Source organism: Klebsiella sp. GW_Kp181 (genome assembly GCF_040062315.1).
Classification (GTDB): Bacteria; Pseudomonadota; Gammaproteobacteria; order Enterobacterales; family Enterobacteriaceae; genus Klebsiella; species Klebsiella oxytoca.
The window spans coordinates 1-53,847 of the sequence record NZ_JBEAFR010000048.1; the positions used below are offsets into that span (position 1 = coordinate 1).

The window sequence follows — 53,847 nt, forward strand, 5'->3', positions numbered from 1 at the left end:
GGCCATGTTTTTTGCTCCAAAAAAGGCGTTCGCGCAAACGAGGGTTTGAGCGAAAGACCGGAGCTTTTTACAATCAGCTATTTCAAAGGGTTACATCATGCTGATTGGTTACGCCAGGGTGTCAACCGGGGATCAAAACCTCGATTTACAGAAAAATGCGCTGATCCGCGCAGAATGTGAGCTGATTTTCGAAGATACGGCCAGCGGAAAGAATGCCAGACGACCAGGGTTAAAGCGTGCGCTGCGGCGGCTGCGACCGGGTGATGTGCTGGTGGTCTGGAAACTGGATCGGCTGGGGCGAAGCGTGCGTGACCTGATCACTCTGGTATCAGAGCTGCAGGCGCGCGGGGTGAATTTCCGAAGCTTGACTGACAGCATCGATACCAGTACGCCAGCAGGACGTTTTTTCTTCCACGTCATGAGTGCACTGGCGGAAATGGAAAGAGAGCTGATCGTCGAGCGTACCCGCGCCGGTTTAGCAGCGGCAAGGGAGCAGGGGCGCATCGGTGGCCGCCGCCGGATAATGACCACAGAAGTTGTGGATCGTTGCCGACGGATGTTGGAGAAAGGGGCTACTCGGCAGCAGGTCGCGGATGTGATAGGGATCAGTGAGAAGACTGTATATAAATATTTCCCATCAGAAAGTGGCGTACCTGAGAAGTCATGAACGAATCAGCCCAACCCCAGATATCGCTGCTTAACTCTATTGCATGAGATATGGCAGGACCATAGTCCTTATAAATTAATGTTGTGGCTGGAAACCAGCCACTTTTCGTTGATTCAAGAAGCATATAGCCATCTTCTCGAACTTTTATAATAGCGAAGGACCGTAACTCGAAATCAGGCAGTGGTAACTTCCTCTCCTCGGGGAAGTAGATCCTTACCCCTGAAAGTATGGCGCTGTTGCAACTGATCATTCTTTTACCAGCCATAGATCTGCTTCTTCAAACATCTCCTCAAGCATGCGGTTTAGCCGTTCTTTATCATGTTTGCTGGCGTCTGAGTTAAGAGCATTTGCCTGCATAGATTTTACCTTAACTTCTGCATCAGGAAAAATTCTGTGCACCCGCTTTGTTAACTCATTGAGAATGATAGAACGAGCATTAGCCAAACCTTCAACATTGCGCTTGTCATATACGAGTTCAACAAACATTTTTTCGATCCTCTTTACTGTGTTTATATACAGTATATATACTGTGATTATGTACAGTGTCAAGAAAGAGGAGTAAAACCGTGGGCTTTCCATCTCCAGCAGCAGATTATGAAGAAATGCGTATTTCGCTTGACGAAAAATTCATTAAGCATCCAGCTGCAACGTATTTTATGCGGGCGGCAAACACTTGTTATCGTGCGGGTATTTTACAAGGGGCTCTTCTGGTCATTGATGCTTCACTTAAGCCATGTGATGGCACTTTGCTTGTATGTGCAATGGAAGGGGAGTTCAGAGTAAAGCGCTACCGGCTGGTGCCAAAACCTCATCTTGAGGACTTGTCATCTGGGCGAAAGGAAGCGCTTCCGGGGGAAGAGGAGAATTGCCCGCCGGCAGTATTTGGAGTGATCACATACATAATCAATGATGCGCGGTCAGGGGAGTTCGACGACTGCCCTGTTATATAATTTTAAGGCGTTTCAATCCGTAATCACCTTAACACTACCCATTATAAAAACCAGCCATAGGTGGCTGGTTTAGTTGGTTTTTTGGTCGGCAAGTGAGGTTGAGCCTCTTCCCGGAAATCTGAGATAAGTTAGGCCTGTACCAACGCTTCGGATTCTGTGAGTGAGGTCTGATAGCGCTGTACTGTTTCAGCAAAGGCTTGCGCGGCATCTGCATTTGATACCATATATTCCTCAGTTAACCCAGTTTGGGAATGGAAAGTAATATTTCCATAAATGCAAATTGGGATTTGGTAGTTATCTTTAAATCGACGGTCTGGCGATCCATTCTTATTCGTTTTCGCCCAAGTATGGCCATCTATACGTGTATCCTTGGGAACACCGTCTTCCTCTTGAAATCTCCGATGTTCCGCACTGATTTGTAATTCGCGTATATCAATCAGAGCGAATGCCCCATCAACACGTGGTATGACTGCAACTCCAGGATAAAGCAATATATCGTCGCCATTGACATTTTCAAACCGCATCGCACGACCTGTAAATTGAATGAGATCTGTTGAGCTGTAGTCAAAGGTAACAGGATGACGATCCACAGATCGAGTTGCTAACGTTCTTTCGGCAAACTGGTCTGTCGCTTTGTCAGCAGTGATATCCCATTTTTTGTTGCTAGATTTTAACATATCGAATGCACGGACCATTGCTGCATATGCGCGCTGTGAAGTGTCACTGCTCTCGAAGGTAATGGCTATTTTTGTGCTGTCTTCCCATGATAACAGGCGAGATATCTCAGCTTGCGTTACGGGGAGTTCAGTCTCAAGTTCTGCGATGCGACGTTTGTAAAACCAACGAAGTAGACTTGATTTGCGCCGAACCAACTCGTTCTTTTGTTTTGATTCTTCAGCAAGAGCTTCTTGTAGATCTGCTTTTATCTCTGCACTTTGTTCTCGTGCTTTAGCAATCAAATCCCGTAAAGGTAAAAGGGAGGAGCTTGTCAGGACTTCTACCGAAGCGCTGGAAATTTCATTCATGCCAGCCATGGGCATGTATATTTTAGCGTTCGATGGAGTGTTGCTTGGAAATGATTCCGTCGACCCAAAATGAGGTTCTGTCGAGGACGGAATTAATGGATTCGTAACTGAGTGGCAATCATCATAGGGCAGGGTAGGTGTAGTATAAGATAAGCCTGTACCCGGGAGTCCCACAGTCGCCCTGAGTCCTTTTTTCCCAACATTGACAGTCGCACCAGGTACCCCGATGCTTGCGCTTATTCCACGCTTTCCAATGTTGAGCCTCACACCAGGAAATAGAGTAAAGGTTTGTCTGAAACGAAGAGACATAAAGTTATCCCTATGTAGTTTTGTGTACCAAAGTTCGAAATGTTTTTATATGAACATTGAGCTGATACAAAAAACTACCCTTAGCTCATCTTCATACCGCCATGATAAAGCGATTAACTTGCTGGTGGAGTAAAACAATAAAGCCCGCGAAGGCGGGCTTTTTTGTCACTAGGGAGCCGCGGCTCCTTTGCGTATCCTTTTTTGTCCCCTCACCGTCTGGTCGGTGTCCTGCTGAGACTGCTAACTTCCTGTTATTGCTAGTGATGTCCTATCACTGTCCAATCATGATTGGTGGAGCTGGCGGGAGTTGAACCCGCGTCCGAAATTCCTACATCCTCGGTACTACATGCTTAGTCTGTCTTTACATTCGCCTGGCACCTGCGGACGGACACGCCACTACCAGACTAGCCTGATTAGATTTAACGCTTCAACCCCAGGCAGGGCCTCCACGCGATCTCTTTTGGGTTTGACCTCTCTTTGATCCCCGTCTTAAGAGCGGAAGCTAGGGAGAGAGGGCTCAGAGCAGGTTATTAAGCTGCTAAAGCGTAGTTTTCGTCGTTTGCGACTATTTTTTTGCGGCTTTTTACGAGGCCAACCGCCCCTCGGCATGCACCTTGGGTTTCGCAAATCCCGTCGAATCCAGAATCAGCCCCAATGTGTACGTTGAGTATAACAGATTTATGAATGCGCTGACCAGCCCTCGTTTTGAGGATTATGGCGCCAGAGTGGATGAAAAATCAGCATCAACAACAGTATAGCGTGAGGGCCAGCTGGCTGACCCTCAAGAGAAGGGCAATTAACGACCTGCGTGTTTCATAATGCGGGCTTTATCAACTGCCCACTCGCGATCTTTTATATCGGTGCGCTTGTCGTGCTGTTTCTTACCTTTCGCTACGCCGATTTTGACTTTGCACCAGGCATTCTTCCAGTACAGGGAAAGAGCGACCACGGTGTAACCTTCACGGTTGATACGTCCGTATAGGGTATCCAGTTCACGCTGATTGAGCAGAAGCTTACGGGTACGAGTTGGGTCGCATACGTAGTGGGTGGACGCTACCGCCATCGGCGTGAAGTTGGCGCCAAACAGATAGGCTTCGCCATCTTTCAAAATGACATAGCTGTCGCCAATATTGGCTTTACCTGCGCGGAGAGATTTAACTTCCCATCCCTGCAGGGCAAGACCCGCCTCGTATTCATCTTCGATAAAGTATTCATGACGAGCGCGTTTATTCAGCGCAATGGTGGCTGATCCAGGTTTGTGGGCTTTTTTCTTAGTCATAGTATCCTGAAGTCATCGTCTTAAAACAGTCGTACCTCAATCTTCCTGCGAGGCGTAATGGGCTATCTTAGCACGAGTTGCGGTACAGCGTTTTTTTTAGCAGCAGATAAATGATATTATTTGCCCTGTGTTTATATGTGGAACCTGCTATGCCTCAGATTAGCCGTACCGCGCTGGTGCCGTTCAGTGCTGAACAGATGTATCAACTGGTAAATGATGTAAAGTCCTATCCTGATTTTCTGCCGGGCTGTACCGGTAGCCGGGTTCTGGAGCTTGGGCCGACGCAAATGACTGCGGCGGTTGACGTATCCAAAGCGGGTATCAGTAAGACCTTCACAACGCGAAATACGCTCACCAGTAACCAGAGCATCCTGATGAGTCTGGTCGATGGTCCGTTTAAAAAGCTGATTGGCGGCTGGAAATTTATCCCCTTAAGCCCGGAAGCGTGCAAAATTGAGTTTCATCTCGATTTTGAATTCACCAATAAGCTGATTGAAATGGCGTTTGGTCGTATCTTCAAAGAACTGGCCATGAATATGGTTCAGGCATTCACGACGCGCGCTAAAGAGGTCTACAGTGCCGGCTAAAATCGTGGTTGAAGTGGCCTACGCGTTGCCGGAAAAACAGTATCTGCAAAGCGTCAAGCTTGAGGAGGGGGCGACGGTCGAGCAGGCGATTGTTGCCAGCGGTCTTCTGGCGCTACGTGACGATATCGATCTGACGAAAAACAAAGTGGGAATTTATAGCCGCCCGGCTAAGCTTCAGGATCGCGTCCATGATGGCGATCGGGTCGAAATCTATCGTCCGTTGATTGCTGACCCGAAAGAGCTACGTCGTCAGCGGGCGGAGAAAAACGCCGGAAAGTAACCGTTTCGCACCAAAGATGCAGATATAAAAAAAGCGCTCAATGAGCGCTTTTTGTGTATTGATAGCTTTATTACTCCGCCGTCAGGGCAGGTTTGTTATCAATGTTGGTCAGCACACCGCTGCTGTTAAAGGTCAGGGTAAGCGTCTGCTGGGTAACTTTTTCATGCCCAGGCTGCTGACGGAAAACGTAGAACCAGGTATTAGTGCCAAACGGATCCGACATCATCGGCGTACCCAAGGCATAGGCAACCTGTTGTTGCGTCATGCCGACACGAACTTTTGCTACATCGGTTGGTGCCAGATAGTTACCCTGGTTGATGTCAGGACGGTAAACCACTCGTTCCAGAGTGGAACAGCCTGCGGTCAACATAAGAAGAACCGCTGCGGCAGCAGTCAGCGTTTTACAGCGCATAGTGATTTGATTCCTTTTTGGGCCCGAGCAGTACGTGGCTCATCTGTAATATGCCGATGATAATAGACCTTTGCCCGGTTGGGAACCTTCGGCTGCAGGTCTATCGGCAATTTGCTGTTCACTATGACTCTGTGAAAATCAAAAAGTTTACGCCGCGAGCAACTCTTTCGCGTTTGCCAGAGTGTTACGAGTGACTTCACTGCCGCCCAGCAGACGGGCCAGTTCCTGCAAGCGAGCGCGTTTATCCAGAGGGTGCATATGCGTCTCGGTCATTTCACCGTCTGTTTCCTTGCAGACGAAGAAATGATGATGTCCGCAACCGGCCACCTGCGGTAAGTGGGTAACGCACATCACCTGGGTTGACTCACCTAGCTGGCGCAGCAGTTTGCCCACCACCGCTGCCGTAGGGCCACTGATACCGACATCTACTTCATCAAAAATCAATGCCGGAGTTTCCATTTTCCGCGCGGTGATCACCTGAATCGCCAGCGCAATACGCGAGAGTTCGCCTCCGGAAGCAACTTTAGCGATTGGCTGCAGCGGCTGACCCGGGTTGGTGGTTACCCGGAATTCAATATGGTCTGCGCCTTCAGCGGTGAGATGACGCTCATCAAACGCGACATCAATGGAGAATACACCGTGTGGCATTGAAAGTGAGTGCATACTCTCCGTAATTAACTGAGTCAGTTCATCAGCGCTATTCTGACGCAGGGCATGTAGCTGCTTCGCCGTCTCAAGGGCTAACTGATGATGCTCCACGACCATCTGACTGAGGGATTCCAGGGAACCGGCGCTATCATCCAGCAGACGCTGCTCTTCCAGCAGTGACTGGTAAAATTCTGGAAGCTCCTCGGGCGTAATTTGATGCTTGCGCGCCAGGGCAATCTGTCGGGAGATACGTTGTTCCAGTTCGAACAGACGATTCGGATCGAGATCGAGGCGATCGTGATAATGACGCAGCTCGTCCGTGGCTTCGCTAAGCTGAATAGATGCTTCTTCAAGCATATCCAGCACTCCGGAGAGTTTACTGTCCATACCAACCAGCTCGCTCACCAGCTGCTTTGCGGCATAGAGCTGGCTTTGCAGATTGGATTCTTCGCCGTCTGCCATCACCGACAGCGCATGCTGACAGGTCGACAGCAATTGGCCGCTGTTGGCCAGACGTTTGTACTCTTCATCAATTTGCTCGAATTCGCCCGGCTGCGGATTAAACTCGTTGAGCTCTTTTAGTTGATACTGCACCAGATCCGCACGCGCGGCGCGCTCCTGGCTTTGCTGCTGATGCTGCGCCAGATCGCGGCAGCTTTTGTGCCACTGACGATAGCGCTCAGCCATTAGCTGAGTAAGCGCATACTCACCGGTATAGCCATCAAGTAAGGTCTTCTGATGTTCAGGCTTAGTCAACAGTTGGTGCGCATGCTGGCCATGGATCTGGATAAGAAGCTGTCCCAGTTCGCGGAGCTGGGATAAAGGCACCGCCGTACCGTTAATAAAGCCGCGAGAGCGGCCGTCTGCGCTGATAACGCGGCGAAGTAAACACTCACGCCCGCTTTCGAGCTGGTTTTGTTCCAGCCAGCGTTGTGCGGCCGGCGTGTCTTTCAGGGAGAAGCGTGCGCATAAATCAGCCCGGCTGGCGCCTCTGCGCACCATATCGGCTTCCGCCCGACCGCCCAGGCACAGCCCCAGCGCGTCGATAGCGATCGATTTACCGGCGCCGGTCTCGCCGGTAATGGCGGTCATACCGCTGTGAAAATCGATTTCCAGCTCACGAACGATAGCAAAATTACTGATAGTGAGTTGTGCCAACATAGCTGCCTTCCTGTATGAAAAACCATTACTGTGTTTTCGTACAGTATAATCGGGTTTTTTATCCAGTAAAGGGGCTGGCTATAAAATCAGAACAATTTTTTCGACCAGCCAAGCTTAGTGCTTAATGTATTGAAATAGCTGTAATCTTTAGGATGGATGAGATTAAGGTGATAATCACACCGGCGGATCAGCACATCTTCTCCATCCTGAATGGGCAGCGCTATCTGGCTATCGCAGCTAATTTCGAGGTCGCTGCAGCGCTGCGAAAAACGCAGGCGAATAGTACTGTCACCGTTGATCACCAGCGGCCGGGCCGAAAGCGTATGCGGGAACATAGGCACCAGGGTGATAGCATCCAGCGAAGGGGTGAGGATCGGCCCGCCGGCGGAGAGGGAATAGGCCGTGGAGCCGGTAGGCGTGGAGATGATGAGCCCATCTGAGCGCTGAGAGAAAGCAAACACCTCGTCAATATAGACTTCAAACTCAATCATATGCGCTACTTTACCGGGGTGCAGGACGACTTCGTTAATCGCCGTGCTGATACGCTTCTGGCAATCCTGCTGACAGACCTGAGCTTCCAGAAGGAAGCGTTTTTCGGCGATATAGTGGCCTTCGAGCACATCAGCGAGCTGCTGTAGCGCGTTGTCCGGATCGAGGTCGGTCAGAAAGCCGAGATTTCCGCGGTTAATGCCAATAACGTTAATATCGTAGCGCGCCAGCGTCCGCGCCGCGCCGAGCATATTACCATCGCCGCCAACCACGACGGCCAGGTCTGCCTGCTGGCCAATTTCCGCCAGCGTCCCGGTCTTCACATTGCTGAGCTGTAATTCATGAGCGATTTGCTGCTCAACCAGAACTTCATAACCTTTGCTGGACAGCCAGCGCCAGAGCATTTCATGTGTGGTCAGCGCGGTTGGGTGACGAGGGTGTCCCACAATGCCTATACACTTGAAGTGATTCTTCATGATCTGGATGTCCTTGAGTTAAATGAATAGTGACAATCTGGCTGCGTTCCCTTGAAACCCGGAAACTGATCCCCATAATAAGCGAAGTTAGCGAGATGAATGCGAAAAAAAACGCGGAGAAATTCATGAGTAGTAAAGAACAGAAAACGCCTGAGGGGCAAGCCCCGGAAGAAATTATCACGGAGCAGCACGATGACGTTGAGGCGGTAGAGCCTGAGGTTTCGGCTGAGCAGGTGGATCCGCGCGATGAAAAAATTGCGAATCTGGAAGCTCAGCTCGTTGAAGCCCAGAAGCGCGAACGTGAAGTATTGCTGCGTGCGAAAGCCGATGAAGATAACCTGCGCCGTCGTACCGAGCAGGATATCGAAAAAGCGCATAAGTTTGCGCTTGAGAAGTTCGTCAACGAACTGTTGCCGGTCATCGACAGCCTGGACCGCGCCCTGGAAGTGGCTGATAAAGCCAACCCGGATATGGCGCCGATGGTTGAAGGTATCGAACTGACGCTGAAGTCGATGCTGGACGTGGTTCGTAAGTTTGGCGTGGAAGTCATTGGCGATACTAACGTGCCGCTGGATCCGAACGTGCATCAGGCCATTGCGATGGTTGAGTCCGAGGACGTACCGGCAGGTAACGTTCTGGGCATTATGCAAAAGGGCTACACCTTGAATGGCCGTACTATTCGCGCGGCGATGGTAACCGTAGCGAAAGCGAAGTAAATAAGCGAAACGGCTACCATGAGGTAGCCGTTTTTCTATTCAGACCTGCACCGTGCCAGGTATGCTATGACTCCGCCACGCTTTCACGAATGGGTTTTACCGGCATAACCTTCACCTGTTTAATCATATTCTCCTGAACATCAAGAATATCGATATCATACTGTTCAATGCGCACGCGGGTGCCGGGGGCAGGGATCTCTTCGAGAGCTTCCAGAATGATACCGTTAATGGTTCGCGCTTCATCTTCCGGCAGATGCCAGTTAAATGCTTTATTGATTTCACGTACGTTGGCGGTACCGTCGATAATCACTGAACCATCGTTAAGCGGCGTTACCTCTTCAGCAAGCGTAGGCGACATTGAGGTCGTAAAATCGCCGACGATCTCTTCGAGGATATCCTCAACCGTGACCAGGCCCTGAATATCCCCATATTCATCCACCACCAGGCCCACTTTCTTTTTGTTGCGCTGGAATTTTACCAGTTGGGTGCTGAGCGGCGTCCCTTCCGGCACGAAGTAAATTTCGTCGGCGGCGCGCAGCATTACCTCTTTTGTGAACTCTTTTTTCTCCGTCATCAGGCGATAAGCTTCGCGTACCCGCAGCATGCTGATGGCATCGTCAAGGGTGTCGCGGTACAGCACGATGCGGCCGTGGGGAGAGTGGGTCAGCTGGCGGACAATGGACTTCCAGTCGTCGTTAATATTAATACCGACGATATCATTGCGCGGGACCATGATGTCGTCCACGCTAACTTTCTCGAGATCCAGAACCGACAGCAGCATGTCCTGATTGCGGCGGGAGATTTGCGAGCGTGATTCATTAACGATAGTACGCAGTTCATCTTTGCTGAGCGCCCCGCTAATGACGATATCGGTTTTAATGCCCATGATGCGCATCAGAATGCGGGTGATGGTGTTGAGCAACCACACCAGCGGCATCATCAGTATTTGCAGCGGCGCGAGCAGAAGGCTGCTGGGATAGGCGACCTTTTCCGGGTAGAGCGCCGCAATGGTTTTGGGCAGCACTTCCGCAAATACCAGCACTACGAACGTCAGAACCCCGGTGGCAATGGCAACGCCTGCATCGCCGTACAGGCGCATACCCACGATGGTGCCGAGCGCCGAAGCGAGAATATTAACCAGATTATTGCCAATGAGGACCAGGCTAATCAGACGGTCAGGTTTGCGCAGCAGCTTTTCAACGCGTTTTGCCTGACGATTGCCCTGCTTGGCCATATGACGCAGGCGATAGCGATTTAGCGTCATCATGCCGGTTTCAGAACCGGAGAAATAGGCGGAGATAACCACCATGATGATCAGCGTTACGATCAGTGTGGTGGTGGAGATATGTTCCACTAGGGATTCCTTAAAGACTTAGCTCATGAACTGTTGCAATACGCGGCTACCAAAGTAGGCCAGCGTCAGCAGGCCTGCGCCAGTCACGTTAAACCAGACGACCCGGCGTCCGCGCCACCCTTCATGATAGTGGCCCCAAAGCAGGACGATATAAACGAACCACGCCACGATAGAGAGTACGGCTTTATCAATGTTTTCCGCACTAAACAGGTTATGCATGTAAAACAGCCCGGTACACAGCGTCAGGGTTAACAGCACCACGCCTATCTGGGTGATATGAAACATTTTACGTTCGATGCTCATCAGCGGCGGCATTTCGCTACTGAAGGTCAATCGTTTATTCTTCAACTGATAGTCAATCCACGCCAGCTGCAGAGCGTAGAGCGCGGCGATAATCAGCGTAGCATAAGAAAAGAGCGACAGGCCGATGTGGACCAACATCCCCGGCGTGGTTTCCAGATGCGTGATGTACTCGTTCGGCATAAAGGTGGCGAACGCGAGGTTGATCAGGGCGAAGGTGTAGACAATGGGCAGCAGCAGCCAGCCGCGATTGCGCGATGCGACGATGGTCATCACCGTACAGATCATCAGGCTAACCAGCGATCCCACGTTTAATAAGCTGAGGTTTTGCCCGCTTTCGCCGCCGGGAAAAATGCGTGACTCCAGCGCAAAGGCGTGACAAATCAACGCAATAGTTGCGGAAAGAATCGCCATCCGCCGCCAGCTGCTGTTTTTTTGTAACAGACCAGGGACGATCAGCGCGAGGCTGATGGAGTAGGCGACAAGGGCGAGTAGAGCAAAAACAGGCATATGCGCGTCGACTGTTGACTAAATAGTAGAGAGAAGCAGTATAACGTCACGCGAGTCTGGCTCCAACCGTTGCAGCACATTCGCGTTTATGTCGTGTTATACTGCGCCCATTCCGTTTTTGTGTCGCTGCGGCGACCGACCGTTTCCACCTCAGGCGAGAGACAATGTTTGATAATTTAACCGATCGTTTGTCGCGTACGCTGCGCAACATTAGCGGCCGCGGACGCCTTACTGAAGACAATATTAAAGATACCCTGCGCGAAGTGCGCATGGCGCTGCTGGAGGCGGACGTTGCTCTGCCTGTGGTTCGCGACTTCATCAACCGTGTAAAAGAGAGCGCGGTTGGTCATGAAGTTAATAAAAGCCTGACCCCGGGGCAGGAGTTCGTCAAAATCGTGCGCAACGAACTGGTTGCCGCGATGGGCGAAGAGAACCAGGCGCTTGATTTAGCCGCGCAGCCGCCTGCCGTAGTTCTGATGGCCGGTTTGCAGGGGGCGGGTAAAACGACCAGCGTCGCTAAGCTGGGTAAATTCTTGCGTGAAAAGCACAAGAAGAAAGTCCTGGTGGTTTCCGCTGACGTTTATCGTCCCGCGGCGATCAAACAGCTGGAAACGCTGGCAGAGCAGGTTAGCGTCGATTTCTTTCCGTCTGACGTTGGCCAGAAACCGGTTGATATCGTTAATGCCGCGCTGAAAGAAGCGAAGCTCAAATTCTACGACGTGCTGCTGGTGGATACCGCTGGTCGTCTGCACGTTGATGAAGCGATGATGGACGAGATTAAGCAGGTCCATGCAACGCTTAATCCGGTAGAAACCCTGTTCGTTGTCGATGCGATGACCGGCCAGGATGCGGCGAATACCGCGAAAGCGTTTAACGAAGCGCTACCGTTAACCGGTGTTGTATTGACCAAAGTGGACGGCGACGCCCGCGGCGGCGCGGCGCTGTCGATTCGTCATATCACCGGCAAGCCGATTAAATTCCTCGGGGTGGGCGAAAAAACCGAAGCGCTGGAGCCGTTCCATCCGGATCGTATCGCTTCCCGTATTCTCGGCATGGGCGATGTCCTGTCCCTGATCGAAGATATCGAAAGTAAGGTCGACCGCGCGCAGGCTGAAAAGCTGGCCTCTAAGCTGAAAAAAGGCGATGGTTTTGACTTGACCGATTTCCTTGAACAGCTGCGTCAGATGAAAAACATGGGCGGTATGGCCAGCCTGATGGGCAAGCTGCCGGGCATGGGGCAGATACCGGACAACGTTAAATCGCAAATGGACGACAAAGTGCTGGTGCGTATGGAAGCCATCATCAACTCGATGACGCTGAAAGAGCGCGCTAAACCGGAAATTATTAAAGGTTCGCGTAAGCGCCGTATCGCCGCAGGCTGCGGAATGCAGGTGCAGGATGTGAACCGTCTGCTCAAGCAGTTTGACGATATGCAGCGCATGATGAAGAAGATGAAGTCGAAAGGCGGCATGATGAAGATGATGCGTGGAATGAAAGGTATGATGCCGCCAGGTTTCCCCGGAGGCCGATAGTATTGTGGCTATTGCTGCCGGCGCGCCCTTCTTTCCTGTCCCATTGTTGGCGCGCTCTGGCTATGAATTACTCGCAGGTACCCAATTTAGGGTATCTGCGGTGCCCTTCCACAGCAGAGTTTATAACTGCTGATTGCAATTTCCCCAGAAATCAGTAAAATTTTCGGGCTTTTAATATGACACCGGGCTCCGTTCCTCGATGGGGCCCGGTGTTTTATTCACACAAGAGGATGTTATGGTTACTATTCGTTTAGCACGTCACGGCGCGAAAAAGCGTCCGTTCTACCAGGTTGTTGTTACCGACAGCCGTAATGCACGCAACGGTCGCTTCATCGAGCGCGTTGGTTTCTTCAACCCGATCGCTTCTGCGACCGAAGAAGGAACTCGTCTGGATCTGGATCGTATCGCTCACTGGGTTGGCCAGGGCGCGACTGTTTCCGATCGCGTAGCTGCGCTGATCAAAGCCGCTAACAAAGCAGCTTAATCTGTCACGGTGGTCATGATGAGCAAGCAACACACCGCACAAGCACCTGTTGATCCGATTGTATTGGGCAAAATGGGTTCTTCCTACGGTATCCGTGGTTGGCTCAGAGTGTTTTCCTCCACCGAAGACGCCGAAAGCATTTTTGACTATCAGCCCTGGTTTATCCAGAAGGCGGGTCAGTGGCAGGTTGTTGAGCTGGAAAGCTGGCGCCACCACAATCAGGATATCGTCATTAAGCTGAAAGGCATTGACGATCGCGATGCAGCGAATCTATTGACTAATTGCGAAATTGTTGTGGATTCATCGCAGCTGCCTGCGCTTGAAGAGGGTGACTATTACTGGAAAGACCTGATGGGCTGCCAGGTAGTGACCACTGAAGGCTATAGCCTCGGTAAAGTCATCGACATGATGGAAACCGGGTCTAATGACGTTCTCGTCATCAAGGCAAACCTGAAAGATGCATTTGGTATCAAGGAGCGGCTGGTTCCGTTCCTCGATGGGCAGGTTATCAAGAAAGTCGATCTCGCTACTCGTACTATCGAAGTAGATTGGGATCCTGGTTTTTAAATTCTCCGAATAAACGGTAAAAAACGGCACTATGGGGATTGGCTTGTGTTTATAGGTATCGTTAGCCTGTTTCCAGAAATGTTCCGCGCAATTACCGATTACGGGGTAACTGGCCGGGCAGTAAAAAATGGCCTGCTGAGCATCCAGAGCTGGAGTCCTCGAGATTTCGCTCATGACCGGCACCGTACCGTGGACGATCGTCCTTACGGCGGCGGACCGGGGATGCTAATGATGGTGCAACCTTTGCGGGATGCGATTCATGCAGCAAAAGCCGCGGCAGGTGAAGGCGCAAAGGTGATTTATCTTTCACCTCAGGGGCGCAAGCTTGATCAAGCTGGCGTCAGCGAACTGGCAACAAATCAGAAGCTGATTTTGGTGTGCGGTCGCTACGAAGGCGTAGATGAGCGCGTAATTCAGACCGAAATTGATGAAGAATGGTCAATCGGCGATTACGTTCTCAGCGGTGGTGAGCTACCGGCAATGACGCTGATTGATTCCGTTTCCCGGTTTATTCCGGGGGTTCTGGGTCATGAAGCTTCGGCAATCGAAGATTCGTTTGCTGAAGGATTGCTGGATTGCCCGCACTATACGCGCCCTGAAGTGTTAGAAGGTATGGAAGTACCGCCGGTATTGCTGTCGGGAAACCATGCGGAGATACGTCGCTGGCGTCTGAAGCAGTCGCTGGGCCGAACCTGGCTTAGAAGACCTGAACTTTTGGAAAACCTGGCTCTGACTGAAGAGCAAGCAAGGTTGCTGGCGGAGTTCAAAAAGGAACTCGCGCAACAGCAACATAAACATGATGGGATGGCGTAAGCCCCCAATATCAGTTTACCCAGGATAAGAGATTAAATTATGAGCAACATTATTAAGCAACTTGAACAAGAACAGATGAAGCAGGACGTACCTTCCTTCCGTCCGGGTGATACCGTGGAAGTGAAAGTATGGGTTGTTGAAGGTTCCAAAAAACGTCTGCAGGCATTCGAGGGCGTGGTTATCGCTATTCGTAACCGCGGTCTGCACTCTGCATTCACTGTTCGCAAAATTTCCAACGGCGAAGGCGTTGAGCGTGTCTTCCAGACTCACTCTCCGGTAGTTGACAGCATTTCTGTCAAACGTCGTGGTGCTGTACGTAAAGCTAAACTGTACTACCTGCGTGAGCGTACCGGTAAGTCTGCTCGTATCAAAGAGCGTCTTAACTAATAAACGCATCACGCTACATCCAAAGCGTGTTATAAAACAAGGGGTTAGCGTAATGCTAGCCCCTTTTTTATTGATGTTGTCCACGGAGTGTCCACGTAGAATTGCTGAATGCCCACAATGACCACTTTGCACAGATAATAAAAAACCTGCCGGAGCAGGTTAGAGCCATAGTTGATGTTGCTGATATTTTGAGGGGTGGGGCGGAGCTGGGTCTATTTCTCCAGGCTTAACGATAAAGCGAGCTAAAGTTTCATGAGTAACAAATGTGCAACCACAATTTATGTTTTGGCACTGATGATAGCGCTCTTTTGTTTCCGTGCTCAGGTATCGGCTGGACCGAGCGTGTGCGGCATCCTGGCATAGTGGACAATGCATCATGATTTTTAATCCCCCTATCTCGCAGTCATTGAGGTGGATAATAGCCCTGAAACTTACATTTGCAAGTTAATGTTTGCATTTTTATATTTCCTTCGCCTCATACTCTACATCCGACAATCTCACCTCAAGCTCTAGGCTCGTCGTAAAGCCGCCATTGCTCAGAGAGTGCATCACCTTAGTAATTGTCCACGATTGCTCGTCTATGACGCGCTTAAAGCCTGAAACCTGTACTGGTGTCTCCGGGTAGAGGTCTGCTCGCCCCGTCGCCAGCCGGATAGAAAACTCAGCAACACCACGTTGCAGTTTGTCCCATTTGGCCTGTGCGGCTCGCATGGCCTGCGCTTTGGTTGAAAAAATTGTAGTCAGGGCAAACACGTTGTCATCCTCGCCGACCATGTATTCACCCTCCCTGGCTTCCGGCGTCTTCACCGTCTTTTTCTTCGTTACCGGTTTGGCTTTGGGGTGCTGTAGCGCGCGTAAATGCTGCTCTTTGGGTTTGCGTTTTAACGCAACCTTTTGTTTTTGTGGCTTCGGGTCTTTGGTGTGCAACCACTTTGCCGTAACGCCGGTATATGCCCCACGGTCAGCAATGGAAAACTGATGGCGGTCGCCATCGCTGCGGGTGATCGTGACCTGCGGAATGGCTTTTCCGCTGGCTGTAACCCCACGACCGGCTTTGAGGAAAAGTAACTTTCCCGCTTTTACCGAAACCTCACCGCCGTTTCGTTCGGCGAGCCGTGTCAAAAATTTGGCATCCGATTCCTGTGACTGGTCGATATGCGGAATTTTTATTCCGGCCAGCTCCGGTATAACGCTCGACACCAGTTTGTTACGTGTCGCTATCGCTGCCACGATTTCGCCGAGCGTCTTGTCATGCCAGGACTCTTCCCGACGTGAGTTAAGCGTCCCCCGAAAATCGGCGCTACGGGCGCGGATTGTCACCGTATCCGGCGCGCCATGATGTTCAACCTCATCAACGGTAAAACTTCCCTTACCAATCAACGCAAAGCCTTTCCACCCGAGGTAAAGCGTCAGTACGGCACCGCGTAACGGCAGCTCGACCAGCCCGTCAGCATCATCAAGCTCGATGTCGAGCTGGTCGGCTTCGAATCCGCGATTGTCTGTCATGGTCAGGCTCATCAACCGATTACTGATGTTGCCGGTAATATCTTTGCTGTCGAGCATCAGCATAAAATCGGGCGTCAGTACTCCACCCGCATTCAGGTTCAGCATATCGAGCATCAGCTAATCCCCACCATGCCAGCCACTGACGAGGCCATATTTCCCGCCTTGCCAATCAGTGATTTTGCCTGTTCGCCGATATCGCCATACAGCGCCGCAAGGGATTCATCCACGCGGGTGAGGGTCAGCGTAAAATCAATTTTGCGCGGCGTTCCGTCAGCAAAAAACAGGCTTCCTGTCTCGCTGATATTATTGATGACGTACATACCGTAAATCGTGCCGGTGCCATCCAGTAACGGCCAGGCGCGCCCCTCGTCAGCCATTAAACGAATGGCCGTCATCGTCAACTTTCCGCCGGTGAGCTCCGGGTAAAGCACACCGGCTAGGGTAATTTTTTCATCCCCCGGCCCCAGATACTGGAAAGAATCCCGCTTACCAACGCGGGAGTTTGACGGCCACCGATATTCGGCATCGCGTTGCATCGTCTGGTGTGGCAACGTCTGGCGCATAAAAACAAACATACCGAGTGCGAGCATCATTTTTCGTCACCTCCTATCCGTCGTGGTTCATGCTGGCACGCTGGCGGGCGCGTTTTTCACGCTCAAATTTTTCAAGCGCATCCTGTAGCTGGCGATCGAGCTGCGTACCGCTGCCGCCCCCCTGAACGTCGATGTGATATTCGTTTTTACTTTGGTCTATATAAGAACGTCCCGCCGGTGCGGTGACGGGTTGATATGCCTGATAGCCACCGTAAGTGCCGGTTGCCGGAATATAAGAGTTACCCTGCGTGGCTGCGTTCGCTTTTGCGGCAGTCTGGTCAAGCGTGCTGGACTCTTTATTAATAATGCCGAGTTTCTCAAGCACCCAATCAATACCGCTGCGCAGCTTATTAAATGCCGTCAGCGGCAGCGTTAAGGCATCCGCCAGCCGTTGACCGAACAACACACCGGCATCACGAAAACTGTTTAAGGTTTCCTGCGATGACTTGACCGGCGCAATCAGGTTGTTAAACCAGTCCCACGCGGCTTTCAGTTTTCCGCCCAGCCAGTCAAACATCGGTTTAAGCGGCGCAAACAGTTCAGCTACTGGCGCAAATGCGACCCGCATCCCTTCAATCACTCCGCCGAAAAATGCGCTGATGGGCTCCCAATATTTACGGATGAGCAATGCCCCGGCGACAATCGCAGCCACAACAGCGACAACCGGCCAGGAAATCGCACCAATAGCGGTAATGATGCCTCCGGCCACCGTTGTAAATACGGTACCGAGCGCCGTCGCAGCGGCGATGATGGCATTGACTCCCGTTATAACCGGCCAGGCAATCAGCCCAATGGCCCCAATCATACCCACCACGCCAAGCGCCACGGCGGTAATCACCCCCAGCGTCTGCGCGAGCTCTTTATTTCGCTGGATCCACTTATCAAGTTTGAGCACATAGCCGGTCGCAGTCTGCACCAGTGTGCGTAATGAGGATTCCTGCTGGTCAAACAGGTCGGTGCCAACAGCCTCATACGCAGACTGAAACTCTTTGAAGTCGCCGCCGAGGTTATCCTGCATGACTTTAACCAGCTCCTCGGTCTTTCCGTCCGAGGCTTTAAATGCCGCTGTCAGCTTATCGAGTTTCCCGCTGGCCGCAGCGTCTAACAGGGCATTAGACGATTTCAGCGCTTCCTCGCCGAATATCGTTTTCAGGTATTCGCCTGTCTGACTTGTTCCGAGCTTATTCTTTTTAAAACTGGTCTGGATTTCTTTCAGAATGGTAAATACGGGCCGCATGTTGCCCTCGCTATCTGCCGTCTTAACCCCCAGCTCTTTTAATGCCGCCCATGCCTTTCCTGTTGGGGCCTGTAACCGGCTGACGACAGCGCTGCTCCCGGTACCGGCCATCGATCCCGTGATATTGTTATCATGAAGCACACCCGTCATGGCGGCGGCCTCTTCGAGGCTTACTCCCGCAGCTTTGGCAACTGGGGCCAGATAGGTTAAGGCGTCGCTTAATCCCTGAAAATCGGCCGCTGATTTATTCATCGTTGCTGAAAGCACATCGCCGATATGGGCTACCCGGTCATTTGAAAGCTGGAAAGCGTTTTTGGTACCGAGCAAAAGCTGCGCGTTCTCTTCCATCGTCCGCCGGTTAGCGAGCGCCATATTCAGCGTGACGGGGGTCGCAGCCTGAATTGCCGCCGCATCGCCGCCCGCTTTCGCGATGATAATCTGAGCTCCGGCTGCATCATCGGCAGAGGCGGCAGTATTGTCGCCGAGCTGTCGGGCCTGCTTTCGCAGCGCCATCATTTCGGCAGATTCTTTCGCCACGCCGAGCACGGCCTGTAACTCGGCGTTTTTCTGCGCAAAATCATAGCCTGGCTTCATCAGAGCCACACCGGCCAGCGTGCCAGTCGTCGCCATACCAACACCGGTGGCCCCCATTGCTGCCGCGTTTCCGGCCAGCTCCTTACCCGCCTGATATCGCTGCTTAACCGCGTTGAGTTTTGCCTGTTGCGCGCTGACGCGCGCCAGTGCTTCACGCTGGCGATTGAGCTGCACCGTCGTTTCGCTGATGCTGGTTTTTAACCGGCGCTCGTCTGCCGCCAGGGTGCGTGTATTGATTCCCGCCTGGCTGAGCTCTTGTCTCTGGCGTTGTACAGCCTGCCGCAAGCTGTTGTGTTTGAGCTGGAGCGCTGCGGCGCTTTTACGTGCGGCATCCATTGCCTGCGCCTGCGCGCGCGTCGGCTGTTCCGTATTTTTAAACTGGATCGCCAGCGCGGCGGCTTCCTGCTTCGCTTTCTTCAGCTCCTGACCGGTAACGGCGAGTTGCGCGCTTGCCTTGCGAAACCCGTCAATACGGGATGCCTGGCCATTCAGTTCACGCAGTGATTTTTGAGTGTCCCGGATATCACCAGACAGCGTTTTGCTCGCTGTCTGGATGGTTTTAAACGGGCGGGTCGCCTGGTCAACAGCCTTGAGTAATACCTGCAATTTAACGTCGTTACTCATTCGTGTTTCCGCTTCGCTGTAGCGCCTTTTCGCGCCAGGTGGTGAGCTCGGTCAGGCTCATGGGATATAACTCTGATGGCGGCCAGTGAAAAATCACCGCGATATCCGCCATCAGGTCATCGACCGACATATCTTTCGGAAAATTTAATCCGCCAAATTCGGCGACAAAAAACCGATCACCTTTGTTGCCAGCGCCATCAGGTCGGGTAAATCCATCATGACGACATCCGATTCGGTAAGAGACGGACTGGTCATACGCGGCAGCACTTTAATCAGGGCATCCACTTCAGAGCGCGCAACGTCGGCCAGGCTGACACCGCGCAGGGTTCCGGCGTTGGGCTTCATCAGGGTGATTTTTTCGATGACCTGCTCGCCGCGTTTGATGGGGTTTTCCAGGGTGACGATGTTTTCTTTGCTCATGAGTTTCTCACTGTTTACGGATTCGTGGTTAACCGGCCAGACGTGCTGGCCGGGGAAAAATTACAGGCCGATATTGCGGCGGTGCTGGTCGAGTCGGTCGACGCCGTTCACCTTCTCAATCATGTTGAGGACGTCGATTTCTACCAGCTCTTTACCGTTCATGGTCAGCTTGTAGTACGTGCAGACCAGCGATAATTTGCTGCTGGTATCCTCGCCCTGTTTGCTCTCGCCGTTATCGACTTCCTTCACCTTGAAACGGGTCTCAACTTCCACCGCCACGGTTTCGCCGGTATCGTCCCGCTGGTAAGAGCCTGCATAGCGCAGCAGCGTCCCGGTACCGACGGCACCATAAAGCGACCAGATCGCATCATCAGGGAAGCCGCCGAGGGAAATCTCCATCGCCAGCGCGTCATCGTCGAGGCCGAAATCGACAGGGGCCGAGCCTGACATCCCGCCGCCCCGGTAGTTTTCCAGCTTACGGGTCAGCTTTGGCAGGGTGACGGACTCGATAACGCCGAGATAGCTGACGCCATCCAGAAACGTATTCAGGTATTTGAGCTTGCGCGGCATTGCCATTGGTCAGGGCTCCTTAATTGCTGTTAACCGATGACACCAGATTCGCCAGGTATTTATCGGTAATGCGCTGGCGTAGCGTCAGGTTTTCGAGAGGGGGAACCGGCGTATAGTCGTAATCGATATACAGTTTCCCGGCTTTGAGGGTCGCCGCGTCGTTAGCCGATTCATCAAACCAGCATGTCGCATCGACGATATAGCCCGCCGTTTTCATCTCGCGGAATTTCGCATTGATACCCGCAACGATGTCTTTAATCAGCGTGGCAGTGATCGGCTTGTCGACCGCCCACATGTGACCAGCGGCCATTGTGTCAGCGATAACCTGCGCGGTGCGGGTGTAGTTCTCGAACAGGAACAGCGGGTCATCGGAGCAGCAGCGGTTGCCCCAGAAGCGGAAACCGTCTTTACGAATGAGCGTGGTGACGCCAGCCTCGTTAAGCAGGTCGGCATCGGTGCCGGATTCCTGCAAATCCCAGAAGACCGACGCGCTGATGCCGGTGACGCCATTCACGCCAACGTTTGACAGCGTTTTATGCCAGCCGGTGTCCTGGTCGATTTTGGCGCGCAGTCCCAGCGCGCGGGCGGTCGCCCAGGCTGTTTCGGTCGCGTTCGCCGTGGTATCCCATGCCAGAAAATCCGGCCAGATAACCATCAGCTCACGTTGGCTGAAATTCTCGCGATAAAGCATCGCCTCGGAAATGTTCTGGCAATCCCAGGCGCTGATATAACCAAAGGCACGCAGCTTCTGGCAAATCGGCGCGAGCGCTGTCGCAACCTCAAGGGAATCGAGGCCCGGCACGCCAAGGATGCGCGGTTTAACGCCGGTGACAGCCTCCGCTGTGAGCAGCGCTTTCAGCCCGGTGTAATTGCCGCTTTCGTCAGTGCCGCCGATGATATTAGAGATAGTCTGCGCCTCGGCATCGTCGCCGGTACCTTCGGCAACGCGCACAACGACAATGACCGGTTTCGACTGGTCGGCGATTGCCTGGAGGGATGCGGCAAGGGTGCCTTTTGTACCCGCTTTCGCAATGGCGCTTTGCACGCTGGTAATCAGTACGGGCTTATTGAGTGGGAAGGTGGCGGCATCGGCATCGCTGGCCGTGCAGACCATGCCGATAATCGCCGTTGATACGGTGGAAATGACGCGGGTGCCGTCGTTAATCTCGACAACCTGGACGCCGTGATGAAAATCGCTCATCCGTTTAACTCCGTGGTTAAGGGTGAGCATTATTTTCAATCGTGGGGGAAGGGGTGACGAGTCATCCCCGCTGTAACAGGGACGGTACAACAGGAATGACCGTCACAGGGTCAGGCGACGCGGCTCCAGCACATCAACAGGGTGTGCGCTTCCACCACGCTGAACGATTTACCTTCGCCGAGGTTGGCGGTTTTTCCGCTTGTCGAGTGTTTGTGCGCCGGTACCGTGACTTCGTGCTCGTGCTCTCCGGCGTCATCGGTCACACCCAGCTCTTTCGGGTTAAAGAGCTGCCGCACATCACCGCCTATTTCCCACGGGTCATCCTTACCGGCCACACCACCATGATTGTGTTTACCGTTTTTCGTGGTTGTCAGTTTTTGCTCTATCTGCTCGCTGGTTTCACCGCTCACATCAATCTTAACGGCGGGCAGGTTGGCCTGCTGTAGCGTGACGGTATCGCTGCCGCCGGTCTCGCCGACGTTCGAACCATCCGCTTTGCCGACGCGGATCGTTTTATTTTCCCCGGTGTACAGCCATTGCGACCAGGGCCACTTCTCATTCGGGTTGACGTTCTGATTAAAAAATCGCGTCGTCCCCACGGGGTTATCTTCTTCCCAAAAATCACGCTTTGCCGCTGTAATGGCGTCGGTAATAGCTTGCTGAATGTCAGTATCAAGCTGGCCTACGATCTGGTCGGCATAATCCTTTGCCTCACTTTTTGCGCGGCTCACCTCTGCAACGGTAGCCAGAATAACCGCCGGGTCCGCTTTAATCGTCACATCGCTGGTTTTGCTGACGGCAATCCACATATTAACTGACTGTAATCGCCCGGCCCCCTCCGCAAGCAGCGGCTTATAGGTCGGAGCCATATTCGCAACGGCAAGGCAAATTCCCTCATCATCATAGAGCGCCGCTTCGCGTAGCCAGAATCCCCCCACCTGCGGCATCATGATCATTTCAACGCGGATGACGTTAGCAGCCTGGTCAGCGATGACAACACGATTCACCGGGGCGCGATATCTTTCATTGACCAGATTATCAATGAGTGATGGCTCAGACAATTCACCTCCGCCATCACCAACAGCCATCTCACTAAAGTTCACCGGCTCCCCAGATAATGCCGCTGCCGCAATTCTCTGCTCACCGGCGCTGGTAAGTCGTGCATAAAAGAGTTTTCTCATAACTCCCAGACCCCTTACGTCATTGTTAAATCGAAAACCCGATTGATGCCGCGTACGCTTTCGATTGAGCATACTGGGCCTGATATTCAGCCAGAGTCAGCTGATGGTCGTAAAATAAAACCTCCAGTAATTCCATACCTGAGTACGGCACAGCTGGCGTGCTCGGATCTTCCCAGCACAGCAGGTTAAAATCCACGCCTGTTTTTCGGGTGGCCAGCGTTCCTGATGCGGTATTCAGAACACCTGCCTGTAGCGAGTCGCTGTTTTTAGGGTAATACATATGCGCAGACAAATTAGCGCCACTGGTATCGGCGCCTATAAACGCAAATTCTGTTCTGCGGGCCAATGGATCTGCCGGGCCAGTCGCCACAGATAACAGCGTTGACGCCTTTACATTTGCGCCTACAAGCGCGTTACAGCGCGACAGAGCCGCCGATACGTTACTGGCACCGACAATCCCGAACCCCGTTCCGAGTGTGGAAGTTTGCTGCATCAGATTGCTGACCGGATAGCCATATGTTGACGCGGGCGCTACGGTATCAACGTCAACCGGGTGACGGTACACGGCGAGTATTGACCTCTCCAGCCCATCGGGGACTGAAGTTTTAAACCCGTTCAGCATATCGCCGATAAAAGACAGCTCAGTAACAACCGGCTCACCGACTGCCGTTAATGTGTGCCCGTTTCCGCTGATATCGGTAAGGCCAGATTGTCCAGGCCTCCAGCCTGCAATCAGCCCGGGAATAGTTTTAAACGGAACGTAAATCGGTTTTAAACCGCTGCCGGTAATTTCGACATCTAACGAACGAAAAACAGTAGCCATATTGCTCACCCAATAATATTTAACCAGTTGTGAAGTGCACGCGTTGTTCCGGCACCGTCGGTGTAGTGATATCCGTTGAGGTCTCCCTGGCTGTCGCGGACATTCCCTCGCGGGCCAGAGACTCGACCGTTACCCGCAGCGTCGCCAGTCCGTCCCCAGCCGTAAGAGATAAACTCCCCGTCCGCCAGTGGACGGGTTGTAATAATTCGGATTCGGTCCTGCCCGACGATTGAAACAGATGAAATAATATCAATCATCACATTAGAGGCGCTGCGGATATCAAATCCCATATTGGGCGCAGCGGTGACCCAGGCGGTATCGAATACCACGGGTTTAACCGGAACGTTTAGCAAGAGATCATTAATAACCCCTTGCCTGAACTCATTGATAACGTCAAGGCGATGCATGCCGCGTTCTCTGTCATTCAGGTCATCCTGCAATAATTTGTAAATAAGGATGCCGTGGTAATACGCCCACATTTGATACGAGTAATTGACAGCGTGAATATGATCAGCGTTGTAATCCATAATATAGCCGGGCGCACTGAGCCATGATTTACCCTGTAATGCTGCATCACGTTGGGCCAGCGCAATCGTGGGAACAGACTTGTTATAAGCCCTGTGCGCACTCAGCTGATAGCTGATAAATAACGGCTCAAATTGTTGCCCGGTTATTGCCATTTTATCCGCAGCGGAGTCATCCCGGTATTGCAGAAGACGCTCCAGATACACCGCCCGAGTAGTTGATGCACTGTAATCTGACTCGCCCTGCATAAAAACCGCCGCCAGTTCAGCATGGGTCAGGCCCTGCGCAGCACAAAGTCGAACCGTGTTTGATACGTGATCAAGCATGCGCTGATAAGGGACAGTGCCTTTCATCAGGTTCTCAATAGGCTGACCGCCTTTTCCTGGCGCAGAAGAAAAGAAAAAACTGCCCAGTTCGCCAAAATCAAGCCCCGATTCCTGCATCAGCAATTCGGTAAGCTTATCGGTCATGCCGGTGCAGGGGGTTTCACCGCCAGGGTATGTGCCCTCTACCGGTGTATAGTCTTTTTCAACCAGCGGCACCATCGTGTCAGTATCGGTGGTATCGGAGTTATTATTTTTGCTGAATCCCTTATTTGCGTAGCGCTGAATAATTGACAGAGCATGGTTGTTGGTCAGGTTTGTGGCCAGCCCCAAAGAAAGCGACTGCCCATCAGATCGCACCCCCATACTGTCACACATCCTGATCCTGACAGATTTGGCAACTGGAGTAACCCCGCCCCCCATCACTGGAATGTCCTGTCCTGACGATGCTGCGAATTTTGGGTCAGCGGCATAAGGGATATAGTTTTTATCCGTCCAGACAATTCCAGCAGGCCCCGGAATCTGGAATATTTCCACATTACCTATAATGACCCCGCCGTTTTTTGACAGGCGAAAAAATTCGGTTGTCATGTCCCGGCTATGAAAAGCAGCCAGCGCAAGGTCATCCGTAATAATTTTCACCTTTAAATTCGCAAGCCCTACATCTCCATTTTCATTACCGTATACCGGCGAGTGCCCTTCTTTATCAAGAAAACCACCGACAATCCTCAACCCTTCCTCGTCAAACATTCTCGGTACGCGTAATACCTCAGAGGTCCTGTCGTCAACTTCCCGCACCACAACTGCGGCGGTTTCTACTGCCTTCGCAGTGGGGTATGCCTTAAGCTTGCCATCTTTATCAACAACTGGCGTTGCAGTACCTGCGGCATTTTTCCCCTCTATCGCCCAGATCTCATCGCTATCAGAACGATAAGAGAAAGGGGCGTCCAGTGGAATTTTTCCGGCATCTATTGCGGCCTGTGCGGTGGCTAAATCAGAGAAGGGTAATTCTCCAGATTTAATCATATTGTTATATGCATCTAGTTGCTCTTTCAGATATTGCGTGCGGTTAGCCAGTTGCTGAGCCTGAATATTAGCCGCACCATCTCTCCCGCCTTCAACCTTTTGTTGGCGGGCAAGCATACTAATATTATTTTCCCATTGTGGTTTTTCACTAATATTCATTTGCTGTCACCTGAAAAATGATAATTCCCGTCGTAATGGGCTTGCCCGTCGTAATAAATACTTTCATCCGGGGTATAGCCAGCCGGATAAATCGTTATTTCTTCCCCGTCTAATATTGCACACCCAACATTTGCAATGCCTTTAGTGCTCACCGATAGCGTTAGCTGTGATATATGGCGGCTCACGGGTTTTGCATCGCCAATAATCCTCTCAAGCTCCTTAATCATTGCCTCAGTGATACCAATGTCATTGAGGTCAATCTCAAGGCGGAATGTCCCTGCGGGGTCAGCTACCGTCCACCATTCCTGGAGCGTCATGCTATAGCCCAGCGTTTCAATCACGCGCCGCACGGCGGCGACGGTTCCCTTGCGTTGGTGGATCCAGAAAGCATCACTGACCGCCTGGCGTTTCTCTGTTTCCGACCAGGTTTCTTCCCAGCGGTCGACAGAAAACGCCCACGCCAGATACGGCAGAAATTTTACGGGGCATCGCCAGGGGTTCCACAAATCACGCAGAGGCACAGATAAATCACTGATGACGGCACACGCGGCGGCGGCTCGCTGTTCCAGCACCGACGACCCGGTCGCCATCAGCGAATTACTCATCGGAGCCCCCGATCACGACACTGGTTTCGGTGCAGTATGCGGCCTGGGTTTTATCGAGCACGACGTCAGCCAGTGGCTCGCGCAGTTCGACGCGCTGGACACCCTGCACATGCAGCGCGGCATAGATGGCAGACATGCGAATATCCCGACCGAGGCGGCGCTGCTCTGTGATATAAGCGGTTAACTGCGCTTTCGCGGCGGCAAGAATGGGCTCGGTCGCCGGGCCGGGGTAGACGAACAACACCGCATTGACCGCATAACTGACAATTTCGGCCGAGACGACTGTCAGGCGATCACCCACCGGGCGCACGCTCTCATCATTCAGCGCGGTACTGACGGCCAGCAGTAAATCATCCGACGCGGTGCCGTCACCTTCCCGCGACAGCACCGCGATAGTGACCTCAGCCGGGGCCGGGCTGTTCGCCGAGGCATCCGCGACACGACCATCGGCGCTCAGGGCATGAAATTCATAGGCACCGGTTGGCCCGGCGACACTCATGCCCTCAAACGCGGCCGGTACACGCTGGCGTAAATCACTGTCGGATTCCATGACCGCCGCCACCGGCGGGATTTGGGTATCGTCTCCGGGGGTGATGACCAGGCGCTCAACGTTATTGTTTGCCGCGAGCTGTTCGAGGTCGTTTTTGATGGCGTAGGCCACCATGCCCGCTTTTGCCGCCTCGTTGATACGCTGGCGTAAAATCACCTCCCGGTAGGCATTCTCTTCCAGATATTTCACCAGTGGATCTGATTCCAGTGTCAGCGTCCTGGCGATCGCTTCCTGCTCGTCTTCCGGGTACAGTGAAATGAGCGTCGCTTTGCGCTCGGCGAGGATGGCTTCAAAATCCAGTGTTTCCACCACATCAGGCGCGGGGAGCTGGCTCAGGTCGATAACTGCCATAGGTTCAACTCACAGGGATGGTTAAGGAAAGGCTCTCGCCGGTATCGGTGATTTGTCCGGTCACGTCGACGACCATCTGCCCGTTAAACTGCCGCGCTGTGGTGATGCTGGTCAGCCTGACGCGCGGCTCCCACTTCAGGATCGCCATGTAGCACGCGGCCATAATTTGCAGCTCAAGCGCCGGTGTCTGAGGCTGGTCAATCATCTGCGACAACAGCGAGCCATATTCACGACGCATGACGCGGGAGCCGACGGGCGTGCGCAGAATATCCCCAATGCTCTGGCTGATATGGTCAACGTCTGAAATGCTTTCACCGGTCGAGCGGTTCATGCCGATATAACGCGCCGTCATTGGGTGCCCTCCGTCCATTCATCGCCACGCCTGATACCGCCGTGGCCGTGTTTATCCACCTGAACACCGTTGGAAGTGAAAGCGCCGCCGCTGTGCTCGATATCACCGGACATCTTGCCGCCTTGCTTCACCTCCAGCGTGCCGGTCGTCAGCTTGTTGGTGCAGACCACCTCCGGCGTATCGAGGGTGACGCGCGTCGATGCTTTTACCAGCACCACCGGCACGCTGACGGCAACCGAATCGGATGCGGTCACATCGGCAGTTTTAATGCCGGTGACGGTCAGCGCGCCGGTTTCCGGCTCATAACTCATGACAGCACCATCAGGAAACTCGACGAGCCAGGCATCCGCTGAGGCCGATGGCACGGGGTTATCGTCGGAATAAATACCCGGCAGCACAAAAGCGGTATCGAGCTCACCGCCCACGGCCAGAATCATCACCTGCTCACCAATTGAGGGAGCCCACCAGGTGCGCGAGCGCCCGGCGCGATGAGTTAACCACTGGAGCCAGTCGGTATAAATGCCGCCGGTCTGCACGCGACAGCGCCCGGCATCGAGGTCAGTTTCGACGACGATGCCGGTGCGGATCATGTTGCGTATCGCCCGGGCAAGTTCCTGGATAGATGCGAGAGTTTTCATAGGGGAAAGGATGCCGCCAGAGAGTTCTGTCGGCAATTTTTAGCTTTTTGCTCAAGGCTGGCACATCAAGACTATGCTATAAAGATAAAAGAAATGTGATGCGAATTAATTACTCATTAATAAAAACTGAGAAACATTGTTCATTTGTGATAGGCTGTTCCCCATCCCAAAAAGACACATACATATGGTGGAGGCCTTTATATGCAGTTTCCTCCCAATGTTTTGCAAAATACCGTTTATCAGCAGATGAGAAGGTGGCGTTTTCAAACGCCTCGTGATTCCCATTATTTAAATTTTTAGACGCCTCACTGCCGGTGTTTACCACCCTGAATTTAAATCTCGGATTTTTATATAGAGTGCCCGAATGAAAGTATCCTTTAAACGATATCCCTCTCCCTTTTTTTATTGTTCGAGAGCAAGGGTAATATTCATCATCAGACACATCATCTTCATCATCTTTCAGGCTTGCTCTGATATAAAAACTTTCCTCTTCTATACTCGTTGGTAATAGCTTGAGATAAAATTCATTCTTTAAAACAAACTGCTTATAATTAATTGGATTACCTTGAGCATCTTTATAGTTTGGAGTAATGTATTTTACAGGTACAGTTTCATTCGATTTTGTAACAGTTTTAATAGACAACTGATTATCATCAAGTCCTAAAAGTTGGGCAAGACTATCGCCAATCATTATGCAATTCTTTGGTGCCTTTTGTTGAAGTTTTGCTGCCACATCGACAAAAAATGAAGTTGCAGTAACCTCTCGACTCTCCTGATACCCATACACCCCCCATACAACTTGATCATTCGCTCCATAATCGATACCAATTCTTATCCCTAAGTTCTCATCAACACCTAAATCATTAAGTTTGGGTATTACGACACTTTTAAACATTTCTATTAAGTATGTAGCACAGTTTATTGCATCAACAGCACTATCAGCAATTCGACCCTCCTGCGTATTTATATCACTTCTGAAGAAAGCCATCACAGCATCCCCCATTATTCTATGGACGTGACCATCAAATGAATTAACAGTTTCAATAGTGCATCTTATGATATCGTTTTTAATTCTAAAGACTATATCAGGAGTAAATATAACACCTAGCTTAGTTGAACCTATAATATCCATAAACATTGTTATGGCATATCCATTCCTTAACTCTCCCTCCTTCATATTTGAAAAATCAGGATGACAGCCGAATGTAGGCATTAACTTCCCATGCTTACCAAATTTCCCCCTTACTATTTCTTTTACGCCATAGTGTTGATTAGCAACACTTTCTTGAATACTTTCCATAGCTACAGCATCATTCAGAAAATCAAATGACTTACCTAACCCCTCAAGCCCAGATGCTGAATCAAAAGCAGAATCTGCTTTTACTAAATCGCGCGATCTTGCCCGTGATTCAGAAATTGTTTTTTCCAGACTACGCTCTAAGTTAGAATATATATTCTTAATTGACATACCCCACCCTCACAGATTAGATAAGAAAATTATATAAATGGAGAAGCAAATTACACCGGTAGCCACCTCGATACATTTTATAGCAATTATTTGATTTTCATATTTTGATAACAAAGCCTTTGACAAATTATGATTCAATGATATTAATTGATTAAGGAAAGATGAGTCACCTACTGTACAAAATTCTTTTTTATAATCAGCCAGACTATCGTAGCCTTTCACTATATCAACAAATGAAAAGGTATTAACACTTTCACTTACCTTAATAAAAGGAGTTATCCCTTTCAATGAAAAAAACACTGACACTATAAGAAAACACAAAGCCAATCCAAGCAAGAAAGACAAGAAACACTTATCAGAACCAACAACAACAAAAGAAGTAATTTTGTCAAAGTTCACGGCAATTGCAGCTATTATGGCAGAGGCCAAGCTGAGCAATATTGTTGACTTAGTATTAGCATAATTTAAATACGTATCCGTGCGAATGATAACTTTAATCATCAATTCTATTTTCTTATTAACCTGATTTTCATTTTCTTCGCTAGTTTCTCGCACGCGCCACCTTCTTTTGGGATTATTCCTGTAGATTATTAATGATCAAGGCCTCCACAAAGTCAACATCATCAATAGAAAAGCCAACTAACTGGCGCGTAGGGTACTCAATAACGCGGCCGTATAGGGAGGGTTTATCTTGTAATCCAAACTGATGCACGCGGGCGATGCGCTGCACTTTTCCGGTAAATTCCACCACTGCCGCAATGTCGTTACCGGTCGCTTTCATATAGCGATTGGTTCGCAGTTTCGCGAACATCTCGCGCTTAATACGGCCTTTCTTTGCCCTGACGGGCTGGCGCTTACGCGGGGTAAAGGGCGAACCGTCCGGCGCTTTCTGCGACTTAATACGCTGCTGTTGCCGCTGGCGCAGTTTCTTCGCAATGTCGACGGTCATCCGACGCCGCCCGGCAGGAGAAAGGGCCGCTATCAACCCGGTAAGCTTGTCCTCAAAGGGTTTGAAGTCATTCATCCCATTTACTCACCAGTTCGCCATTACTCCACATCTCAACGGGGCGCGCTACCGGCTCCGGCGGTGTCGGCTCCGGGATGTTCTCAACGTGCAGCGCGCCGTCGATCTCTTTGACCAGCGTTCGCTCGGTCAGCAACAGGCTGATGCTGACATCTAGGCTACTGTCGTTATTGATGTCGGCATACCAGATAAAGCCCTTTTTTCTTCCTTCATCGGTTGTCATGATGTCCGGCTGATTGACGCGCAGCCAGGCCATAATCGGCACAAACAACAGGTCAATATCGTCGGTGAAATCCGTCACCACGATGTTAAGCGTGTACCGCTTTTCAAACGACAGGGATCTCGCCAGAGTCGCCGTATTGTTGCCATCGTCCAGGCGAAGACAAAGCATATCAGGGTTGGTACGCAGTACCGGCACCGCATCAGTTAAGGCTTTTCGCAGACTGTTGGGCTTTTGCATCGATTTCATCCTGACATTGTTTCACCGTATCAACCTGAATTGCGCAACGCTGTAGGGCACTTTCAAGCTGGCGTATATCCGCGCTCAGGTCGCCATTAGTTACCGGGTCGCTTCCCGGCATCGGGCAGGGGCTGACCTTCGGGCAGGCGTTGTAAACAATCACCGGCGGCGGCGTTGGTACAGGCGGTGCGCTGGTGCAACCGGCGCACAGCATCAGGTAAATCAGCGCGATACCAGAGGCGAAACGCGTCATTTTCATTGAGTAACCTCGTGATGGTTTGTTCACGCCTGAAAGCCAGCAGGTTAGCCTCTGCAAGCTTGTCCCGCATGGCGACCTGCGCCAGCTCTTTACGTTGCGACTGCTCTGCGGCAACCTTGAGCTGATTTTTCAGCATGGTGATCGTGGTTTTCTGCGTACCGGCGACCCGGTTCGCACGTTCAAATGAGGCGCGCAAATTGCTGTTATCGTGTCGCATCCACAGCAGACCCGCACAGGCCAGCGCCAGCAGGAGAATCACTATCTTCATGCAGTTCCCCCTCCGGCCTTGCGCCACACTGCGACCAGCTTGTCGAGGCTGTGCTCACGCTGACCGTATCCGGCACCCGGCAATGAAGCCCAGATATTGCGACAGCGGGAAATCGCGCGCTCGATGCGCCCCTGCTGCAAATCTTCCAGCGCACCACGCTCCCGAATAAGCTGAATGGCGAGCCTGTCCTGTGATACCGGGCTGAAATCCGGCAAAGCGAGCTGTTTCTGATAATGCGGCCAGAACAGATAAAGCTGCTGGTAACGCCCGGATGCCGTGGATTTTTCCCCGTGACGATTGAAGACCTTCGCCGGGCGTCCACCGGCGAACGGGTGATCGCGATAATCGGTAAAAATCTCCGGCTTGCCATCGATACCCGTGACGATAACGTCGTAACCGTTGTTTCGGGTCAGCGGATGCGTTGCTGTCCCTTCCGAAAACGCCAGCGTGTCGAGGAATGCCGCAACGTTGGGATGTGTTTTAATGACTGCCATCGTTTTCCCCTTTTTTAATCTTGCGCTGGATAGCAAGCTCTACCGCCTGATAACCGGCGATACCCAGCATGGAGCCAAATCCGCACACGGCCGCGGTTGGCAAGTCTGGAAACTGTACCAGGGCAACCCCGGCCACCATCGAAACAAAGCCACCCAGCAACGTGCGACCAATAAAAAGACGTGCGGTAATCGGTTCACCACCGGCCAGCACTTTACCGACGACAATCAGCGCGCCGATTATAAAAAGCGAAATGACGCTTTTTTCCCCTTCCGTCATGTGGTTACTCCCAGAGGTTTATGGTTTCTGTTACGGGGGATGACTTCACATCAGGCAGTTCGATCACAGTGCCATGCGGCAATACTGCGCCGAGCTCGGCTAACCCCGGATTTGCGGCGAGCACCGACTCGAAGACCCCCTCAGTGCGCCCGTAATACCGGGCGCAAATCATGTCGAGCGTGTCGCCCTGTTGCGCGATGGCCTGCATCAGATTTGGCTCACGATGCAGCGGGGTTTGTCCTGGACGCGTGATACTGCCCAGCGCATGTCCCGCCACAGCTCGTCGACAGTGGTATCGATGCTGTCGGCTTTCTTGTCACCTTTGGCGCTGGCATCCACACCGCGATAACGCTCATAGAGCGTGGCGGTCGCCATTGAGGTGACGGCGCGCAGGTAATAGAAAACGCGAACACTCTCGCCGTCGAGATCGTCAGCCGGCACGTCGGCCAGTTTGCTAAAACCCCCGGCAATCTGCTGTTCCCGCCACAAAAACAGCTCGGCGTTGGTTTCGGCGATGCCGGTTTTGATGGCCTCACGCAGCCGGGCCGGGGCGACGGTCTGCTCAAGGCGCATCCCTTCACGCACGCGTTTCGGGTCGATGTCAGGAAAGAAAAACGTATTTTTTATCACCGGCTCATCGCTGGCAGGCGGCGGGATGGCCACCACGCCACCCGGCTGCGGCTCATCGTTCTTTTTAATAATCAGCGTCGTCATGACTACCTCTGAATAGGTGGGCGGTGGACGCCGGTCTCAGGTCGGGTAAATCACCCTCATCGACCGGCGTGCCGCCCTGGCGCGGGGCGCATTCTGTTAACCGGCGGTCTTTTTCGGTCGGCCACGTTTAGCCGGTGCCGTGGTTTTCACGGCGCGCGGCGCTCTTGCCGGGGCTTTAACAACCGTTGCCGGTTTGGGCTTCAGCTCACGCTCAAGCCGTTCAATGTCTTTTTTGACGCCTGCCTGACAATCGAGCTGCATCGCGCGTTTGAGGTGGGCCAGCGCGTCGGCGGGCTGTTTGTTGTCCCTTAACACCTGGCCGGTGATTTTGTGCAGCTTTGCGCGCACTTCATCAGGCATATCTGCGGCGGCGGTCAGCGCCAGCGTGTCGAGTAGCTGGCTGATGACGACCGGTTCACCGGCAGCATGGGCGCGCATGGCGGCGAGCGCCACCTCTTCGGTAAACATGTACTGCGGCGGGCGGCGGTGTTTGCCTGGCATGGTCAGACCGTACTTAAACGCGTAGCGAGCAATATCCATCGCGCCGCCGATATCGCCGACATCGAGACGCCACAGCATGACGGTCATCACGATGTCATCCTGTGCGCCTTTTCCCTGTTCCAGCACGCCACTGACCCACGGCAGATAGAACGGCAGCAGCTCGCGCTTTTTCGTGGCTTTCAGCTCTTTACCAAAGATGGCTTTTAACGTGCGTTGGTCTGCGGCCAGCTTAACCAGCATCTGCTCGTAGGCAGTGGCATGCCGCAGCGGGTTGTTTTCCCGCTGCGCGGTTTCAATGGCCGAGACCCGCATCATGTGACGCTGTGCGGGGCTCGTCATCGGTTAGCCCTCCGGTTGCGCGGCAGAGAAATCGCCCAGCTTGATATTTTCAATGAAGCACCCGGCGGCGTAGGTTTCGACCACGTAATCGATGTTCATCGATTCGTAGTTTTCCACCTGGTCGAGTTTCGGGTTTTCGATGATGGAGCGGCGGTGGCTTTCATCCATGAAATAGATGGACAGGTTATCGAGACGCGTCACCATAATCGCGTTCGCCGGGAAGTACGGCACACGCACAGCGGGCAGGTTGCCGATGCGTTTCTGGCTGATAATGATGTCAGCCGCGAGCGCTTCGCTGTTGGGCTGGTCTTTGTTGACGATCGGGAAATATTTGTCGGCCAGCAGCTTACGACCCACAATCGCGACGAGCTCCGAATCTTCCTGATAAATCTCGTCAATCAGGTTGTCGGTGGCATCCATGACCAGCGCATCGAGGTTAACGTAATCGCCGTTTTTACCCACACGGATAACAGCGGAAACGACGTTCCCTTCCTCGTCAACGATTTTGCTCATCACACGGGTCGGCGCTTCATTGCGGTATTTCTGCGGCCAGCCGACGGCGACGTCCTGCAACATCGGATGAGCGGCGCGGTCAGAGGTTTCGGCGCGCTCAACGCCGTTGAACCCGGCCATGATGAAATCGAGCGCCTGCCGCTGGATGATGGCATCGCGAATACGGCGCTGGAAGTCCTGGAAGCGCGCCCACAAATCCAGCTTTTTATATTTAAAGTGGAAGTCAAAGTTGACCTGATCGCACTCGTATTTTTTGGACTCCAGCGCGGTAAAGTCGGCGGTTTTACGCTCCTTGCCGCTGTTAGTGTCCGTGGTGCTGGCGATGGTGCCATTGACGCCGACGCCAATTTTTTCACCCTTCAGCTCATCCACCGGCACGATATTAATTTTCTGCAAAAAGGCCGAGGACATCTGCACGGTGTTCATCATGGTTTGCGTGACGGACGGTTCGACGGAGAATTTTTTACTCACGTCGTCCGGGTCGATGCCGTTCAGCTCGGCAACGCGGGACAGGTAGGCATTGAATTTAAAACGGGTTTCCTGACGCATAGTCTTTCCTGTTGGGTTAAATCGGGTTGTCTGACCGGGCAAGCCTGTCGCCCGGCGATAAATTCATGACCGTTTAGCAGTCGGTCAGCAGCTCATCGCCACCGCCACCGGTGGAGAGCTTGCGGCGTGGCTGCGCGGTGCTTTCGGTTTTATCCAGCGACGTTTTTAACTTGCTGAATGCCTGGCTGGTCTGGTCGGCCTTAGTGGTGACGTCCTGTTTCAGCGTCGCAAAGGCATTTTCCAGCGTGGCAAGACGCTGCTCAGTGGCGGTTAGGTTTTCCTGCACATGTTCACTGACGGCCGTCACGGCTTCATGCACATCCTGAAAACGGGCGTCATCGCTGGCCTGTTTGCGGCTGAAGATCGCTTTCACTTTGTCACTCAGGGCGGTAAAGACATTTTCCGCCTGGTCTTCAAACTCCAGCTCGGCGAGGGTGGCGACGGAAATCAGGTTGCCCGGCTCGGCTTTGAAGCGGTTGAGGGGGTTAAATTTGGCACCCCGGCAAAATTCGAGGTATTCGGTGCCGAGGCTGGCCGGGTCATCGGTCACCGCCAGGCCGACCAGGTAGCATTTACCGCTATTGGCGAAATTCGGCTGAATTTCCATTGAGGTGTAGACCTTCTGCAATTTTTTATTCATTGCGATCAGGTCATCGGTCGGGGTGATTTTGGCGAACAGCGCCAGCTTGCCTTTCAGTACCGAATCGTCGTCAATCTTTTCAGACTTCAGCTCAACCACATCGCCGTAACGGCTGAACGGGCCATCCGGCAGGATGCCTTTCAGGTGTTCGAGGTTAATGCGGCAACCATAGACGCGGGGGTCAAAGGTCTCTGCCATTTCCTGAATATCCGTCGCGCTGATAACGCGGCCGTCACAGGTATCGCCTTCGACGCCGATGCGAAACCATTTTGAAACTTTTTTTGCCATTGTCAGGAGTCCTGATATCGGGTTAACGGGTCGGGGTTAGTTTCCCGACGTCGCCGCCCACCCGCTATCAATCCCGGATGGCTTATCCCTCACACAACAGCACCTTAGCGATTCGCATCACCCGTTTCTTTAGCCTTGCCCTGTATCAATCACGGCGAGGCATCCATGACCATCACCACCGACACCACTTTATTAAACGACCCGCGACGCCAGGCGGCTTTGCTGTACTGGCAAGGGTTTTCCGTGCCGCAGATTGCCGAAATATTGCAGACCAAACGCCCGACGGTGCAGAGCTGGAAACAGCGCGACCAGTGGGACGAAACGGCACCGCTGAACCGGGTCGAAAGTACCTTAGAGGCCCGGCTGATTCAGCTCTACGCAAAGCCCAACCTGACACCCCACGATTTCAAGGTGGCGGATTTTCTGTCCCGACAGATGGAGCGCTTTGCGCGCATTAATCGCTATGGCCAGACCGGAAATGAGGTTGACCTTAATCCCAATGTGGCCAACCGCAACAAAGGCGACCGCAAAAAGCCGACAAAGAACTTTTTCAGCGACGAGGCTATCGAGAAACTGGAAGAGATTTTTTTCGCGGAGTCTTTCGAGTATCAGATCCGCTGGCACCGCGCCGGGCTTGAGCACCGTATTCGCGACATTCTGAAATCGCGCCAGATTGGGGCGACGTTCTACTTTTCCCGCGAGGCGCTGCTGCATGCGCTGAAAACCGGCCATAACCAGATTTTCCTGTCAGCGAGTAAGACGCAGGCGTATGTATTCCGCGAGTACATCATTCAGTTTGCCCGCCGGGTCGATGTCGACCTGACCGGTGACCCGATTGTCATAGGCAACAACGGCGCAAAGCTGATTTTTCTCGGCACCAACTCAAACACCGCGCAGAGCCACAACGGCGACCTTTATGTCGACGAAATTTTCTGGATCCCCAACTTCCAGAAACTACGCAAAGTGTCGTCGGGCATGGCCTCACAAAGCCACCTGCGCAGCACCTACTTTTCGACACCTTCCACCCTGGCACACGGCGCTTACCCGTTCTGGTCGGGGGAATTATTCAACCGGGGCCGCGCCAGCGCCAGCGAGCGGGTTGACATCGATATCAGTCATGACGCGCTCGCCGCTGGCGTGGCGTGTCCTGACGGTCAGTGGCGGCAGATTGTCACCATTGAGGATGCGCTCGCCGGGGGCTGTACGCTGTTCAATCTGGAGCAACTCAAGCGCGAAAACAGCGTCGACGACTTCCGCAATCTGTTTATGTGCGAGTTCGTTGACGACAAGGCGTCGGTGTTCCCGTTCGAGGATTTGCAACGCTGCATGGTCGACAGTCTGGAAGAGTGGGAAGACTTTGCCCCGTTCGCCGACAACCCGTTCGGCTCCCGCCCGGTCTGGGTGGGATACGACCCTTCGCACAGCGGCGACAGCGCCGGGTGTGTGGTGCTCGCACCGCCGGTTGTCGCCGGGGGCAAGTTTCGCATCCTGGAGCGCCATCAGTGGAAAGGCATGGACTTCGCGACTCAGGCCGAATCCATCCGCCAGCTCACCGAAAAATACAACGTTGAGTACATCGGTATCGATGCGACCGGCCTCGGTATTGGCGTCTTCCAGCTGGTTCGCTCGTTTTATCCCGCCGCCCGCGATATCCGCTACACGCCGGAAATGAAAACCGCAATGGTGCTGAAAGCAAAAGACGTTATCCGCCGTGGCTGTCTCGAATATGACGTCAGCGCCACCGACATCACCACCTCGTTTATGGCAATCCGTAAGACCATGACCAGCAGCGGGCGCAGCGCCACCTATGAGGCCAGCCGCACCGAGGAAGCCAGTCACGCGGACGTCGCCTGGGCGACCATGCACGCGCTGTTAAACGAACCGCTTACCGCTGGCAGCGGCCAGGTAACATCATCCATTCTGGAGTTCAACTGATGAGTAAATACAAAGGCCGCAAGCCGCAGCCACAAAAGCGCCCGCGCAACATGAAAGACAGCGCGCCCCAAAAAATGGAGGCGTTTACCTTTGGTGAACCGAGTGCCGTGCTCGACCGCCGCGATATTCTGGATTACGTGGAATGCGTCAATAATGGCCGCTGGTTCGAACCGCCGGTCAGCTTTAACGGGCTGGCGAAAAGCCTGCGCGCCGCCGTTCATCACAGCTCGCCAATTTACGTTAAGCGCAACATTCTGGCCTCAACGTTTATTCCGCACCCGCTACTGTCACAACAGGACTTCAGCCGCTTCGCGCTTGATTTTCTGGTGTTTGGCAACGCGTTTTTAGAGCTTCGAAAGAGTGTCACCGGTCGCCCGCTGAAGCTGGAAGCGTCACCGGCTAAAAACACGCGGCGTGGTATAGAAGATGATGTCTACTGGTGGGTGCCGTCATTTGACCAGCCGCACCCGTTCGCGCCGGGATCCGTATTCCACCTGCTGGAGCCAGACATCAACCAGGAACTGTACGGCATGCCGGAATATCTCAGCGCGCTAAACTCCGCCTGGCTGAATGAAGCGGCGACGCTGTTCCGTCGCAAGTATTACCAGAACGGGGCGCATGCGGGTTACATCATGTATGTGACGGACGCCGCGCAAAGCGGTACCGATGTTGAGGCGTTGCGCGATGCGATGCGCAGTTCGAAGGGGCTCGGCAACTTCAAAAATCTGTTTTTCTACGCACCGCACGGAAAACCAGACGGCATAAAAATTGTGCCGCTCAGTGAGGTGGCAACGAAAGACGATTTCTTCAATATCAAAAAAGTCAGCGCCACCGACCTGCTTGACGCTCACCGCATCCCGTTCCAGCTGATGGGCGGCAAGCCGGAAAACGTCGGTTCGCTCGGCGATATCGAGAAGGTGGCAAAGGTGTTTGTCCGTAACGAGCTCATCCCGCTACAGGACCGGATGCGCGAGGTCAACGCTTGGGCCGGTCAGGAGGTGATCCGGTTCAAAAGTTACACCCTCGACACCGAAAGTGACTGATTTCCGCCGCCTCCGGGCGGCTTTTTCTTACCCCCACGCCTGACCGCCTCAGAAGCCCGCCACGCCCTCAGACACCACCACACCACCCACCGCCCCCCTCGCGAACCCGCGCGGCACAGCGACGCGCTCAGGCTGCGAAAATAAATGCGAAAATGCACTCTGGCGCGCAGTGCTTTCCCCGCCTCGCCTGCCCGCTTCGTGAGTCGGAATTAATGCAACTGCAACAGGTCATCGGATCCTCGCCAGCTCTGGCGGCGATCGTCAAAAAATGGGGTAAACACGCATGCAGAATGATGCACTTAATGCATGCACGACTAAGAAACGGAAAAATCGCGGGGAAATGGCATAAAAAAACCGGCGTTCAGGTTGCCGGTTAGGGGCGCTACTGTGAAGTTACTGGCCGCGTAATGTGCCAATGATACTGTTGAGACACGCGCTGGTAACAATCAGCAGAAAAACAGTTGTCCACGGATTTTCATAAATGAGAGATAACATATTGATAAAGATCCTTTTATTTTTGCATTCTGATGTGATTCAGTAGGTCTTTAATGACCTTGCCTAGCTCTGCGCTGCTTGCCTGTTCGACCAGCTTATCGGTATAGCTGTCGACCTCTCGTTAACTAAGGTCATTGTTCTGCGCCATACAGGTAATGTGCTTCGACCAGCGCTTAACCCACTTATCCTCACTAGAAATGGAATTTTGCATGTCTAAAAACCTCGATTTATTTAACCAACAGACGGCGGAAATCTTTGCGGTGCTATGGGAGAACTTTCCCGTTCCGCAAGTCATCACCTACGAAAAATTTAACGCAGCACTACCCGATGACTACTTTAACCAACTTAACTCACCGGAAATGAAAGCAATAAATTAATTGCGTAGTGTGGTTGAAGGTACATTCACTTTTCTTGGTGAAAATGGATACCTCCAGTATGAAACCGACCATCAAACGTATTTTATGGATGTGCGCCTGACCGAGAAAGCACTGGCTGTGCTCAATAAAAAGCCCGATTCGCTTGGGAGCAGCGAAACGATGGGGGATAAAATTATCAGCGCGGTGAAAGAGGGAACTCCGGGGGTTATTGCCGGGGCGGTGACGAATCTGCTTACTCTGGGGTTAATCTAGTAACCAGCTAACGCCTCGCAAAGCGAGTTGTTCAACCGAGATGGCCCAAAAATCCAGTTTTTGCGCCATCGCGGTTAGCATGTTTAACGCCAGCTTTCGTCTTCCCAGACTTCCTGAAGGATACCGTCCAACGCTTCACGGTCTGACTCCTTATCGAAACCAAGTAGTTCGACGCCAGTTACAGACCCTTTCTTAACAGTAACCCGTGTGGTTGGAAAAGCACATCTCACCTTACGTGTTAATTCATTCTGGAAAGCATCGACTATCTGCTGACCTATTTTTTGTTCTTTATCCAGCGTGATATTGATTCTCATAATCTATTCAGCCTTATAGAAAACTTCTTCTTCTTCGGGTTCTTTATTTTCACTGTTTGCAAGGTCAGCAATGAGAGACAGGGCGAGCTTGAGTTCTGACGGTTTGCAGTTTGCAATCAAAGACACTTCGGCGATGAATTGCACACAAGCCCATTTTTTCTGTCTTTGGCTGAAATATTCATCAACCATGAAATCCCTCCCACAAGTATCACTGTATATTCATACAGTATCACGTATGAGCAAGGGATTAAAAGAAAAATTATCAATCGTGATTAGTCTGTATGTTAATGAAATCGATGAAGATTAAATGTCATCTCTGGTGCTGCTTTGCTGCTAACCCCGCGACTCGATTTAGAATTTGTCTGGCCTTCTCCCGGTGTGACGGTGCTGCCGGGAAAATTTCACCGGTTGATGAACCACGGCACCATTTGCCGTTTATGCAACTTTTGCCACCGGCCATCATGTGCAGGGCCTCACCCCGGCTGATGGTTTCACCGGTCGTGAGCTGAATCTCGTCTATTGTTCTGTCAATGGCTGCGCGTTGTTTATCCGTTCCGTGGACATAATCACGCCTGGTGACCCGTTTTTTGTCCCTGAGTCTGGCCGTTAGCTTCCGCCTTTCACTTCGACTCAACGGTTTGGATAAATCCAGCTCCGGCGGATCGCTTTCGCTTCCCGTACAGTTATTGACAGAACTCCGAGAGGGCGCAGGAGCGCCCTTAACGTCAACGGCCAAATCAACGGCACGCTTCGGCACAATTTTCCACTGCGTTAGCCGGGTTAAAATCGGGGTGCCAGCACCGACAGCAGAATCGTACACACCACGGATGCAGACGGTTTCCTCACCGTACTGGTTAAACTCGGCGCGCGATTCATACAGCGTGCGCACCTGCAAATCATCGCGACGAACAAACGGACCACCCTGCGCATTAACGTAACCAGCCCAGTCACCGGCGTCAGCGGCATCATGAACGGCGGCAAACTCAACGCTTAAACCGTGCGCGGTCTCGGTATCAGCGAGACGACGTAACTCACGATATACCGTCACCGGTGCGCCACCGATAAACTGAAATTGACGGATGTGCCAGCGAGCCGCCCATGCAGATACGGCAGGGGCGGTCTCTTTGAGCAGCTCACCGCTTTCGTCATCGGTTTCACCATCGAGAGCATAACCGTCGATATTTTTCGAAATGTATTTAGCAACATAGCCGGTAGCGCTGCCCTTTTCCGGGTCAATGGCCTCGGCATGAAAGCGCGCTTTTTTGGCTTTATCGCTTCTCAGTTCGTGGTGGTCTTCCTCCCACGCATAATCACGGATGATAAGGCGCACGCGCTCGACGTCCTCAGGCAACATGAACATCAGCATGTGCCAGTGCGGCGTTCCGTCGTGATGAGGCTCGGCAACACGGATGCCGAAAATGCGTATTTCTTCCCGGTGCAGCTTGGCGCGTATGCGCGCCCAAAGGCCAGTTAGATAGCTCTGCGTGTCCGATGGGCTGGCACCATTCCATTTGCTGTTACGGTATCCCGCTTTAGTCGTGGCGTGATATTTAGACGGTGCAGTCAGGGTGTAAAACTCCCCGACATAACCGAGTTCATTGCAGATATTTTCAAACCCACGGATGCGGGTCATCAGTTCGCAGCGGCGTATCGCAGGATTAGCGACCGAACCGTCGTATTTTTCAATCAGGCTGATGCGGTTGCCGTCTTCGTCTTCGAGATCCAGTCCCTTGAGAAACTCACGTGTTCGGCGCTTCTGCTCGCGCCAGTCTGTTACGCAGTTTTTACTCGCGTAGGCGTGCTTTTTCTTGCTGACGTTGCCGACTGCAATTTGTAGGTGTTCGCGCCATGCCGACGCGACACGACGCAGACGATTACGCCACCATGACTCAGTAAACATACGGATTACTGCGGGGGCGATATCATCTTTGTTGAAGTATTTATTTGCCACGCGCTCCCAATGTGGAGGGGTGACATTGAATTGCAGAGAAATAAAACCAGCGTGCATGTACCAGGTGTATAGCGTTTTGAGCTCACCAAAACCTGAATCATCAATATTTGCCAGCTCAGAACGAATGAAATTAGCAATGTCACCGGCCAGCAAGTCAACATCTGCGCGTGACATGTCAGGGAGGCGGTTATATCTGGCGACCAGATTAACCATACGTGAAGCCAGATATTGCATTAGTCGGGTGTCAAAATGACCACCGAAAACGGCGGTTGATACATTGCTGTTGATTCCCGCGCTCTCGTATTTTTTTGCGACCAGTTCAAGACGTGGCAATGCCTTTTTGCAGAAACTGATTAAAAAAGCATTGGCTCGTTGACTTCCCTGATTTTGCTCCAGCACCGTAGCGGTGCGATAAACGTCAAAACGCACGCACTCAGGCTGGAGAGAAAGCATCTTTCTCGCATGCAGCAAAGCCGCGAACATACGGTCGCGGCGATACTGTTGGTCATAGGTAGGATATGGGCTGGCTATTGCCGACCGTGGAGCGTTCCACGGATAAGCATAAGCAACCGTAGAACTATGCATCAGCGCTAGCCCCTTCAATGGCTGCAATGCATAGTTGCCCTACACGCTCAATTTCTGCCGCCATAGCGTCAATTGCGGTAATATCCGACCCATGAATATGATGGTGCATCAGGCCGGAAATAAGCTGGTTAATCTTCGGGTAATAGCCGATAGTGTCGAGCCATTCCTCCCCAGCTTTTTTACCGGACTTAATGACTTTCTTTTCATTCAGAATGAATTGATACTGGTCGCTGGTAATAACCCATTTATCACCGATTTCTATGCGGAGGTTCATAACTCACCTCCTGCCATTGCTTCAATTATCGATAATATGTCGGTAGTACTGATTGTAGTGATAGATAACATCACCCAATTACCACAACCACTAATCAAGTTATCAATTGGTAAGATGTGAGTGATTTTTACAAGGAGTTTATTACCAGTGTATTCGCCCTCCCATTCACGCAATAACAGGAAATCACCACATTTAAAATCACGGTCATTGATTCTGAATTCAGCTTTTTTATGACCAGATAAAACATCTGCAAAAAACATCGGTCCAATTTTTAAACTATGAACTGTACTCATTTAAACGCCCCTGTAATGTTTTGATTTAAGTTCGTTGATTTGCTGACAGGTCACGCAAAAGGCCACGCCCGGAATCGCAACGCGGCGAGCTTCCGGGATTGGTGCATCACATACCTCGCAGGTAAAACGAGATGGCGCAGCAATACGGCTGCGCGCGTTGTTGATAAGGCGCTCACGTTCTGCCTGTTCGCGCTGTTGTGCGATATCCATTGCGTCGGCCATTAGTGCAACTCCTGAGATTCGTTTTCATAGCGGGTGGCTTCGCGGCGCAACAACTCAGCCGCTTCGATAGCATTTAAACCTTTGTTAGTGATATGGGTAGCTAGTGCCTCAAGGCGGATTGAAACGGCTAAAGCGCGGTCTTTGCGTTCTTCTTTTTTGGCTGCTTTAAATAAAGCTGCTAATGCATCATCGTCAGCACTACTCGGTGTTGAAAAATAAATAACTCGACTCATAAATCCTCCTGAATTTAGGCAAAAGAATGCCCGGCGGGTATACGCCATTAATTACGGGTTTGTTTAATTAGCTAAAAAGCATTCATGGATGGAAATATGCCGTGGCAAAATCCCACCCCAGCGGGAAATTTTATTCATTGACGCAATAATCAGCTTGCGGCGTTCCATATCAAAATACTCATATGGTTTACCGACTTCATCAGAGCGAAACGCGCCCGGATTATTTCGGTTAGCAAGCGTTAAAACCACAAACTTAAAATCTTCATCAAGCTTATTGAAATTACGCAGCGCTTTATTTTCTGTTGCTTTCAGCTTTTGATGAAACCGTGCGAAACACTCCTCGCCGGTCATAGTCTTCGGTTGCTCTGTAATACAATCAGCATTGCTAAAAAGCTTGCTCGCCTGGGTATCATGAGCTGAAATTCTTTCGTTCATTTTGCCCCCATTAATGCATTTAAAAGCCGCTTAACCGCAGAGACTTTTTTTGCTGTTAAGCCGTTCAACAATTCGGACTGAGAGTTGCAAGGGTGCCAGCGCTTTCCGTCCTTACCGGAGATCCAGCCGTGGCCGTAGTGCATGCCGGGGCTTTGCTTTTTAAGCAGGGATGCAAATGACGGTTCAGTATTCAACATAAGCACCTCACATCAGACCGAATGAGGCACCGAGGCCGCTCATGGTGTCTACAACGCTTGTCATTGCCGGGTTAGCCTGAAGCCGTGCCTGTAAAGCCATTGCCGACAGTGACAACATGCGAATACCAGCATTAACACTAGCAATCATATTTTGTTTGCGTGCAGGGGTAAGGCGGTCGTCTGAAACTGCGCCGCTTGCCAGTTCACCGAGTTCACTCATGGCGCGCATGACATAGGATTGCAGTTTCTCTTTTGCAAGTTCGTTGACTGGCACGCACGGCAGGCAATGGATCTGAGCCAGAAAACCATCGACAAGGGTAGAGTCTTCGGTCAGGTCTGTCAGTGTCCAGATTTCGCGCGGCGTTAACTGGTGCGGTTGTTCCGGGTTTAATTTGTTGTAAAGCGTATGCGGCTTGATGCCTGCTTTATCCGCCAGCTCTTTCACGTTATGAGTGGCTGCGAATTTTTTGCAGGCGTCGTCAAAGTGTGCATGTGACGAAACGCGAAAATCTAACATGCTGTAACTCCCTTTAACTTGCAAAATTAAGTTACTGGAATACGGCATAGCGCGAATTAATCGCCTGAGCGAGTAATCGCGTACGGAAGGCAATCATGTTAATACGGCCGAGGCCACCCTCTCGAGTACGGGGCACCAGTAGCAGCTCGCCGCGCTTTACCATCTCTTTAACGGTGTTCAGGCTGCATCCGTACTGCTTTGCAAACTCCTCATATGAGAGGAAGTCCGGGCCATTGGGGATTGCAATTTGAAGATTCATAGGTAATTATCTCCGGTTAGATTCATTTTTAGTATGTTCTCGCACATTCTCAGGGTGCAGGACGGATACTACTTTCCATATGAAAACCTGTAAAGGTTAAATTGAAAATAATTTAGGTATCCAAATGGATAAAGAAGAGCAATCCGTCAGAGATGTCATTGATAGAATCCTTGTTTCTTATGGAGTTAGAACAAGACAGGCTTACTCTGACCTCGCAAAAATTCCATTGCCCACGATTAGTAATTGGGTCAAGCGGGGTAAGGTTCCTGGAGACTACATAGTCCAATGTGCTCTCGATACTGGCGCAGACCTTAAATGGCTTATGGAAGGTGGTGAACTTACAAATGTAAGATTTGAGCCCGGTCATTACCCTATGCAGGGAATACGACTGCTGGAGGCAATGCAAAGCTCAGGTGGGAAAGAGATTTTGCAGCGCATCATGCAGGCTTATGGCTTTACCATGCAAAAAGAGCTGGGCGACCATCTCGATATACCATCCGGCACGATGAGCGCTTGGGTTCGCCGTGAGCACTTCCCAGGGGATGTTGTTATCGTTTGTGCTTTAGATACGGGAGCATCTTTATACTGGCTTGCCACAGGTAACGGTGGACTTTATGAAAGTAATGTGACCTTACCCACAGAGCAAACGGCATTAGCCACAATTAGAAAATACCGCCTTGAAAACGGTGAATTAAAAAAAACAGGTAACTGGTTGGCTGACCCTTCAATGATTCCAGATAATCATGATGGTCTGATGTTTGTTGAGGGTATGGGTAAATCTTGGCTGGTTGATATTTCTGCGAAGAATATTGCTAACGGCCGCTGGCTCATCAGTATTGATGGTGCAATGGATGTGTTCAATGTGATTCGGCTACCCGGAAATAAAGTTCGGTTGTCCAATGGTTCTGCTGAGTTTGAATGCAATTTATCTGATATTACACCGTCAGGTACGGTTATTTTTACAATTGAGAAACATATATAAGGGATTTTATGATGCGCTCATTATTTGCTATTGGATTACTTGTTCTCTGTTCATCTGCGTTCGCAGCCGAGAAAACGCAGGCGTTAGATGGAGCATCATTTGGTAATACATGGCCTCTGACTTTTGAAAAGGCTACGGTTTCCTGTGTTAATGGTGCATATGCTTTTGTATATGATACCGCTACAGATAACCGTTATCCGCTTAACGGTATGGCTTCCAGCGCTGTTAAGTCCGGAAAAATGGAAGGTTACGATTTAGATACAGTATGGAAAGATGACCCTAATTATTCCGGTGTAAAAATGTCAATATCTCCGGTTTTAGATTCAGCCCTGAATCTCTGTAAATAATTTATTAAAAAGGAATTGGTGATGAAAGAAAATAAACATGTTGAAAAATTTAAGTTAAGCCATCTGAATTCAGGTGAGTCTGTCATTGCGTGGGCGGAAGGATATATCGGTAAAATGATGGGTAGTGGAAAAAATACCCAGCATAATGGCGCGTTAATTGTTACGGAAACCAGAGTTGCTTTTTATCGTAAGGGATTTATTGGTGAGGTAATTGAAACTATACCTTTAAAATCTATCACCTCTATTGAGCGAAAGTCGACGCTTGGTCATAGGGTTATAAGGGTGCACACATCCCATGATGACCTTGAATTTAAAACATTCAGCAAAGAGTCAGAGCTTGCCCTCGTTGAAGCAATTGAAAGCGGGCGAGGGTTGAGAAGTGAAACAGTAGCCTCCGAAAAAAATAAGGCCAGTAGCGACCCTTTCGAACAACTCAAAAAATTATCAGAGCTTAAAGAGGCTGGGGTGATTTCTGATGAGGAGTTTCAGGCTAAAAAAAGCAAGTTGATGGATCTGATTTAAGTGTCCTTCGATATGGGGATGATACCTCGGTTTATAAGACAGTCTATTAGCCACAGTGCTAGATGTAGCAAATAGGGGGGGATTTGACTGTTAAAAAACTTTCATCCGGTGAGTGGCTATGTGATTTTCGCGTTAATGGGAGAGAAAGTCGTCGCGTGCGTAAACGCTTCACCACCAAAGGTGAGGCAGTGGCTTATGAGCAATATTACCGCGATGAGGCCAAAGATAAGCCGTGGATGTCAGAGAAAGAAGACCGGCGCAAACTCAGCGAGATTATTCAGCTCTGGCATAATCTGCATGGGCAGGCGCTGGTTGCCAGCAAATCCCGTCTGGCTAAACTGCAAATTGTCTGCAACGGACTAGGCGACCCGATAGCATCACAACTTACAGCTAAGGACTGGGCGCATTATCGTGACCAGCGTCTAAGTGGCAAGATTGACAATGGTTATCATAAAGACCCGGCCAAGTGGGTAGCAAAGCCGATAACGGTCAATCGGGAGCAGCAATATTTGGAGGCCGTATTTAACGAGTTAAGGCGGTTAGGGGAGTGGAGTTTACCAAACCCTCTGGATAGCATTCGTGTCTTCAAAGAGGCTGAAAAAGAGATGTCCTGGCTGACGTTAGAGCAAATTCCGCAGCTCATGCTGGCATGTCAGAAGTACGGACATGAAGACCTTGCACAGATTGCCGAAATTTGTCTGGCAACTGGTGCGCGCTGGGGGGAGGCAGAGCGGCTAACTCGCCCCCAACTTTCGCCATACAAACTGACGTTTACAAAGACCAAAGGCAAAAAGAATCGCACTGTTCCCATCCCAAAATGGCTCTACGAAAAATTAGCTACCCGTCAAGGGAGGATGTTTAAGCCCTGCTATCAGGAATTCAAGAAAATGCTTTTGCTCACAGATATTGAGCTGACGGAAGGGCAAAAGACCCACGTCCTGCGTCATACTTTTGGTGCGCATTTTATGATGAATGGCGGCAACATTCTCGTACTTCAAAAGATACTCGGGCACGCAAACATTCGTGAAACAATGAAATACGCACACTTCGCTCCTGACCATCTTGAGCAGGCTGTCGAGCTGAATCCTCTGAGCTTGATAATGCCCACCGAATGACCACGCAGCATGTGCGAGGGTGGTTTAAAACATATCTAGGATGTGCGTAACTTATTGTTATTTTTGTATATTGTTGATTTTTAATATCGATTACTAGAAGCGTCTTAACTAAGATTCGCTTTCGCGACATCCTGAATGAGAGGGCTGGCCTGATGGGCCAGCCCTTTTTTTATCTTCATTTTAACTATTTCATTGAGAATCATTTACAATATGGCCCTCATTCGGAGGGACCGTGGTCAGCACTATTTTTCATCACCCGGCATCACAACGGCACGCCGCGTGGCTGGCGCTGTTTGCGATCCTGCTGATCGTGGTGGCGCCGCTGATCTCTGTCGCGCTGCAAAAAGATCCGATGAGCGGTATGCACCATTTAACGATGGAAATGACGGAAGAGATGCCATCACATCAGATGCCCATGATGCATACTGACGCCTCGATTGCGGAACACGCGCACAGCATGCCGGTCGATCATGCTGAAGCCTGCGGCTACTGCGTACTATTAGCCCACGTGCCAGGGATGATTTTTGCGCTGGTACTGCTGATCAGCCTGGTGCTTAGACGCTATAGCGCACCGGTTTTCCGTCCGGAACGGAAACACTGGCACTACTTTCCCTGGCTTTACCCTCATACCCGCGCTCCGCCGCAACAGTCTGCTTGCTTCCTTAACTAAAAAATCATGTGCGCACTGCGCAACGTTCTCTTTTGCTCTCAAAAAGGAAAAGTATGACTACCTGCACCTCGCGCGCGGCATGGCTGAACCTGCTGCGTCGTCTTCATTTCTATATCGGACTGTTTATCGGACCGTTTATCTTCGTGGCGGCTCTGACCGGTACGCTCTATGTCGCCACCCCGCAGCTGGAAAGCTGGCTCTATAAAGAGACTCTGGAGGGGACGCTCAGCGGCGAAAAGCACCCGCTGAGCGCGCAAATTACCGTAGCAATGGAGGCGGTCCAGGGAAACCTCCGTTTGCACGCGGTTCGACCGGGGATTATGGCTGGCGATACTACCCGAGTGATGTTTATTGATCCAAATCTTGGCGAGTCTGAAACGCGGGCAATTTTTGTCGATCCGGTGACGTTACGCGTGACAGGTGATATGCCGGTTTACGGCACCAGCGGTATTTTGCCGCTGCGGCAGTGGATTGATTATGCCCATCGCTCTTTGCTGCTGGGTAACTTCGGCCGACTGTACAGCGAGCTGGCAGCCTCCTGGATGTGGGTTGCCGCTCTTGGCGGGATCGCGCTGTGGTCGATGACCCGACCGCGTCGTCGTATAAATAATAGAGTGCAGAATAACCGTCGCCTGCATGTTTCTCTCGGCTGGGCGCTGCTAATCGGTATGCTGTTATTCTCTGCGACCGGTTTGACCTGGTCACAATGGGCGGGCAGTAACGTCGACAAGATGCGCGCCGCCTTTGGCTGGTTGACGCCGCAGGTGAACGCGCAGCTGGAAAAAGCCACTCCGGCAATACAGGATCCACATGCGGAACATCATATGAGACACGGGGCGATGGAGAAGACGAACGTCCCACTTCGCGTAGAGGATTTTGACGAGGTCCTGCAGGCTGCTCGCAAGGCCGGGCTGGAAGCAGGCAAGCTGGAGATTCGTCCTCCGTCGGCCTCCGGACGCGCGTGGACGGTAAATGAAATTGACAGAAGCTGGCCGACACAGGTTGATGCGGTAGCGATCGATGGTTCAAATATGCAGGTCGTGGACCGCACTCATTTTTCCGACTTTCCGCTGATGGCTAAACTTACCCGCTGGGGCGTGGATTTCCATATGGGAATTTTGTTCGGGCTTGCCAATCAGCTACTGCTTATCGTATTCGGGATTGCGCTCTGCGTGATGATCGTGGTGGGGTACCGTTTGTGGTGGATACGCCGTCCCGCGAGTTCGGCCTTTAACCCGGCTAATACGCTGCTCCACGCGTGGCTGGGCTTAGCATGGCCTGCTCGTCTGTCGATCGGCGTTATCACAGTGATGTTGGGGCTGGCGCTGCCGCTAATGGGGATTAGCCTCGCGCTGTGTCTCGCCGTTGATTATCTGCGCTGGCGCGCAGCAACGGCGATGACAGAGGTTAAGTCAGTCGAATAGGTGCTTAAGGCGTGCTGATAACCACCGTGACGCGGCGGTTTTCAGCGCGTCCTTGTGCGGTAGCGTTGCTGGCTATCGGATACTTTTTCCCGAGCCCGCGAGTGGTCAAATTGGTGCGCGGAATATTTGCCCCTTCGGCCCAGGCATCCGCAACGCTGTTCGCGCGTTTAAGCGATAACATTTCGTTGTAAGCGTCTTCGCCGTAATTATCAGTATGTCCTTCGAGACGACTATGGGTAATTCCGGTGGTGGCCAGACGCGAAGCCATAGTGCGAATTTGCTGTTTGCTATCGGCACGCAGGTGATAGTCGTTTTTGTCGAATAATATGGAGTCAGATATTCCTAATGACCAGTCGCCATTGGCTTCAGTAAAGCCATATGACTTCATTGCTGCAATTTGTTCTGCAGAGAATTTTCCTTGCGGAGCCTGACAGCCGCTTAGAAAAAGTGCGGCCAGTAAAGCAGGAGCAAAATATTTCCCGATCATGGTGATTCCTTTTATTTTTGCGTTCGCTGTAAGCGCTGGTGTTTCATCCGATACATATTTTGGTCGGCAAGTTCTTGCAGATTTTCCGCGGAGGCATGTTCCCAGGTTAACGCGTAACCAATACTCAGCGACAGCCTGACGGTGTGGCCGTTGTGGAGATTAAACGGCGGGATAAACTGTTCCGACAATGCGCTGCAGAGTGCCTGAACTTCAGCCTCTGTATGAACATTGCGCAGCAGAATGGCAAATTCATCGCCGCCGAGACGCCACGCCTGGTGCTGTTTGCCGACAAAGGCCATCAGGCGGCTGGCGACCTCAATTAACACCTTGTCGCCGGCAGCATGGCCCCAGTTATCGTTAATGAGCTTGAAATTATCGCCGTCAAGAAACAGCAGCGCAGAACTACCATGGACGGTTTCGTCTTTCATCAACGCATTAATAACGTTGCGGAAAGCGGCTCTGTTAGCCAGGCCGGTCAACGGATCGTGCAAGGAGCTACGCAGAAGCTGGGCATTTTTAGCCTGAAGCTGCCGCTGCCAGTCCTCCATCTCGCCCAGCAGACTATTAAAGTCCTGGGCAAAGAGGTGAAACTCTTCAATACGCTCTTCGGGGACCCGACGAGAGAAATGGCGATTTTCGCGGATATCATGAACTACCTCGGTAATACTCTGCAGCGCAGCCACGATGCCACGATGCAGCGAGTGGGTAAGCAGCAATGCAATGCATGAGGCGAGAAAAATGCTGCCGGTTAGCACAATAATTGAGATACCGAGGAAATAGCTTATCAGCCTGTCCAGAGCGGTCAGACGAAGTTCACCGATAACTTTCCCCTGGTGCAGGATAGGTTGTACCGTGGGTTCCGGGAATAGCCATTTGCTGATAACGTCGCTGACTTTATCCTGCCTGGCCAGGCCATCGTTATGCCATGAGGCAAAGGGCTTCTGCCGACCGTCGACCAGGATTGCCTGCGAAAACTGTCCCTGCTTGCCCAGCGTGGCCAGGGTATCTTCGGCCGCCGCGCTATCGCCAAAGACCAGCGCGGCTTCCAGACTACGGCCCATCGTGGCGGCGGTGAGCTCCAGATTTTTTTGTGCGTATTGCTTGAGTGTGAATATGGAAGCGGCGCAGAGCAATAGCCAGACCAGTGTCATAGAGATAACAACGCTTATCATGCTGATACGGCGTAGCGCTCTTTTAAATGTGGGGCGCGGGGCCTGAGAAAAATCCTTATTCATGTGATGTTTTCCGGGCAAGCATCAGCACATCGGGATTAACCCGAACGCCGCTGTGCGTCAGTACATCCAGATTTACGGAAAATCTGACTCTCTCATTGTTTATAAGCAGGCAAAATGCGCTGCCAATAGAGCAATCGGTGTTTTGTTCCGCAATAAGCAATAGGGGCCGGTTTCCATATTTAGCTGTAAATTCAGACTGCTGAGTCGGAGATTCACTGCCAAAATAAAAACCATCGCAGGTCGTCTGTAAGGCTTCTTCCGTATTACGAACAATCACGGGCTTATAAGGCAATAATTCCGGTGCTTCTTCGGCCAGGCTATGGATATAACGTGATGTCGAAAAAATACAAAGCTTTGGCGGGCCGGATAACTGCGGCCAGCGTGTATAGGTCACGATTCCCGAAACGATCGTCCGAACATTTTCAGACGGTTCGGAGGCAACAGCAGAGATACCCACGAGCGATAGTACTAAAGTCAAAAAGAGACGGTGAAGAACTGTCATTACGGATCCGTCAGGTTGTCATAGCGCGGGGGATGCAGATTGCTGAAACCCGGGCGAAGAATAGCATTATTGCTGAAAACCGTCATTAGCCAGCCCCGCCGCTTTAAGATAATTCTCACCAGGATTTTTCGTAAAAGAATGGAGTGAAAAGAGGGGAAGTGCTGAACCTGCATGCTTGTTGTAAATATAATTGTACATTATGAAGTGAATCTGGCGCGATTTAATTTATAACTGTAAAGTAAAATTTACGGAATATGGATTGAAATCTTTACTTCATATGGTATCGTTACGTCATCCTCGCTGAGGCAATAACTATCGCAAACGAGCTATACAGGATCGCAATCATGCAAAAAGACGCGCTGAATAACGTACATATTACTGACGAACAGGTTTTGATCACGCCGGATCAGTTGAAAGCTGAATTCCCTCTGAGCGTTGAGCAGGAAGCGCAGATCGCGCAGTCTCGTCAGACCATCTCTGACATCATCGCCGGTCGCGATCCGCGCCTGTTGGTGGTATGTGGTCCTTGTTCGATTCACGATCCTGAAACCGCCATTGAGTACGCTCGTCGTTTTAAAGCCCTTGCCGAAGAGGTCAGCGATAGCCTCTATCTGGTCATGCGCGTCTATTTTGAGAAACCCCGCACCACCGTTGGCTGGAAAGGGCTGATTAACGATCCGCATATGGATGGTTCGTTTGATGTAGAAGGCGGCTTGAAGATTGCGCGTCGTCTGCTGGTTGAGCTGGTCAATATGGGGCTGCCGTTAGCGACGGAAGCGTTGGATCCTAACAGTCCTCAATACCTCGGCGATCTGTTTAGCTGGTCCGCCATCGGCGCGCGTACGACGGAATCTCAGACTCACCGCGAGATGGCCTCCGGGTTGTCGATGCCGGTCGGTTTTAAAAACGGCACCGATGGCAGCCTTGCAACGGCAATTAACGCCATGCGCGCTGCCGCGATGCCGCACCGCTTCGTCGGTATTAACCAGGCCGGTCAGGTGTGTCTGCTGCAAACGCAGGGCAATCCAAACGGACACGTCATTCTGCGTGGCGGTAAAGCGCCCAACTACGGCCCGGAAGATGTCGCGAAGTGCGAAAAAGAGATGACTCAGGCGGGACTGAAACCCTCTCTGATGGTAGATTGCAGCCATGGGAATTCTAAT

General features: G+C 51.7%; 71 protein-coding genes and 1 other RNA gene (1 of these 72 only partly in view). 21 read left to right on the forward strand and 51 right to left on the reverse strand.

Annotation, left to right across the window (positions count from 1 at the left end):
- Positions 1-97 precede the first annotated feature (97 nt).
- On the forward strand, positions 98-667 hold the full coding sequence (locus ABLV11_RS09660; protein WP_015370244.1) for a recombinase family protein: 570 nt from the start codon (positions 98-100) through the stop codon (positions 665-667).
- Between the two features lie 246 nt (positions 668-913).
- Here ABLV11_RS09660 and ABLV11_RS09665 read toward each other — a convergent pair whose 3' ends face one another.
- A complete protein-coding gene (locus ABLV11_RS09665; protein WP_064400368.1) occupies positions 914-1,153 on the reverse strand; it encodes a DinI family protein in 240 nt (79 codons plus the stop codon).
- 80 nt (positions 1,154-1,233) lie between these two features.
- Here ABLV11_RS09665 and ABLV11_RS09670 point away from each other — a divergent pair, with 80 nt between their 5' ends.
- The gene (locus ABLV11_RS09670; RefSeq protein WP_047934994.1) at positions 1,234-1,617 is read left to right on the forward strand and encodes a S24 family peptidase; all 384 of its coding nucleotides are present in this window, start codon (positions 1,234-1,236) and stop codon (positions 1,615-1,617) included.
- Positions 1,618-1,745: 128 nt separating this feature from the next.
- On the opposite strand, the gene ABLV11_RS09675 is transcribed toward ABLV11_RS09670, so the two are convergent.
- The 3 genes from ABLV11_RS09675 to smpB form a co-directional block, all read right to left on the reverse strand.
- On the reverse strand, positions 1,746-2,951 hold the full coding sequence (locus tag ABLV11_RS09675) for a DUF4236 domain-containing protein (protein ID WP_048258079.1): 1,206 nt from the start codon (positions 2,949-2,951) through the stop codon (positions 1,746-1,748).
- 289 nt (positions 2,952-3,240) lie between these two features.
- Positions 3,241-3,604, reverse strand: a transfer-messenger RNA (tmRNA) gene (gene ssrA / locus ABLV11_RS09680).
- Between the two features lie 143 nt (positions 3,605-3,747).
- Positions 3,748-4,230, reverse strand: a complete 483-nt coding sequence (gene smpB / locus ABLV11_RS09685) for an SsrA-binding protein SmpB (protein WP_004104655.1) — start codon at positions 4,228-4,230, stop codon at positions 3,748-3,750.
- Positions 4,231-4,379: 149 nt separating this feature from the next.
- Here smpB and ABLV11_RS09690 point away from each other — a divergent pair, with 149 nt between their 5' ends.
- Positions 4,380-4,817 carry a type II toxin-antitoxin system RatA family toxin gene (locus ABLV11_RS09690; RefSeq protein WP_004104653.1) on the forward strand — a complete coding sequence of 146 codons (438 nt, stop codon included), beginning with the start codon at positions 4,380-4,382 and terminating at the stop codon, positions 4,815-4,817.
- On the forward strand, positions 4,807-5,097 hold the full coding sequence (locus ABLV11_RS09695; protein WP_004104651.1) for an RnfH family protein: 291 nt from the start codon (positions 4,807-4,809) through the stop codon (positions 5,095-5,097). Before ABLV11_RS09690 ends, ABLV11_RS09695 begins: the two co-directional genes overlap by 11 nt.
- A 70-nt stretch (positions 5,098-5,167) precedes the next feature.
- Here ABLV11_RS09695 and bamE read toward each other — a convergent pair whose 3' ends face one another.
- From bamE to nadK, 3 genes are all read right to left on the reverse strand, one after another.
- Entirely contained in the window at positions 5,168-5,509 is a 342-nt protein-coding gene (gene bamE, locus ABLV11_RS09700) for an outer membrane protein assembly factor BamE (protein WP_004104649.1), read from the reverse strand.
- 147 nt (positions 5,510-5,656) lie between these two features.
- A complete protein-coding gene (gene recN, locus ABLV11_RS09705; RefSeq protein WP_004114509.1) occupies positions 5,657-7,318 on the reverse strand; it encodes a DNA repair protein RecN in 1,662 nt (553 codons plus the stop codon).
- 86 nt (positions 7,319-7,404) lie between these two features.
- Positions 7,405-8,283, reverse strand: coding sequence for an NAD(+) kinase (nadK, locus tag ABLV11_RS09710; protein WP_004104646.1), 879 nt, complete (start codon positions 8,281-8,283; stop codon positions 7,405-7,407).
- A 125-nt stretch (positions 8,284-8,408) separates the two neighbouring features.
- On the opposite strand from nadK, the gene grpE reads away from it, so the two are divergent.
- Positions 8,409-8,999: a nucleotide exchange factor GrpE gene (grpE, locus tag ABLV11_RS09715; protein ID WP_004104644.1), complete on the forward strand. Its 591-nt coding sequence runs from the start codon at positions 8,409-8,411 to the stop codon at positions 8,997-8,999.
- Positions 9,000-9,063: 64 nt separating this feature from the next.
- Here grpE and ABLV11_RS09720 read toward each other — a convergent pair whose 3' ends face one another.
- Both ABLV11_RS09720 and ABLV11_RS09725 read right to left on the reverse strand, forming a co-directional pair.
- On the reverse strand, positions 9,064-10,353 hold the full coding sequence (locus tag ABLV11_RS09720) for an HlyC/CorC family transporter (RefSeq protein WP_004104643.1): 1,290 nt from the start codon (positions 10,351-10,353) through the stop codon (positions 9,064-9,066).
- 18 nt (positions 10,354-10,371) lie between these two features.
- Positions 10,372-11,163: an inner membrane protein YpjD gene (locus ABLV11_RS09725; protein WP_004104642.1), complete on the reverse strand. Its 792-nt coding sequence runs from the start codon at positions 11,161-11,163 to the stop codon at positions 10,372-10,374.
- A gap of 164 nt (positions 11,164-11,327) precedes the next feature.
- On the opposite strand from ABLV11_RS09725, the gene ffh reads away from it, so the two are divergent.
- The 5 genes from ffh (at position 11,328) to rplS (ending at position 14,946) form a co-directional block, all read left to right on the forward strand.
- Positions 11,328-12,695 carry a signal recognition particle protein gene (ffh, locus tag ABLV11_RS09730; protein WP_004114506.1) on the forward strand — a complete coding sequence of 456 codons (1,368 nt, stop codon included), beginning with the start codon at positions 11,328-11,330 and terminating at the stop codon, positions 12,693-12,695.
- A 235-nt stretch (positions 12,696-12,930) separates the two neighbouring features.
- Positions 12,931-13,179 (forward strand): 30S ribosomal protein S16, encoded by a 249-nt coding sequence (gene rpsP / locus ABLV11_RS09735; RefSeq protein ID WP_004104640.1) that lies wholly within the window; start codon positions 12,931-12,933, stop codon positions 13,177-13,179.
- Between the two features lie 18 nt (positions 13,180-13,197).
- The gene (gene rimM / locus ABLV11_RS09740) at positions 13,198-13,746 is read left to right on the forward strand and encodes a ribosome maturation factor RimM (RefSeq protein ID WP_004104638.1); all 549 of its coding nucleotides are present in this window, start codon (positions 13,198-13,200) and stop codon (positions 13,744-13,746) included.
- A 45-nt stretch (positions 13,747-13,791) separates the two neighbouring features.
- On the forward strand, positions 13,792-14,559 hold the full coding sequence (trmD, locus tag ABLV11_RS09745) for a tRNA (guanosine(37)-N1)-methyltransferase TrmD (protein ID WP_004104636.1): 768 nt from the start codon (positions 13,792-13,794) through the stop codon (positions 14,557-14,559).
- 39 nt (positions 14,560-14,598) lie between these two features.
- Positions 14,599-14,946: a 50S ribosomal protein L19 gene (gene rplS / locus ABLV11_RS09750; protein ID WP_004104634.1), complete on the forward strand. Its 348-nt coding sequence runs from the start codon at positions 14,599-14,601 to the stop codon at positions 14,944-14,946.
- A 159-nt stretch (positions 14,947-15,105) separates the two neighbouring features.
- Here rplS and ABLV11_RS09755 read toward each other — a convergent pair whose 3' ends face one another.
- From ABLV11_RS09755 to ABLV11_RS09890, 28 genes are all read right to left on the reverse strand, one after another.
- Positions 15,106-15,324 (reverse strand): DNA-binding transcriptional regulator, encoded by a 219-nt coding sequence (locus ABLV11_RS09755; RefSeq protein ID WP_071839001.1) that lies wholly within the window; start codon positions 15,322-15,324, stop codon positions 15,106-15,108.
- Between the two features lie 81 nt (positions 15,325-15,405).
- Positions 15,406-16,566, reverse strand: coding sequence for a phage late control D family protein (locus tag ABLV11_RS09760; RefSeq protein WP_064165080.1), 1,161 nt, complete (start codon positions 16,564-16,566; stop codon positions 15,406-15,408).
- Positions 16,566-17,045 carry a phage tail protein gene (locus tag ABLV11_RS09765; protein WP_064165081.1) on the reverse strand — a complete coding sequence of 160 codons (480 nt, stop codon included), beginning with the start codon at positions 17,043-17,045 and terminating at the stop codon, positions 16,566-16,568. The genes ABLV11_RS09760 and ABLV11_RS09765 overlap by 1 nt, the downstream gene beginning before the upstream one ends.
- A 13-nt stretch (positions 17,046-17,058) precedes the next feature.
- Positions 17,059-19,500, reverse strand: coding sequence for a phage tail tape measure protein (locus ABLV11_RS09770; RefSeq protein ID WP_148422225.1), 2,442 nt, complete (start codon positions 19,498-19,500; stop codon positions 17,059-17,061).
- Positions 19,493-19,612 (reverse strand): GpE family phage tail protein, encoded by a 120-nt coding sequence (locus ABLV11_RS09775; protein WP_014343413.1) that lies wholly within the window; start codon positions 19,610-19,612, stop codon positions 19,493-19,495. Before ABLV11_RS09775 ends, ABLV11_RS09770 begins: the two co-directional genes overlap by 8 nt.
- 32 nt (positions 19,613-19,644) lie before the next feature.
- A complete protein-coding gene (locus tag ABLV11_RS09780) occupies positions 19,645-19,920 on the reverse strand; it encodes a phage tail assembly protein (protein ID WP_004195711.1) in 276 nt (91 codons plus the stop codon).
- A gap of 60 nt (positions 19,921-19,980) precedes the next feature.
- Positions 19,981-20,496 (reverse strand): phage major tail tube protein, encoded by a 516-nt coding sequence (locus tag ABLV11_RS09785; protein WP_014343412.1) that lies wholly within the window; start codon positions 20,494-20,496, stop codon positions 19,981-19,983.
- Positions 20,497-20,509: 13 nt separating this feature from the next.
- Positions 20,510-21,691: a phage tail sheath protein gene (locus tag ABLV11_RS09790; RefSeq protein ID WP_004195732.1), complete on the reverse strand. Its 1,182-nt coding sequence runs from the start codon at positions 21,689-21,691 to the stop codon at positions 20,510-20,512.
- Between the two features lie 110 nt (positions 21,692-21,801).
- A complete protein-coding gene (locus ABLV11_RS09795; protein WP_348855292.1) occupies positions 21,802-22,872 on the reverse strand; it encodes a phage tail protein in 1,071 nt (356 codons plus the stop codon).
- A gap of 25 nt (positions 22,873-22,897) precedes the next feature.
- Positions 22,898-23,695: a hypothetical protein gene (locus ABLV11_RS09800; protein ID WP_348855293.1), complete on the reverse strand. Its 798-nt coding sequence runs from the start codon at positions 23,693-23,695 to the stop codon at positions 22,898-22,900.
- A 5-nt stretch (positions 23,696-23,700) separates the two neighbouring features.
- Positions 23,701-25,728, reverse strand: coding sequence for a hypothetical protein (locus ABLV11_RS09805; RefSeq protein WP_348855294.1), 2,028 nt, complete (start codon positions 25,726-25,728; stop codon positions 23,701-23,703).
- Positions 25,725-26,318 carry a phage tail protein I gene (locus tag ABLV11_RS09810; RefSeq protein ID WP_115193883.1) on the reverse strand — a complete coding sequence of 198 codons (594 nt, stop codon included), beginning with the start codon at positions 26,316-26,318 and terminating at the stop codon, positions 25,725-25,727. The genes ABLV11_RS09805 and ABLV11_RS09810 overlap by 4 nt, the downstream gene beginning before the upstream one ends.
- A gap of 7 nt (positions 26,319-26,325) precedes the next feature.
- Positions 26,326-27,234: a baseplate assembly protein gene (locus ABLV11_RS09815; protein ID WP_125337215.1), complete on the reverse strand. Its 909-nt coding sequence runs from the start codon at positions 27,232-27,234 to the stop codon at positions 26,326-26,328.
- Between the two features lie 4 nt (positions 27,235-27,238).
- Positions 27,239-27,586: a GPW/gp25 family protein gene (locus ABLV11_RS09820; protein ID WP_060579309.1), complete on the reverse strand. Its 348-nt coding sequence runs from the start codon at positions 27,584-27,586 to the stop codon at positions 27,239-27,241.
- Positions 27,583-28,224, reverse strand: coding sequence for a phage baseplate assembly protein V (locus ABLV11_RS09825; protein WP_348855295.1), 642 nt, complete (start codon positions 28,222-28,224; stop codon positions 27,583-27,585). Before ABLV11_RS09825 ends, ABLV11_RS09820 begins: the two co-directional genes overlap by 4 nt.
- Positions 28,225-28,333: 109 nt before the next feature.
- Positions 28,334-29,692 (reverse strand): adenylate/guanylate cyclase domain-containing protein, encoded by a 1,359-nt coding sequence (locus ABLV11_RS09830; protein WP_348855296.1) that lies wholly within the window; start codon positions 29,690-29,692, stop codon positions 28,334-28,336.
- A 9-nt stretch (positions 29,693-29,701) separates the two neighbouring features.
- A complete protein-coding gene (locus ABLV11_RS09835; RefSeq protein WP_023317710.1) occupies positions 29,702-30,247 on the reverse strand; it encodes a hypothetical protein in 546 nt (181 codons plus the stop codon).
- Positions 30,248-30,266: 19 nt separating this feature from the next.
- Positions 30,267-30,716 carry a phage virion morphogenesis protein gene (locus ABLV11_RS09840; RefSeq protein ID WP_116987550.1) on the reverse strand — a complete coding sequence of 150 codons (450 nt, stop codon included), beginning with the start codon at positions 30,714-30,716 and terminating at the stop codon, positions 30,267-30,269.
- Positions 30,709-31,176 carry a phage tail protein gene (locus ABLV11_RS09845; protein ID WP_116987549.1) on the reverse strand — a complete coding sequence of 156 codons (468 nt, stop codon included), beginning with the start codon at positions 31,174-31,176 and terminating at the stop codon, positions 30,709-30,711. The genes ABLV11_RS09840 and ABLV11_RS09845 overlap by 8 nt, the downstream gene beginning before the upstream one ends.
- A complete protein-coding gene (gene lysC / locus ABLV11_RS09850; protein ID WP_116987548.1) occupies positions 31,139-31,390 on the reverse strand; it encodes an Rz1-like lysis system protein LysC in 252 nt (83 codons plus the stop codon). The genes ABLV11_RS09845 and lysC overlap by 38 nt, the downstream gene beginning before the upstream one ends.
- A complete protein-coding gene (gene lysB / locus ABLV11_RS09855; protein WP_116987547.1) occupies positions 31,272-31,703 on the reverse strand; it encodes an Rz-like lysis system protein LysB in 432 nt (143 codons plus the stop codon). Before lysB ends, lysC begins: the two co-directional genes overlap by 119 nt.
- Positions 31,700-32,197 (reverse strand): glycoside hydrolase family 104 protein, encoded by a 498-nt coding sequence (locus ABLV11_RS09860; protein WP_116987546.1) that lies wholly within the window; start codon positions 32,195-32,197, stop codon positions 31,700-31,702. The genes lysB and ABLV11_RS09860 overlap by 4 nt, the downstream gene beginning before the upstream one ends.
- Complete coding sequence (locus ABLV11_RS09865) at positions 32,184-32,474, reverse strand: phage holin family protein (RefSeq protein WP_019725381.1); 291 nt, start codon at positions 32,472-32,474, stop codon at positions 32,184-32,186. The genes ABLV11_RS09860 and ABLV11_RS09865 overlap by 14 nt, the downstream gene beginning before the upstream one ends.
- Positions 32,475-32,478: 4 nt before the next feature.
- The gene (locus ABLV11_RS09870) at positions 32,479-32,682 is read right to left on the reverse strand and encodes a tail protein X (protein WP_019725382.1); all 204 of its coding nucleotides are present in this window, start codon (positions 32,680-32,682) and stop codon (positions 32,479-32,481) included.
- The gene (locus ABLV11_RS09875; protein ID WP_148422193.1) at positions 32,682-33,188 is read right to left on the reverse strand and encodes a head completion/stabilization protein; all 507 of its coding nucleotides are present in this window, start codon (positions 33,186-33,188) and stop codon (positions 32,682-32,684) included. The genes ABLV11_RS09870 and ABLV11_RS09875 overlap by 1 nt, the downstream gene beginning before the upstream one ends.
- A gap of 96 nt (positions 33,189-33,284) precedes the next feature.
- On the reverse strand, positions 33,285-34,028 hold the full coding sequence (locus tag ABLV11_RS09880; protein WP_116987545.1) for a terminase endonuclease subunit: 744 nt from the start codon (positions 34,026-34,028) through the stop codon (positions 33,285-33,287).
- Positions 34,029-34,031: 3 nt separating this feature from the next.
- Positions 34,032-35,090, reverse strand: a complete 1,059-nt coding sequence (locus ABLV11_RS09885) for a phage major capsid protein, P2 family (RefSeq protein ID WP_116987544.1) — start codon at positions 35,088-35,090, stop codon at positions 34,032-34,034.
- A gap of 73 nt (positions 35,091-35,163) precedes the next feature.
- Positions 35,164-36,018 carry a GPO family capsid scaffolding protein gene (locus ABLV11_RS09890; protein WP_040227518.1) on the reverse strand — a complete coding sequence of 285 codons (855 nt, stop codon included), beginning with the start codon at positions 36,016-36,018 and terminating at the stop codon, positions 35,164-35,166.
- 165 nt (positions 36,019-36,183) lie between these two features.
- Between ABLV11_RS09890 and ABLV11_RS09895 the strand changes: the two genes are divergently transcribed.
- From ABLV11_RS09895 to ABLV11_RS09910, 4 genes are all read left to right on the forward strand, one after another.
- Entirely contained in the window at positions 36,184-37,953 is a 1,770-nt protein-coding gene (locus ABLV11_RS09895) for a terminase ATPase subunit family protein (protein ID WP_348855297.1), read from the forward strand.
- Positions 37,953-38,996, forward strand: a complete 1,044-nt coding sequence (locus ABLV11_RS09900; RefSeq protein ID WP_148422197.1) for a phage portal protein — start codon at positions 37,953-37,955, stop codon at positions 38,994-38,996. The genes ABLV11_RS09895 and ABLV11_RS09900 overlap by 1 nt, the downstream gene beginning before the upstream one ends.
- Positions 38,997-39,700: 704 nt before the next feature.
- Entirely contained in the window at positions 39,701-39,868 is a 168-nt protein-coding gene (locus ABLV11_RS09905; protein ID WP_262349326.1) for a hypothetical protein, read from the forward strand.
- Positions 39,869-40,120 carry a hypothetical protein gene (locus ABLV11_RS09910; RefSeq protein WP_262349327.1) on the forward strand — a complete coding sequence of 84 codons (252 nt, stop codon included), beginning with the start codon at positions 39,869-39,871 and terminating at the stop codon, positions 40,118-40,120.
- Positions 40,121-40,203: 83 nt separating this feature from the next.
- On the opposite strand, the gene ABLV11_RS09915 is transcribed toward ABLV11_RS09910, so the two are convergent.
- From ABLV11_RS09915 to ABLV11_RS09965, 11 genes are all read right to left on the reverse strand, one after another.
- Entirely contained in the window at positions 40,204-40,434 is a 231-nt protein-coding gene (locus tag ABLV11_RS09915; RefSeq protein WP_019704250.1) for a DinI-like family protein, read from the reverse strand.
- 3 nt (positions 40,435-40,437) lie between these two features.
- Positions 40,438-40,623, reverse strand: coding sequence for a hypothetical protein (locus ABLV11_RS09920; protein ID WP_032419998.1), 186 nt, complete (start codon positions 40,621-40,623; stop codon positions 40,438-40,440).
- 121 nt (positions 40,624-40,744) lie between these two features.
- Entirely contained in the window at positions 40,745-42,814 is a 2,070-nt protein-coding gene (locus ABLV11_RS09925) for a replication endonuclease (RefSeq protein WP_074187708.1), read from the reverse strand.
- Between the two features lie 148 nt (positions 42,815-42,962).
- On the reverse strand, positions 42,963-43,244 hold the full coding sequence (locus tag ABLV11_RS09930) for a DUF5405 family protein (protein ID WP_086647545.1): 282 nt from the start codon (positions 43,242-43,244) through the stop codon (positions 42,963-42,965).
- On the reverse strand, positions 43,241-43,537 hold the full coding sequence (locus ABLV11_RS09935) for a DUF3850 domain-containing protein (RefSeq protein ID WP_032710449.1): 297 nt from the start codon (positions 43,535-43,537) through the stop codon (positions 43,241-43,243). Before ABLV11_RS09935 ends, ABLV11_RS09930 begins: the two co-directional genes overlap by 4 nt.
- Positions 43,538-43,759 carry a TraR/DksA family transcriptional regulator gene (locus ABLV11_RS09940; protein WP_015370189.1) on the reverse strand — a complete coding sequence of 74 codons (222 nt, stop codon included), beginning with the start codon at positions 43,757-43,759 and terminating at the stop codon, positions 43,538-43,540.
- Entirely contained in the window at positions 43,759-43,992 is a 234-nt protein-coding gene (locus ABLV11_RS09945; RefSeq protein WP_064165129.1) for a DUF2732 family protein, read from the reverse strand. The genes ABLV11_RS09940 and ABLV11_RS09945 overlap by 1 nt, the downstream gene beginning before the upstream one ends.
- Positions 43,993-44,055: 63 nt before the next feature.
- The gene (locus ABLV11_RS09950) at positions 44,056-44,343 is read right to left on the reverse strand and encodes a hypothetical protein (protein ID WP_015370191.1); all 288 of its coding nucleotides are present in this window, start codon (positions 44,341-44,343) and stop codon (positions 44,056-44,058) included.
- Between the two features lie 80 nt (positions 44,344-44,423).
- Entirely contained in the window at positions 44,424-44,624 is a 201-nt protein-coding gene (locus ABLV11_RS09955; protein WP_064165139.1) for a phage filamentation protein Fil family protein, read from the reverse strand.
- A 7-nt stretch (positions 44,625-44,631) separates the two neighbouring features.
- Positions 44,632-45,141 (reverse strand): phage regulatory CII family protein, encoded by a 510-nt coding sequence (locus ABLV11_RS09960; protein ID WP_148422204.1) that lies wholly within the window; start codon positions 45,139-45,141, stop codon positions 44,632-44,634.
- A gap of 31 nt (positions 45,142-45,172) precedes the next feature.
- Positions 45,173-45,304 carry a hypothetical protein gene (locus tag ABLV11_RS09965; RefSeq protein ID WP_014343378.1) on the reverse strand — a complete coding sequence of 44 codons (132 nt, stop codon included), beginning with the start codon at positions 45,302-45,304 and terminating at the stop codon, positions 45,173-45,175.
- A 220-nt stretch (positions 45,305-45,524) separates the two neighbouring features.
- Between ABLV11_RS09965 and ABLV11_RS09970 the strand changes: the two genes are divergently transcribed.
- From ABLV11_RS09970 to ABLV11_RS09995, 6 genes are all read left to right on the forward strand, one after another.
- On the forward strand, positions 45,525-46,382 hold the full coding sequence (locus ABLV11_RS09970) for a phage repressor protein CI (protein WP_064165128.1): 858 nt from the start codon (positions 45,525-45,527) through the stop codon (positions 46,380-46,382).
- A gap of 8 nt (positions 46,383-46,390) precedes the next feature.
- Positions 46,391-46,729, forward strand: a complete 339-nt coding sequence (locus ABLV11_RS09975) for a DUF2511 domain-containing protein (RefSeq protein ID WP_071647611.1) — start codon at positions 46,391-46,393, stop codon at positions 46,727-46,729.
- Positions 46,730-46,750: 21 nt separating this feature from the next.
- Positions 46,751-47,251, forward strand: a complete 501-nt coding sequence (locus ABLV11_RS09980; RefSeq protein ID WP_015370196.1) for a PH domain-containing protein — start codon at positions 46,751-46,753, stop codon at positions 47,249-47,251.
- A gap of 83 nt (positions 47,252-47,334) precedes the next feature.
- The gene (locus ABLV11_RS09985; RefSeq protein ID WP_348855298.1) at positions 47,335-48,366 is read left to right on the forward strand and encodes a site-specific integrase; all 1,032 of its coding nucleotides are present in this window, start codon (positions 47,335-47,337) and stop codon (positions 48,364-48,366) included.
- Between the two features lie 232 nt (positions 48,367-48,598).
- Complete coding sequence (locus ABLV11_RS09990; RefSeq protein ID WP_163530852.1) at positions 48,599-49,036, forward strand: DUF2946 domain-containing protein; 438 nt, start codon at positions 48,599-48,601, stop codon at positions 49,034-49,036.
- Between the two features lie 53 nt (positions 49,037-49,089).
- Entirely contained in the window at positions 49,090-50,460 is a 1,371-nt protein-coding gene (locus tag ABLV11_RS09995) for a PepSY-associated TM helix domain-containing protein (RefSeq protein WP_348855299.1), read from the forward strand.
- A gap of 4 nt (positions 50,461-50,464) precedes the next feature.
- On the opposite strand, the gene ABLV11_RS10000 is transcribed toward ABLV11_RS09995, so the two are convergent.
- From ABLV11_RS10000 to ABLV11_RS10010, 3 genes are read right to left on the reverse strand one after another with little or no spacing between them, the layout of a single operon-like run.
- A complete protein-coding gene (locus ABLV11_RS10000) occupies positions 50,465-50,947 on the reverse strand; it encodes an OmpA family protein (RefSeq protein WP_004104626.1) in 483 nt (160 codons plus the stop codon).
- An 11-nt stretch (positions 50,948-50,958) separates the two neighbouring features.
- The gene (gene dgcN / locus ABLV11_RS10005) at positions 50,959-52,182 is read right to left on the reverse strand and encodes a diguanylate cyclase DgcN (protein WP_004114501.1); all 1,224 of its coding nucleotides are present in this window, start codon (positions 52,180-52,182) and stop codon (positions 50,959-50,961) included.
- Positions 52,175-52,684 (reverse strand): YfiR family protein, encoded by a 510-nt coding sequence (locus tag ABLV11_RS10010; RefSeq protein WP_004104622.1) that lies wholly within the window; start codon positions 52,682-52,684, stop codon positions 52,175-52,177. The genes dgcN and ABLV11_RS10010 overlap by 8 nt, the downstream gene beginning before the upstream one ends.
- A gap of 344 nt (positions 52,685-53,028) precedes the next feature.
- On the opposite strand from ABLV11_RS10010, the gene aroF reads away from it, so the two are divergent.
- Positions 53,029-53,847: the 5' portion of a 3-deoxy-7-phosphoheptulonate synthase AroF gene (gene aroF, locus ABLV11_RS10015; protein WP_004104620.1), read on the forward strand. 252 nt of this gene lie beyond the right edge of the window; only the first 819 of its 1,071 coding nucleotides appear in the window; it begins with the start codon at positions 53,029-53,031; its stop codon lies off the right edge, out of view.

Coding starts and splice junctions, on each gene's coding strand:
- ABLV11_RS09660 (WP_015370244.1), top strand. CDS start 98: ATGCTGATTGGTTACGCCAGGGTGTCAACCGGGGATCAAAACCTCGAT.
- ABLV11_RS09665 (WP_064400368.1), bottom strand. CDS start 1,153: ATGTTTGTTGAACTCGTATATGACAAGCGCAATGTTGAAGGTTTGGCT.
- ABLV11_RS09675 (WP_048258079.1), bottom strand. CDS start 2,951: ATGTCTCTTCGTTTCAGACAAACCTTTACTCTATTTCCTGGTGTGAGG.
- smpB (WP_004104655.1), bottom strand. CDS start 4,230: ATGACTAAGAAAAAAGCCCACAAACCTGGATCAGCCACCATTGCGCTG.
- ABLV11_RS09690 (WP_004104653.1), top strand. CDS start 4,380: ATGCCTCAGATTAGCCGTACCGCGCTGGTGCCGTTCAGTGCTGAACAG.
- bamE (WP_004104649.1), bottom strand. CDS start 5,509: ATGCGCTGTAAAACGCTGACTGCTGCCGCAGCGGTTCTTCTTATGTTG.
- recN (WP_004114509.1), bottom strand. CDS start 7,318: ATGTTGGCACAACTCACTATCAGTAATTTTGCTATCGTTCGTGAGCTG.
- nadK (WP_004104646.1), bottom strand. CDS start 8,283: ATGAAGAATCACTTCAAGTGTATAGGCATTGTGGGACACCCTCGTCAC.
- grpE (WP_004104644.1), top strand. CDS start 8,409: ATGAGTAGTAAAGAACAGAAAACGCCTGAGGGGCAAGCCCCGGAAGAA.
- ABLV11_RS09725 (WP_004104642.1), bottom strand. CDS start 11,163: ATGCCTGTTTTTGCTCTACTCGCCCTTGTCGCCTACTCCATCAGCCTC.
- ffh (WP_004114506.1), top strand. CDS start 11,328: ATGTTTGATAATTTAACCGATCGTTTGTCGCGTACGCTGCGCAACATT.
- rpsP (WP_004104640.1), top strand. CDS start 12,931: ATGGTTACTATTCGTTTAGCACGTCACGGCGCGAAAAAGCGTCCGTTC.
- rimM (WP_004104638.1), top strand. CDS start 13,198: ATGAGCAAGCAACACACCGCACAAGCACCTGTTGATCCGATTGTATTG.
- rplS (WP_004104634.1), top strand. CDS start 14,599: ATGAGCAACATTATTAAGCAACTTGAACAAGAACAGATGAAGCAGGAC.
- ABLV11_RS09755 (WP_071839001.1), bottom strand. CDS start 15,324: ATGATGCATTGTCCACTATGCCAGGATGCCGCACACGCTCGGTCCAGC.
- ABLV11_RS09760 (WP_064165080.1), bottom strand. CDS start 16,566: ATGCTCGATATGCTGAACCTGAATGCGGGTGGAGTACTGACGCCCGAT.
- ABLV11_RS09765 (WP_064165081.1), bottom strand. CDS start 17,045: ATGATGCTCGCACTCGGTATGTTTGTTTTTATGCGCCAGACGTTGCCA.
- ABLV11_RS09770 (WP_148422225.1), bottom strand. CDS start 19,500: ATGAGTAACGACGTTAAATTGCAGGTATTACTCAAGGCTGTTGACCAG.
- ABLV11_RS09775 (WP_014343413.1), bottom strand. CDS start 19,612: ATGGCGGATATCGCGGTGATTTTTCACTGGCCGCCATCAGAGTTATAT.
- ABLV11_RS09780 (WP_004195711.1), bottom strand. CDS start 19,920: ATGAGCAAAGAAAACATCGTCACCCTGGAAAACCCCATCAAACGCGGC.
- ABLV11_RS09785 (WP_014343412.1), bottom strand. CDS start 20,496: ATGGCAATGCCGCGCAAGCTCAAATACCTGAATACGTTTCTGGATGGC.
- ABLV11_RS09790 (WP_004195732.1), bottom strand. CDS start 21,691: ATGAGCGATTTTCATCACGGCGTCCAGGTTGTCGAGATTAACGACGGC.
- ABLV11_RS09795 (WP_348855292.1), bottom strand. CDS start 22,872: ATGAGAAAACTCTTTTATGCACGACTTACCAGCGCCGGTGAGCAGAGA.
- ABLV11_RS09800 (WP_348855293.1), bottom strand. CDS start 23,695: ATGGCTACTGTTTTTCGTTCGTTAGATGTCGAAATTACCGGCAGCGGT.
- ABLV11_RS09805 (WP_348855294.1), bottom strand. CDS start 25,728: ATGAATATTAGTGAAAAACCACAATGGGAAAATAATATTAGTATGCTT.
- ABLV11_RS09810 (WP_115193883.1), bottom strand. CDS start 26,318: ATGGCGACCGGGTCGTCGGTGCTGGAACAGCGAGCCGCCGCCGCGTGT.
- ABLV11_RS09815 (WP_125337215.1), bottom strand. CDS start 27,234: ATGGCAGTTATCGACCTGAGCCAGCTCCCCGCGCCTGATGTGGTGGAA.
- ABLV11_RS09820 (WP_060579309.1), bottom strand. CDS start 27,586: ATGACGGCGCGTTATATCGGCATGAACCGCTCGACCGGTGAAAGCATT.
- ABLV11_RS09825 (WP_348855295.1), bottom strand. CDS start 28,224: ATGAAAACTCTCGCATCTATCCAGGAACTTGCCCGGGCGATACGCAAC.
- ABLV11_RS09830 (WP_348855296.1), bottom strand. CDS start 29,692: ATGTCAATTAAGAATATATATTCTAACTTAGAGCGTAGTCTGGAAAAA.
- ABLV11_RS09840 (WP_116987550.1), bottom strand. CDS start 30,716: ATGAATGACTTCAAACCCTTTGAGGACAAGCTTACCGGGTTGATAGCG.
- ABLV11_RS09845 (WP_116987549.1), bottom strand. CDS start 31,176: ATGCAAAAGCCCAACAGTCTGCGAAAAGCCTTAACTGATGCGGTGCCG.
- lysC (WP_116987548.1), bottom strand. CDS start 31,390: ATGCTGTGCGCCGGTTGCACCAGCGCACCGCCTGTACCAACGCCGCCG.
- lysB (WP_116987547.1), bottom strand. CDS start 31,703: ATGAAGATAGTGATTCTCCTGCTGGCGCTGGCCTGTGCGGGTCTGCTG.
- ABLV11_RS09860 (WP_116987546.1), bottom strand. CDS start 32,197: ATGGCAGTCATTAAAACACATCCCAACGTTGCGGCATTCCTCGACACG.
- ABLV11_RS09865 (WP_019725381.1), bottom strand. CDS start 32,474: ATGACGGAAGGGGAAAAAAGCGTCATTTCGCTTTTTATAATCGGCGCG.
- ABLV11_RS09870 (WP_019725382.1), bottom strand. CDS start 32,682: ATGCAGGCCATCGCGCAACAGGGCGACACGCTCGACATGATTTGCGCC.
- ABLV11_RS09875 (WP_148422193.1), bottom strand. CDS start 33,188: ATGACGACGCTGATTATTAAAAAGAACGATGAGCCGCAGCCGGGTGGC.
- ABLV11_RS09880 (WP_116987545.1), bottom strand. CDS start 34,028: ATGACGAGCCCCGCACAGCGTCACATGATGCGGGTCTCGGCCATTGAA.
- ABLV11_RS09885 (WP_116987544.1), bottom strand. CDS start 35,090: ATGCGTCAGGAAACCCGTTTTAAATTCAATGCCTACCTGTCCCGCGTT.
- ABLV11_RS09890 (WP_040227518.1), bottom strand. CDS start 36,018: ATGGCAAAAAAAGTTTCAAAATGGTTTCGCATCGGCGTCGAAGGCGAT.
- ABLV11_RS09895 (WP_348855297.1), top strand. CDS start 36,184: ATGACCATCACCACCGACACCACTTTATTAAACGACCCGCGACGCCAG.
- ABLV11_RS09900 (WP_148422197.1), top strand. CDS start 37,953: ATGAGTAAATACAAAGGCCGCAAGCCGCAGCCACAAAAGCGCCCGCGC.
- ABLV11_RS09905 (WP_262349326.1), top strand. CDS start 39,701: ATGTCTAAAAACCTCGATTTATTTAACCAACAGACGGCGGAAATCTTT.
- ABLV11_RS09915 (WP_019704250.1), bottom strand. CDS start 40,434: ATGAGAATCAATATCACGCTGGATAAAGAACAAAAAATAGGTCAGCAG.
- ABLV11_RS09920 (WP_032419998.1), bottom strand. CDS start 40,623: ATGGTTGATGAATATTTCAGCCAAAGACAGAAAAAATGGGCTTGTGTG.
- ABLV11_RS09930 (WP_086647545.1), bottom strand. CDS start 43,244: ATGAACCTCCGCATAGAAATCGGTGATAAATGGGTTATTACCAGCGAC.
- ABLV11_RS09935 (WP_032710449.1), bottom strand. CDS start 43,537: ATGAGTACAGTTCATAGTTTAAAAATTGGACCGATGTTTTTTGCAGAT.
- ABLV11_RS09940 (WP_015370189.1), bottom strand. CDS start 43,759: ATGGCCGACGCAATGGATATCGCACAACAGCGCGAACAGGCAGAACGT.
- ABLV11_RS09945 (WP_064165129.1), bottom strand. CDS start 43,992: ATGAGTCGAGTTATTTATTTTTCAACACCGAGTAGTGCTGACGATGAT.
- ABLV11_RS09950 (WP_015370191.1), bottom strand. CDS start 44,343: ATGACCGGCGAGGAGTGTTTCGCACGGTTTCATCAAAAGCTGAAAGCA.
- ABLV11_RS09955 (WP_064165139.1), bottom strand. CDS start 44,624: ATGTTGAATACTGAACCGTCATTTGCATCCCTGCTTAAAAAGCAAAGC.
- ABLV11_RS09960 (WP_148422204.1), bottom strand. CDS start 45,141: ATGTTAGATTTTCGCGTTTCGTCACATGCACACTTTGACGACGCCTGC.
- ABLV11_RS09965 (WP_014343378.1), bottom strand. CDS start 45,304: ATGGTAAAGCGCGGCGAGCTGCTACTGGTGCCCCGTACTCGAGAGGGT.
- ABLV11_RS09970 (WP_064165128.1), top strand. CDS start 45,525: ATGGATAAAGAAGAGCAATCCGTCAGAGATGTCATTGATAGAATCCTT.
- ABLV11_RS09975 (WP_071647611.1), top strand. CDS start 46,391: ATGATGCGCTCATTATTTGCTATTGGATTACTTGTTCTCTGTTCATCT.
- ABLV11_RS09980 (WP_015370196.1), top strand. CDS start 46,751: ATGAAAGAAAATAAACATGTTGAAAAATTTAAGTTAAGCCATCTGAAT.
- ABLV11_RS09995 (WP_348855299.1), top strand. CDS start 49,090: ATGACTACCTGCACCTCGCGCGCGGCATGGCTGAACCTGCTGCGTCGT.
- ABLV11_RS10000 (WP_004104626.1), bottom strand. CDS start 50,947: ATGATCGGGAAATATTTTGCTCCTGCTTTACTGGCCGCACTTTTTCTA.
- dgcN (WP_004114501.1), bottom strand. CDS start 52,182: ATGAATAAGGATTTTTCTCAGGCCCCGCGCCCCACATTTAAAAGAGCG.
- ABLV11_RS10010 (WP_004104622.1), bottom strand. CDS start 52,684: ATGACAGTTCTTCACCGTCTCTTTTTGACTTTAGTACTATCGCTCGTG.